Source organism: Neorhizobium sp. T6_25 (assembly GCF_002968555.1).
In the GTDB taxonomy this organism is placed as follows: Bacteria; Pseudomonadota; Alphaproteobacteria; order Rhizobiales; family Rhizobiaceae; genus Neorhizobium.
In genome coordinates this window covers 112064-161625 of record NZ_PVBL01000013.1, presented here as the reverse complement: position 1 = coordinate 161625, position 49562 = coordinate 112064, and the positions used below count along the sequence as shown (strand labels likewise).

48 protein-coding genes and 1 pseudogene (1 of these 49 cut by a window edge) are annotated in these 49562 nt (G+C 61.9%); 11 read left to right on the top strand and 38 right to left on the bottom strand.

Annotated features, from left to right (window positions below; translation table 11 throughout):
- Nucleotides 1–397 precede the first annotated feature (397 nt).
- Genes C5L10_RS18775 through C5L10_RS33720 form a run of 3 tightly spaced genes read right to left on the bottom strand, consistent with a single transcriptional unit; the run spans nt 398 to nt 1563 of the window.
- A complete protein-coding gene (locus tag C5L10_RS18775; RefSeq protein ID WP_105430911.1) occupies nt 398–601 on the bottom strand; it encodes an HIG1 domain-containing protein in 204 nt (67 codons plus the stop codon).
- Nucleotides 598–1065, bottom strand: a complete 468-nt coding sequence (locus tag C5L10_RS18770; RefSeq protein WP_105430910.1) for a hypothetical protein — start codon at nt 1063–1065, stop codon at nt 598–600. Before C5L10_RS18770 ends, C5L10_RS18775 begins: the two co-directional genes overlap by 4 nt.
- Before the next feature lie 12 nt (nt 1066–1077).
- The gene (locus tag C5L10_RS33720) at nt 1078–1563 is read right to left on the bottom strand and encodes an alpha/beta hydrolase (RefSeq protein ID WP_172717075.1); all 486 of its coding nucleotides are present in this window, start codon (nt 1561–1563) and stop codon (nt 1078–1080) included.
- Between the two features lie 930 nt (nt 1564–2493).
- Here C5L10_RS33720 and C5L10_RS18755 point away from each other — a divergent pair.
- Together C5L10_RS18755 and C5L10_RS18750 are read left to right on the top strand one after the other, a co-directional pair.
- The gene (locus C5L10_RS18755) at nt 2494–2994 is read left to right on the top strand and encodes a helix-turn-helix domain-containing protein (RefSeq protein ID WP_105430907.1); all 501 of its coding nucleotides are present in this window, start codon (nt 2494–2496) and stop codon (nt 2992–2994) included.
- Nucleotides 2995–3230: 236 nt separating this feature from the next.
- Nucleotides 3231–4233, top strand: a pseudogene (locus C5L10_RS18750) (IS30 family transposase).
- 80 nt (nt 4234–4313) lie between these two features.
- Here C5L10_RS18750 and C5L10_RS18745 read toward each other — a convergent pair.
- Together C5L10_RS18745 and C5L10_RS18740 are read right to left on the bottom strand one after the other, a co-directional pair.
- Complete coding sequence (locus C5L10_RS18745) at nt 4314–4508, bottom strand: hypothetical protein (RefSeq protein WP_105430906.1); 195 nt, start codon at nt 4506–4508, stop codon at nt 4314–4316.
- A gap of 182 nt (nt 4509–4690) precedes the next feature.
- Nucleotides 4691–5599 (bottom strand): LysR substrate-binding domain-containing protein, encoded by a 909-nt coding sequence (locus C5L10_RS18740; RefSeq protein WP_105430905.1) that lies wholly within the window; start codon nt 5597–5599, stop codon nt 4691–4693.
- A gap of 115 nt (nt 5600–5714) precedes the next feature.
- On the opposite strand from C5L10_RS18740, the gene C5L10_RS18735 reads away from it, so the two are divergent.
- Nucleotides 5715–6407: a type 1 glutamine amidotransferase domain-containing protein gene (locus C5L10_RS18735; RefSeq protein WP_105430904.1), complete on the top strand. Its 693-nt coding sequence runs from the start codon at nt 5715–5717 to the stop codon at nt 6405–6407.
- Between the two features lie 118 nt (nt 6408–6525).
- Here the strand turns inward: C5L10_RS18735 and C5L10_RS18730 are convergent, their stop codons facing one another.
- The 10 genes from C5L10_RS18730 to C5L10_RS18680 form a co-directional block, all read right to left on the bottom strand.
- Complete coding sequence (locus C5L10_RS18730; RefSeq protein WP_172717074.1) at nt 6526–6900, bottom strand: hypothetical protein; 375 nt, start codon at nt 6898–6900, stop codon at nt 6526–6528.
- Between the two features lie 10 nt (nt 6901–6910).
- On the bottom strand, nt 6911–7099 hold the full coding sequence (locus tag C5L10_RS18725; protein ID WP_105430902.1) for a hypothetical protein: 189 nt from the start codon (nt 7097–7099) through the stop codon (nt 6911–6913).
- Between the two features lie 789 nt (nt 7100–7888).
- On the bottom strand, nt 7889–8668 hold the full coding sequence (locus tag C5L10_RS18715) for a TIGR04290 family methyltransferase (RefSeq protein ID WP_105430900.1): 780 nt from the start codon (nt 8666–8668) through the stop codon (nt 7889–7891).
- Between the two features lie 2 nt (nt 8669–8670).
- Nucleotides 8671–9714: a UDP-glucuronic acid decarboxylase family protein gene (locus C5L10_RS18710; RefSeq protein ID WP_105430899.1), complete on the bottom strand. Its 1044-nt coding sequence runs from the start codon at nt 9712–9714 to the stop codon at nt 8671–8673.
- A gap of 12 nt (nt 9715–9726) precedes the next feature.
- Nucleotides 9727–10842, bottom strand: coding sequence for a glycosyltransferase (locus tag C5L10_RS18705; protein WP_105430898.1), 1116 nt, complete (start codon nt 10840–10842; stop codon nt 9727–9729).
- Complete coding sequence (locus C5L10_RS18700) at nt 10839–11930, bottom strand: glycosyltransferase (protein ID WP_105430897.1); 1092 nt, start codon at nt 11928–11930, stop codon at nt 10839–10841. The genes C5L10_RS18705 and C5L10_RS18700 overlap by 4 nt, the downstream gene beginning before the upstream one ends.
- Nucleotides 11927–13057 (bottom strand): glycosyltransferase, encoded by a 1131-nt coding sequence (locus C5L10_RS18695; RefSeq protein WP_105430896.1) that lies wholly within the window; start codon nt 13055–13057, stop codon nt 11927–11929. Before C5L10_RS18695 ends, C5L10_RS18700 begins: the two co-directional genes overlap by 4 nt.
- 2 nt (nt 13058–13059) lie before the next feature.
- Nucleotides 13060–14178, bottom strand: a complete 1119-nt coding sequence (locus tag C5L10_RS18690) for a glycosyltransferase family 4 protein (protein ID WP_245448041.1) — start codon at nt 14176–14178, stop codon at nt 13060–13062.
- Nucleotides 14175–16217, bottom strand: coding sequence for an SDR family NAD(P)-dependent oxidoreductase (locus C5L10_RS18685; protein ID WP_105430895.1), 2043 nt, complete (start codon nt 16215–16217; stop codon nt 14175–14177). Before C5L10_RS18685 ends, C5L10_RS18690 begins: the two co-directional genes overlap by 4 nt.
- Nucleotides 16214–17320, bottom strand: coding sequence for an NAD(P)-dependent oxidoreductase (locus C5L10_RS18680; protein WP_105430894.1), 1107 nt, complete (start codon nt 17318–17320; stop codon nt 16214–16216). Before C5L10_RS18680 ends, C5L10_RS18685 begins: the two co-directional genes overlap by 4 nt.
- 187 nt (nt 17321–17507) lie before the next feature.
- On the opposite strand from C5L10_RS18680, the gene C5L10_RS18675 reads away from it, so the two are divergent.
- From C5L10_RS18675 to C5L10_RS18665, 3 genes are all read left to right on the top strand, one after another.
- The gene (locus tag C5L10_RS18675; protein WP_105430893.1) at nt 17508–18065 is read left to right on the top strand and encodes a DUF1003 domain-containing protein; all 558 of its coding nucleotides are present in this window, start codon (nt 17508–17510) and stop codon (nt 18063–18065) included.
- A 109-nt stretch (nt 18066–18174) separates the two neighbouring features.
- Nucleotides 18175–19167: a zinc-binding dehydrogenase gene (locus C5L10_RS18670; protein WP_245448040.1), complete on the top strand. Its 993-nt coding sequence runs from the start codon at nt 18175–18177 to the stop codon at nt 19165–19167.
- Nucleotides 19160–20218, top strand: a complete 1059-nt coding sequence (locus C5L10_RS18665; RefSeq protein ID WP_105430892.1) for a Gfo/Idh/MocA family protein — start codon at nt 19160–19162, stop codon at nt 20216–20218. The genes C5L10_RS18670 and C5L10_RS18665 overlap by 8 nt, the downstream gene beginning before the upstream one ends.
- A gap of 50 nt (nt 20219–20268) precedes the next feature.
- Here C5L10_RS18665 and C5L10_RS18660 read toward each other — a convergent pair whose 3' ends face one another.
- The 3 genes from C5L10_RS18660 to C5L10_RS34385 all read right to left on the bottom strand — a co-directional run bounded on the left by C5L10_RS18660 (nt 20269) and on the right by C5L10_RS34385 (nt 22659).
- Entirely contained in the window at nt 20269–21069 is an 801-nt protein-coding gene (locus C5L10_RS18660; RefSeq protein ID WP_105430891.1) for an SDR family oxidoreductase, read from the bottom strand.
- Between the two features lie 14 nt (nt 21070–21083).
- The gene (locus C5L10_RS18655) at nt 21084–22253 is read right to left on the bottom strand and encodes a zinc-dependent alcohol dehydrogenase (RefSeq protein WP_105430890.1); all 1170 of its coding nucleotides are present in this window, start codon (nt 22251–22253) and stop codon (nt 21084–21086) included.
- Between the two features lie 190 nt (nt 22254–22443).
- On the bottom strand, nt 22444–22659 hold the full coding sequence (locus C5L10_RS34385; RefSeq protein WP_245448039.1) for a hypothetical protein: 216 nt from the start codon (nt 22657–22659) through the stop codon (nt 22444–22446).
- Nucleotides 22660–22760: 101 nt separating this feature from the next.
- Here C5L10_RS34385 and C5L10_RS18645 point away from each other — a divergent pair, with 101 nt between their 5' ends.
- Nucleotides 22761–22979 carry a DUF86 domain-containing protein gene (locus C5L10_RS18645; RefSeq protein WP_205837066.1) on the top strand — a complete coding sequence of 73 codons (219 nt, stop codon included), beginning with the start codon at nt 22761–22763 and terminating at the stop codon, nt 22977–22979.
- Nucleotides 22980–23340: 361 nt separating this feature from the next.
- Here the strand turns inward: C5L10_RS18645 and C5L10_RS18640 are convergent, their stop codons facing one another.
- The 9 genes from C5L10_RS18640 to C5L10_RS18595 all read right to left on the bottom strand — a co-directional run bounded on the left by C5L10_RS18640 (nt 23341) and on the right by C5L10_RS18595 (nt 33502).
- On the bottom strand, nt 23341–23571 hold the full coding sequence (locus tag C5L10_RS18640) for a hypothetical protein (protein WP_105430889.1): 231 nt from the start codon (nt 23569–23571) through the stop codon (nt 23341–23343).
- 476 nt (nt 23572–24047) lie between these two features.
- Nucleotides 24048–26402, bottom strand: coding sequence for a penicillin acylase family protein (locus C5L10_RS18630; protein WP_105430887.1), 2355 nt, complete (start codon nt 26400–26402; stop codon nt 24048–24050).
- Nucleotides 26403–26427: 25 nt separating this feature from the next.
- Complete coding sequence (locus C5L10_RS18625) at nt 26428–27405, bottom strand: ABC transporter ATP-binding protein (RefSeq protein ID WP_105430886.1); 978 nt, start codon at nt 27403–27405, stop codon at nt 26428–26430.
- On the bottom strand, nt 27402–28397 hold the full coding sequence (locus C5L10_RS18620) for an ABC transporter ATP-binding protein (RefSeq protein ID WP_105430927.1): 996 nt from the start codon (nt 28395–28397) through the stop codon (nt 27402–27404). Before C5L10_RS18620 ends, C5L10_RS18625 begins: the two co-directional genes overlap by 4 nt.
- A 9-nt stretch (nt 28398–28406) precedes the next feature.
- Nucleotides 28407–29189 (bottom strand): SDR family NAD(P)-dependent oxidoreductase, encoded by a 783-nt coding sequence (locus tag C5L10_RS18615; protein ID WP_105430885.1) that lies wholly within the window; start codon nt 29187–29189, stop codon nt 28407–28409.
- Nucleotides 29190–29217: 28 nt separating this feature from the next.
- A complete protein-coding gene (locus C5L10_RS18610; protein ID WP_105430884.1) occupies nt 29218–30081 on the bottom strand; it encodes an ABC transporter permease in 864 nt (287 codons plus the stop codon).
- Between the two features lie 10 nt (nt 30082–30091).
- Complete coding sequence (locus C5L10_RS18605; RefSeq protein WP_105430883.1) at nt 30092–31012, bottom strand: ABC transporter permease; 921 nt, start codon at nt 31010–31012, stop codon at nt 30092–30094.
- An 18-nt stretch (nt 31013–31030) separates the two neighbouring features.
- Nucleotides 31031–32524, bottom strand: a complete 1494-nt coding sequence (locus C5L10_RS18600) for an ABC transporter substrate-binding protein (RefSeq protein ID WP_105430882.1) — start codon at nt 32522–32524, stop codon at nt 31031–31033.
- A 42-nt stretch (nt 32525–32566) separates the two neighbouring features.
- Nucleotides 32567–33502 (bottom strand): polysaccharide deacetylase, encoded by a 936-nt coding sequence (locus C5L10_RS18595; protein WP_105430881.1) that lies wholly within the window; start codon nt 33500–33502, stop codon nt 32567–32569.
- Nucleotides 33503–33612: 110 nt separating this feature from the next.
- Here C5L10_RS18595 and C5L10_RS18590 point away from each other — a divergent pair, with 110 nt between their 5' ends.
- Nucleotides 33613–34371 (top strand): IclR family transcriptional regulator, encoded by a 759-nt coding sequence (locus C5L10_RS18590; protein ID WP_245448038.1) that lies wholly within the window; start codon nt 33613–33615, stop codon nt 34369–34371.
- 320 nt (nt 34372–34691) lie between these two features.
- The gene (locus tag C5L10_RS18585) at nt 34692–35351 is read left to right on the top strand and encodes a peroxiredoxin (protein ID WP_105430879.1); all 660 of its coding nucleotides are present in this window, start codon (nt 34692–34694) and stop codon (nt 35349–35351) included.
- Nucleotides 35352–35452: 101 nt separating this feature from the next.
- Here C5L10_RS18585 and C5L10_RS18580 read toward each other — a convergent pair whose 3' ends face one another.
- Together C5L10_RS18580 and C5L10_RS18575 are read right to left on the bottom strand one after the other, a co-directional pair.
- On the bottom strand, nt 35453–35713 hold the full coding sequence (locus C5L10_RS18580) for a hypothetical protein (protein WP_172717073.1): 261 nt from the start codon (nt 35711–35713) through the stop codon (nt 35453–35455).
- A 97-nt stretch (nt 35714–35810) separates the two neighbouring features.
- Nucleotides 35811–37130, bottom strand: coding sequence for an LLM class flavin-dependent oxidoreductase (locus tag C5L10_RS18575; protein WP_105430877.1), 1320 nt, complete (start codon nt 37128–37130; stop codon nt 35811–35813).
- A 270-nt stretch (nt 37131–37400) separates the two neighbouring features.
- Here C5L10_RS18575 and C5L10_RS18570 point away from each other — a divergent pair, with 270 nt between their 5' ends.
- Nucleotides 37401–38618 carry an SfnB family sulfur acquisition oxidoreductase gene (locus tag C5L10_RS18570; RefSeq protein ID WP_105430876.1) on the top strand — a complete coding sequence of 406 codons (1218 nt, stop codon included), beginning with the start codon at nt 37401–37403 and terminating at the stop codon, nt 38616–38618.
- Nucleotides 38619–38664: 46 nt separating this feature from the next.
- Here C5L10_RS18570 and C5L10_RS18565 read toward each other — a convergent pair whose 3' ends face one another.
- On the bottom strand, nt 38665–39138 hold the full coding sequence (locus C5L10_RS18565; RefSeq protein ID WP_105430875.1) for an Rrf2 family transcriptional regulator: 474 nt from the start codon (nt 39136–39138) through the stop codon (nt 38665–38667).
- Nucleotides 39139–39247: 109 nt separating this feature from the next.
- Nucleotides 39248–40480, bottom strand: a complete 1233-nt coding sequence (locus C5L10_RS18560; protein ID WP_105430874.1) for a Xaa-Pro peptidase family protein — start codon at nt 40478–40480, stop codon at nt 39248–39250.
- 233 nt (nt 40481–40713) lie between these two features.
- Here C5L10_RS18560 and C5L10_RS18555 point away from each other — a divergent pair, with 233 nt between their 5' ends.
- Nucleotides 40714–41568 (top strand): NADPH-dependent oxidoreductase, encoded by an 855-nt coding sequence (locus tag C5L10_RS18555; protein ID WP_105430873.1) that lies wholly within the window; start codon nt 40714–40716, stop codon nt 41566–41568.
- Nucleotides 41569–41582: 14 nt separating this feature from the next.
- Here C5L10_RS18555 and C5L10_RS18550 read toward each other — a convergent pair whose 3' ends face one another.
- The 7 genes from C5L10_RS18550 to C5L10_RS18520 form a co-directional block, all read right to left on the bottom strand.
- Complete coding sequence (locus C5L10_RS18550; protein ID WP_105430872.1) at nt 41583–42653, bottom strand: ABC transporter ATP-binding protein; 1071 nt, start codon at nt 42651–42653, stop codon at nt 41583–41585.
- On the bottom strand, nt 42653–44401 hold the full coding sequence (locus C5L10_RS18545) for an iron ABC transporter permease (protein ID WP_105430871.1): 1749 nt from the start codon (nt 44399–44401) through the stop codon (nt 42653–42655). Before C5L10_RS18545 ends, C5L10_RS18550 begins: the two co-directional genes overlap by 1 nt.
- A 96-nt stretch (nt 44402–44497) precedes the next feature.
- Nucleotides 44498–45547, bottom strand: a complete 1050-nt coding sequence (locus tag C5L10_RS18540; RefSeq protein ID WP_105430870.1) for an ABC transporter substrate-binding protein — start codon at nt 45545–45547, stop codon at nt 44498–44500.
- A gap of 112 nt (nt 45548–45659) precedes the next feature.
- Nucleotides 45660–46349: a GntR family transcriptional regulator gene (locus C5L10_RS18535; protein WP_105430869.1), complete on the bottom strand. Its 690-nt coding sequence runs from the start codon at nt 46347–46349 to the stop codon at nt 45660–45662.
- 4 nt (nt 46350–46353) lie between these two features.
- Nucleotides 46354–47331 (bottom strand): NAD(P)/FAD-dependent oxidoreductase, encoded by a 978-nt coding sequence (locus tag C5L10_RS18530; protein ID WP_105430868.1) that lies wholly within the window; start codon nt 47329–47331, stop codon nt 46354–46356.
- A gap of 2 nt (nt 47332–47333) precedes the next feature.
- The gene (locus C5L10_RS18525; protein WP_105430867.1) at nt 47334–49001 is read right to left on the bottom strand and encodes a hypothetical protein; all 1668 of its coding nucleotides are present in this window, start codon (nt 48999–49001) and stop codon (nt 47334–47336) included.
- An 87-nt stretch (nt 49002–49088) separates the two neighbouring features.
- A protein-coding gene (locus C5L10_RS18520; RefSeq protein WP_105430866.1) for a malonyl-CoA synthase crosses the window boundary here: on the bottom strand, nt 49089–49562 show its end. The gene runs 1059 nt beyond the window's last position; only the last 474 of its 1533 coding nucleotides appear in the window; its start codon lies beyond the right edge, outside the window — the gene reads right to left on this strand; the stop codon is at nt 49089–49091.

Below are 49562 nucleotides of genomic sequence, written 5' to 3'. Positions count from 1 at the left end.
AACCGACACTGCCAGCTATCCGACGCGCCGTCATAGCCGCGCTCTCAAACCACCATCCACCACAACGATGTCCACACTGCCGTATCAGGTTCCAAATGACGCCAAAATCAATTCTGCCAAAGTAGTGCTAGGGTGTATCCGCGTGTCAGCCTAAGGGCTTTGAGGCCTGCAATCGCGGAAAAGCTGGTTGGTTTGTCTGTTATCGCGTTCACGGTTGTTGCCTCTTATCATTGACAGAGCATCGAAACTCCCTCGAACGTCCTCGGTTCCGCTGAGGCGTCAATTTCGGCCGAGAGACCGTCTCGGCAGTCTCAGCGTGGAAGGCGGGCTCCAAGACCCCCTCTAGAGGTACCGCCTGTTCGTCGAGGTCTCCGGTCGGGTGAATTTTAGGGGACCGCTAGCTCGGTCGCCCGCCGCCCATCAGCCATAAGACGATCAGGATGACCCCAACGATCAGCGCCTGGATGAACACTCGAAGCTGCATGAGCCTGTTAGACGTGTTCTCCGTCCTTCCTGCGGTTCGATCGTAAAACAACTTCGTGATAATCATCAGTCCAACAGCGCTGATGATGATGGCGAGGATAACAGACCAGGCGCTCATCGCCCGCCAGTCGTGCTGTCGTCCGGTGATGTCAGGCCATCGAACCGACTTTCCTGAACCGGTCCTCGTGTCAGGCCCGGCAATTCCCGCGCAATCTCAATGACGGTGTAGGCCTTTTCGTCGCGAAACGCGCTGGCATGCGTCGTCATCACGTCCTCGCCAGGAAGCGACGCGGTTTCGAGAAATTCTCCTTCGTGTCCGGCGGCAACAATGCGAGCGTCGCCAGCTGTCCGTGCCGCTACCAGAACCGACCCATGACTCGGTGCCTTGTCCCATCGATAATCGGTTGGGGGTGCAACAGGCACCAGGCGGTACACATTCAGCATCTCACCATCATCGGTACCTGACGCCAAGGTGGCAGCATCGGCGATCTGGGCCTGGCTTTCGACGGACTTGCCGAATTCCGTGCCGCTCACAGCGTTGTTCTTGGTGCCTCTTTGATTGTCTCGCGTAGCGTTCGACATTTTGATTCTCCTCTAAGTCCGCACTAACGATGCTTCCTGGCTGTCGTTCCGCAGACGACGGTTGATCCATTCGACGGCAACGGTCTTGGTGCGGGCCGCCAGCCTAGTCGGGAAGCGTTCGAAGCCGCGAGGCCCTTCCGGAACGACCAAAAAATCCGAATTCCCGGCGGCGTCCTGCCAGTGGGCATGCATCGACCGCCTGTCGCCGATGATCGGATCGAGTTCTCCAGCAATGAAGAGCGCTGGCGGCATTCCGATTGAGTCGGCCAGCAATGGCGACACAATCCGATCATCTACGCCGAAGGAGGGGGAGCCTTCGAGCAATCGGTCCACGTTTCTTGCTGCACCTTGAGGGTCGATAACGAGGCTGTCGGATGTCGTTCTGAGACTGGCGTGACCAGCGAAGTCGAGCCCCGCAGAACGAGATAAAACCGTCGACGGTCTCAATTGACCGGTCGCGAGACAACTGAACGAGAGCAGAGGCTGCGAGATGTGCACCCGACGATTCACCTTCCACGAAAAGTCTGTCGACGCTGAATTGGGATAGGCTATTCAGCGCCCATGCGACGAAGGCATGAGCGTGCGCGCGAGGTCGTCGTCTCTCGCCAGATGGAAGTCAGCGCTAGCGATAGCGATACCGCATCAGCCGCCGTGCCCGGGCCACGTCTTTGATCGTGGCATCCGGGTCATAGTTCATCCACACGGTGCCACCAGGCTGGGTTACGAGCAGGTTCTGTTCCTCGTCATGGTCTCGTAACCGTGCTTCCCGACGGCTGGTTGACGGGGTTTTGGTTTCCGCTCCCTCCATCGGCATGAGGGGTCCGGTCAGTCGGGGCCATTCCACCAGAAGGAGTGGTGGTGGTCGCTTGAGGGCGCGGAGTATTTTCCCCGGCCGGGGGTGTTGTGGTCCGCTCAGAGGGTGCGTCGGTTGCTTCGCCCCACCATTCAGCTGCACCCCACGCCAAGAAGGCAAGCACGAGACCACAGATCAGGACCACGAGGACTGGCCGCCCCGTGCGGCCTTGCCGAGCTTCCGTTGCGGTTTCTGTCAGAGTGAAGTCAGGACGTGTTCCATCAGGCATGGTCGGTCTCCATTGGGACGCTTCGAACATTCCGGATCAGAGTAAGTTCCCTGGGTGCGCCGCCGGGGGAAGGGGCTGCGAAGATCGGATAAGTCGCTCTTCTTCTTGGTCGATGGCGCCGCGACCAGGCATTTCATGTCGTTCGACCACCCGAATTTACCTTCACGCTGCCTTGAAGATGCTCCCTGTAAGCAACATCTAATGCTTACGATTTGAGACAACATGTCTCTTGCGGCTGATCGTACAGGCGTAACGCGTAGCAGGCCATTTCTTGGTTGCAACCCGCGTACGCTTCACCAAATCCCGTCGATGTCATCCTTGGCCTACTCCGGTCGAGCGATAATTCATGCTGGAAAAAATGAGAGTTCAAGTTCAGGAAATCACTCCAACTCAAGCTAAACTTCTTCAAGCTCACAGATCGCGCCAGGCCCGCTATGCTTTTGCATCACGCAGAGTGGGGGCAAACAAGCTGAGAGAGATCGAGGTTTCTCATCGATTGCCGATGTGGAAGAGCTTAGCAACCCTCTTCGACGCCCATATTCGCGCCTACCAATTCCACCTGGCGAATAAATGCGTTCGGCGGGAGGTGAAATACATCAAACAGCGGTGCGGAGAGCTGGGTGTCCAATATCGCGATGTAGTTGGTCGATCTGCTATAAAACGGGTGGTGGCAGCCCGCCGCCAATTGATGTGGGAGGTGCGCGAGAAATTTGGCCTGGCTTACGCCGATGTCGGAAGAGCCTTCGGTGATAGGGATCAGTCCACGGCGATGAGTGCTATCAAAGTCCATGAGACCTGCGAGGCTAGCGAGCGGAATTCCAAAAAGCAGCCCTTGTGGAACAAGTGATCATATTGGTGACCAGCATGTGGGACGGGAGCCGTGTTGGGACATCCTGGTGACTTTGGGACAATTTGGTTGCGTTCCCACACGACGTTCCGTTTCTACAGTGTCCTCGAACAGTCTTGGGATCATTCGCTAGTTCCATAATTTACCTTATGCGATAACTGTATGTAGCGGGGCAGATTCCATTTTCAAGTGCGACATTCCAATAACATCAATGGCTTCGCCTTGGAGAAATTTGCATGTCGCCCTGCTATTCGCAACTCACCCTGTCCGATCGCCGCCATCTGTATCAGTTAAAGGAACGCAAGCTGCCGGTTGGTGAGATCGCCCGCCAACTCGGCCGTCATCGTTAGACCATATATCGCGAGCTCAAGCGCAACACGTTCCACGACCGCGAGTTTCCGGAATACACTGGTTACTTCGGGACAATCGCCAACGACATGAGCAAGGAGCGCCGCCGACGGCTGCGCAAGCTCAGACGACATCCACAGCTGCGCGACCTGATCATCGACCGATTGAAGGCCAAAATGGTCACCGGAACAGATTGCCGGTCGGCTGCAGACTGACGGGATCAGCCCAGTCAGCATCTGCCCGGAAACGATCTATCGTTTCATCTATTGCAAGGAAGATTATCCGCTTGGCCTTTACGAGCACCTGCCTGAACGTCGTCGCCGGCGTTTGCCGCGTGGATCCCGCAAGCCGCGTGGCGGCCTCATCCCGTTTGAGTGCCGGATCTCGCAACGACCTGATTTTGTTGATGATCGTTCCGAGTTCGGTCATTGGGAAGGCGACCTGCTGATCTTCAAACGCGAGCTTGGCGAGGCCAATATCACCTCGCTCGTCGAACGCAAGAGCCGTTATACCGTGATAATCAAGAACCGCAGTCGCCACTCGCGGCCGATCATGGACAAGATCATCAACGCGTTCTCGCCGCTGCCGTCTTTTGCCCGTCGCAGCTTTACCTTCGACCGCGGTACCGAGTTTGCCGGCTTCCGGGCCTTGGAAGACGGGATCGGTGCCAGGAGCTGGTTCTGCGACCCGAACTCACCTTGGCAAAAAGGTGCTGTGGAAAACGCCAACAAGCGAATCCGCCGCTTCCTGCCTGGTGACACCGACCTATCCAACATCACACAGCAACAGCTCGTCGACCTCGCCCATCATCTGAATGCGCAACCACGCAAATGCCTCGGATATAAAAGACCCGCCGAAGTGTTCATCGCCCATTTGCGTGAAACAGGCTGATCCCCTACCCTCCAATCGCGTATGTTTGCACTTGGCGTAGATTCTCTACCGCAAAGTTAGAATGTCCTAATTCAGCAAAGTTAGAGTGTCACACTCCCCGCGTTTAATAGCGCGGAGACGAGCAGATGGGATTGATAGCGATGAGCGAACGCGATCTGCAGCGCATCGAGGCCGTCGATCCGGCGGACGCTGTCGATCAGCCGTTCGTCGACGCCGGCCGACCATTCGTTGAGGAGACAGAGGGCGCTCGACCCGTCGCCGGGGAGCGCCCTCATCCATCCCGGACGACCGCGCGCGACGGAGGGTTGTCGCTGCGGCGGTCATCGATACGGGGTGTGACCGATAGATGAGCATGGCATACCACCAATGCAAGTTACCGGAGCCCGTGCTCGGCGAATGGCAGCTATGCGTTGCCTGGCGATGGTCCGATCACCATATGTGAGGGATGAAATGACTTCTAAGAAGGAAGGCCATGCTCCTTTGCTACATCACCGATCAGCGACCGGAGCCAACGGTGCGCCGGGTCGCTGCGGTAGCGGACATGCCAGGCCAGTTCCACCGGGAACGTGCCGAGGTCGACGGGGGCTGGTAGAACCTTCAACCTTTCGTCCCGCGCGAGACGCTGGCAGATCAAGCGCGGCAGCGTCGCGCAGTAGTCGCTGACGGCGACCATTTCCGGAACGGCCAGAAAATGCGTCACCGATACGGCGACGTCACGCTTGAGTCCCTTCTGCTGCAACGCCTGGAACAGGCCTGCTCGCATCCTGCCGGGCGGGAGAACATTGACGTGTTTCATGCGCTCGTACTGCTCCTGAGACAGGCTCTCGCCGACCTCCGGATGATCTTTCCGCACCACACAGGCAAGCCCATCGTCCATCAAATGCTGGACAACCATGTTGTCGGGAGGATCGACGATCCTGCCGAGCACCATTTCTGTTGCTCCTGAGACGGCGCCCGTTTCGACGAGATCATTGCCGAAGGGCGTGAGGCGCAGCCTGATCCCCGGCGCAAGCTCCCGCAGCCGCGCGACAATCACCGGCATCAGGACGAATTCCACATAACTGTTGGGGGCCAGGGTGAACTGCCGGGTCGCGACAGCGGGATCGAACTCCTGCTGACCGCCGATCGCCTCGTCTAAGCTCGAAAGCGCCGCCCTGACGACGGGTGCGAGCTCTTCAGCCATCTGCGTCGGCTTCATCCCGTAGCGCTCGCGGATGAACAGCGGATCGCGCAGCGTCTCTCGAAGGCGGTTGAGGGCGTTGGAGAGAGCCGGCTGGGTCATTCCAAGCCGCTCAGCGGCACGGGTGACGTTGCGCTCGTCCATCAGGGTCAGGAAGACCGGCAGGAGGTTGAGATCGTACTTCATCCAGTCATATTGCTGGGCGTATATCTGAAATCAAGAAGATAAATTTCCGGAATGGTTGGTAGGAAGGCATGATCACCTCATCCGAACAGTCGGACAGATCGAAAGGATCAAGCACATGAACATCCTGATGGTTCTCACCTCGCATGACCAGCTCGGCAACACCGGCCGCAAGACCGGTTTCTGGCTGGAAGAATTCGCCGCCCCCTATTACGCCTTCCTCGAGGCCGGCGCCCGCATCACCGTCGCATCGCCAAAGGGTGGACAGCCGCCGCTCGACCCGAAGAGCGACGAGCCGAGCTTCCAGACCGAGCACACCCGCCGCTTCCATGCCGACCCGGCTGCCCAGGCCGTGCTCGCCTCCACGGTGACCCTCGGTTCGATCTCGCCCGAGAACTATGACGCCGTCTTCTATCCCGGTGGCCATGGCCCGCTGTGGGATCTGGCGGAAGACAAGGATTCCATTACCCTCATCGAATCCTTGTACCGGTCCGGCAAGCCTGTCGCCTTCGTCTGCCACGCGCCGGGCGTCCTGCGCCACGTCAAGGCCCACGACGGAACGTCGCTGGTCCAGGGCAAGCAGGTCGCCGGCTTCAAGAATACGGAAGAAGACGGTGTCGGCCTGACCACCGTCGTGCCGTTCCTGGTCGAGGACATGCTGAAGCAGAACGGCGCCCTCTATTCGAGCGGCCCTGACTGGTCATCGTATGCGGTTCAGGACGGTCTGCTGATCACCGGCCAGAACCCCGGCTCGTCGGTCGAGACTGCCGGCATCCTGATCCGCACGCTTCGGGCAGCCAAGGCCGCCTAACGATCTACAGTCCAGGGACCATTTCCCTTCATCACGCCGCCCGGCGACCAACAACGTGCTCGAACTCAGGTAGTCTGTCTGAAATGGGCGAAGCCCTTCGTCGATAGCCTTCCGTTGCTCACCAAAGGCGCCTGTCGAGCTGGGCGGCGATCATCGGCACGGCCGCCGCGCCAGCGGCTCCGAGACGCAGACGTTGCACCAGCTTTCCCAGGATGAAGGTCGTCGCCATCGCGGCCGCGATCCTCATCCATGGATGGGTGTCCTCGGACGCGCGAGGGAAGCCCTCCGTCTGCCCACGGATGGTCGCAAGCCGCTCTCGCAGATCGGCGACCTCCTTGCGAAGCCATGCGATCTCGCGCTTCGCAGCATCGAGATCGACGGCCTGTGGATCGCCGTCTCCATAGTCTTCGGTAGGAGTCCCTTCGGCGAGCTCCACCAGATGCTCCTCGACTTCGTTACGCGTGCCGAGGCCCCTCATGCGAATGTGGGTCATCATCTCCCCCTCAACGCGAGTTCTTCGGCTTGTGGTCGCCACGGTCGCCCTCGCCCGGCTTGGCGTCGTTCTTCGCATCGTGGCGGTGGTCGGCCGATAGCGAGCGGCCGACGTCGACGGATTCGTTGAAGCGCCCGTGGCCGTCGCGCCGGACGTAGCGCTTGTCGGAGCCGGTATCGATCAGTTGACGCTTGGTCATCGGATGTCTCCTTCTGTTTTGCAGAAGAAAACGACCGATAGGCCTAAAGGATGCATGCCACCGGAATCTCCTCGGGTGCGAACTTATCCTCAGGACCGTCAGGGGCGACGCCCCACGGACGGAAGCTCATCTAGAGGAACTTGGATCCTGACGGTCCCGTCATCGCCGGTGATCCTGTGCCAACGCTAGCGGTGTTGGCGCCAATGCGTGGAACTCAATGAAAGTTCCGGTTCTTTACTCTCATCATTCTTATTGCAGGTCCCGCACTTATGCCGAGGCGGATAATATGCCGAGCCCGCTACCCAAAGCCCGAGATATCAGGTGAAGCCGCATGACAAGCTCGGCATATTTTCAAAGCATTGGAAGGCGGGATTCGGCCCGACTCAAACGTCGAAGTTCGCTCGGAGAACTGATGTATGCCTCGCTTCTGGCGGACGAGGACGAGGCCCGCGGTGATTAGCGACCGGCCGTCGCGGGCGTTCATGGGTTTGGTGCAGGTGACGATGTTCCGCTTCTGCAGGTCGCAACGGAGGAACGCGTTTGGATGCTCCCGGAGCGCCAGACCGACCCGCCAGCGCGGGCGCCATCGTTCGAGCCCCTGTCGTGAGATCAGGCGCAACACGATAGGCGCAACGGCGAAAACCGGAGCCTTGATGTATCCAGCCTTTCGAGCTGCTTGTAGGAGATGGAATTGCGATATGCCAAACGAGCAGGCGGCCACCGGCACGATTGCCGGCCCGCACGTGCAGGGATGCCGCGCCGGCTCCGTCGACCCTATCCGGGTCAATTTCAGACCTGTCCTGGATCTGCGGGAGAAATCCGCGGAGGCGGCTCGGCCATGTAGTGCCGCTCGCCGCGTCGGCAAAGATAGACCTCGCGCTCGGGATTGGCCTCGATCGTAAACCCGGAACTGCGCAGCATGGCTTCCATCGCCGCCTTGTTGGGGATGAACCAGTTGGTCGGATCCGAGGCGTATCGTTCCTCGACGAAAAACAGTTTTGGGTAATCCGGCCGGTCGAAGACGGCCCATTCGGAAAACTCGTAATTCTCCTGGAGATCCGGAGCCCGCTCGTCGCCGCGCTGCAGGCATTGGAACAGCATCCGGTCGGCGACCACGTGCTCGTGGAGAAGGTCGAGCGCCAGCAGCGGATGGCGCAGATGATAAAGCACGCCCATGAAGATCACGAGGTCGAACTTTTCACGCAGCTGTCCGACGTCATAGACCGACATCTGCCTGAATTCGATATCGAGGCCGGATTGTTCCGCGGCAAACCGCGCCTGGGCGAGGTAGCGCGGATCGGAATCGATGCCAACGACGCGCCCGGCATGCCGCCGCTTCATCTCCACGGAATAGAACCCGGCGTTGCAGCCGATATCGAGGACGCTGCGGCCTTGGAGGTCTTCGGGGATGACATGCTGGAAACCTCCCCACTTGAAGGCCGGATAATCGCCGAGGAAATGATCCGGCGCCGTCTGCACGCCCCCGATCTCCATGTTGTGGAACCACGGCCCGAGCTCGGCGATCCGCCGTTGCAGGTCCTCGCGCGTTCTCCCTCTTCCCGCATCCATCGTCAGACCCTCACGCCCATATCGGGAGAGACCGGCTGGGGCCGGACAGTGCCGCGGCGCGGCTTGCTCTCCGCATCGCTCCCGACCGTCGCGATGAACCAGTCCGCCGTGTGGCGCAATCCCTCCCGCAGTTGCACCTTCGGCTCCCAGCCGAGCAGTTCGCTTGCCCGCGAAATGTCCGGCCGGCGCCGCTGGGGATCGTCCTGCGGAAGCGGCTTGCGGACCATTTTCGAATCCGTCGGCACCATGGTGAGCACCAGAGCGGCGAGCTCGTTGATGGTGAACTCGCCGGGATTGCCGAGGTTGACCGGCCCTTGAGGATTGGGATCGACATCCATCAGCGCCATCAGGCCGGCGACCAGATCGCTGACGAAGCAGAAGGAGCGCGTCTGTTCGCCGGTGCCATAGATCGTCAGCGGCTTGCCGGAGATTGCCTGGACCAGAAGATTGGAGATGATGCGGCCGTCATTCGGCTGCATGCGCGGACCGTAGGTGTTGAAGATGCGCGCCACCCGGGCATCCACCCTTGCGCTCCGAAGCATGTCGAAGCAGAGGGCCTCCGCCGCCCGCTTGCCTTCGTCGTAGCAGGCGCGCGGTCCGATGCAGTTGACGTTGCCGCGGTAGTCCTCGCGCTGCGGATGCTCGGCCGGGTCGCCATAGACCTCGCTGGTTGAGGCCTGCAGGAAGCTGGCGCTGTGCTGTTCGGCAAGCGACAGGAGATTGCCGGTGCCGCTGACGCAGGTCATCATCGTGTGGACAGGGTCGGCCTGATATTGCGGCGGAGACGCGGCGCAGGCGAGGTTGTAGATCTGGTCCAGCGGCTCGTCGACGCGGTCGAATTCGCAGATATCCGCCTCGATCAACCGGAAGTCCGGATGGTTCAGCAGCGGACGGACGTTGTCCTTGGAACCGGTAATATAACTGTCCACACAAATCACCCGATTACCGCGGGCAAGCAGAGCATCGCAAAGATGCGAGCCCACGAAGCCGGCCCCTCCGGCAACAACAACGGTTCTGCTTTTTCCGTTTCGGGTTCTTTGAAGCATTGAGGGCACTCCTTAGGCTGACAGGGATTGGATCATCGGTTCGGTGCGGGCAGATCGTTCGGGTAGGTCTTCAAGGGCGGCGGCGAGTTGGCGGGCGCGGGCAAGGCCGGTATGGTCTTTTAGGACACGAGCCTTGGCGGCCTCCGCCAGAGATCTGCGAGCGTCCTCGCCGATCTCGGTCAGCGCCTTCACCACGTCCTCCGGCTGCCTCGCGACGATGAGGGCTTCACCGTGAGGCAGAACCTCGTCGAGGCCGCGCCAGAAGTCGCTGACGATCGGCGTGCCACAGGCGGCCGCCTCGAACAGGCGAACGCTCGGAGACCAGCCGGCGGCGATCATGTCGGCCCGCGTGACATTCAGGGTAAACCGCTGCCGGCTATAGAAGCCGGCATGCTCGCTCGGCGGCAGATGTTCGATGCGCTGCACGTTGGCAGGCCAGTCGATGTCCTCGGGATATTGCGGGCCGGCCACCACGAAGCGGAAGTGCGGCAGCCGCCTTGCCGGTTCGATCAGCAGCCTCTCGAGCGTCGGCTGGCGATCGGCACTGTGCGTGCCGAGGTAACCAAGATCCCACCGGAAAGTTTCACCGGTGTTTCGGTACCGGTCCGCATCGACCGAACAATAAAGGGCCTCGGCTTTCCTGGCTCCGAAACGCTGCTCCAGCCGCGTCAGGACCTTGCCGCCCGAGAAGGAAAAATAGGTGTCGAAGAGCGGGATTTGCCGGAGAGCCAGATATTCCTCGTCCGCCCTTTCGAGCTTGGCAAGCGTCACCGGCGTATCGATATCGTAGAAACACAAGCGTCTCGGCTGAAGGTCCGCCACCGCATCGATGACGCTGACGCCCTCCGGCACATAGGAGCCGATGATGACGGCATCGGCGCGCCGGATGCGGTGGGCATAGGCGTCGATCATCTCGCCGACGTTGGAATAGTAGGCGAGTTCGCAGAAATCGGGATCGGCAAGGTCGCGCTGGTTCGCATACCAGGGAACATCGCGCTCCAGGAACAAGACGCGGTGCCCTGCGGCCTTCAGCCCCCGGATCAGCGCCCGAAAGGTCGTGGCATGGCCGTTGCCCCAGGAGGACGACAGCGACAGGCCGAGGAAAACGATGTCGAGCCGCTTCGTCATTGGGCAGCCTCCATGCGGGCACCGGCATGGGCGCGGAAGATCGCATCAACCTCTTCTGCGCGGTGGGTGTAAGTGTGTTCGGAAAGCACGCGGGCCAACGCCCTCTTTCCGATTGCGTTTGCCCTCTCCTGCGTCAGGCCTGAGAGGATTTCGACCACGTCCTGGCCGTCGCGAGCGACCAGAACCTCCTCGCCGGGTTTGAGAAAGAGGTCGATGCCTTCCCAATAGTCGGTGATCAGGCATGCTTCGGCACCGGCCGCCTCAAACACCCGCGTCGCCGGAGAAAAGCCGTTTTCAGCCATGCTGGCGCGGGAGATGTTCAGGACAGCCTTCGGCGTCGCATTGAAGGCGTTGTGGTCGCGGGTCGAAACATGACCGATGGAGCGCACGTTGTCGCTCATCGGCTTATCCTGCCAGCCGGAACCGCCGAGCAGAAACGTCTGCCTGGGCAGCCGCGCCGCCGGTTCCAGAAAGAACTGTTCGACGCGTGCCTCGCGGTCCGGCAGACGATTGCCGAGAAAACCGAGATCGGCGTTGAAGCGCGGCTGTGCCGGTACCGGATGATGGGTTTCGGGGTCGAGCGCATTATACACCGGGACGCAGCGCGCTGCCCCGAGGGCACGATAGGCGTTGACGACGGGGTCGCCGCCGCCATAGGTCAGAACGAGGTCGATCCTGCTGAGAGCCTGGCGAAGCGGATGCCCGGGGGCGGCCTGCAGTTCGGCAAGCGTCGCGGGCGCGTCCACGTCCCAGAAGATCGTCAGCGCAGTCGGCCGGGCGTTGCAAAGGACCTCTTGGAGCAGGAGGTCGTCTTCAAAACCGACCCCGCTCGCCTTGACGACGATATCGGCCTCCGCCGCCTTCACCGTAACCGCCTTCAACGCGTCGACGGTGCCGTCGTAGACGACCACCCTGCACCAGTCCGGCGGCTCGATATCGCGGTTCTTCTGACGGTCGTAGACGTCCGGCTCGTAAAAGGTGATGTCGTAGCCTTTTTGCGCCAGGGCCCGCAGGAGGCCGCGGTAATAGGTGGCAGCACCGTTCCAGTAGGCGGAGACAAGGCTTGATCCGTAGAAAGCGATCTTCATTCGGCGGCCTCCCGTGCTGCCAGTTTGCCGGCAACCCGTTCGGTGCCGCATTGGGTCAGGATGAAGAGCAGTTCATCGACCCGGTGGCGGCAGGTGTGGCGGGCGCGGATTGTTGCCAGGCCGGAAGCGATCAGTGAACCCGAAAGATCCGCATCCGACAGAACATCGCGCAGCAAACGCGTCATCTGCTCGCCATCGCGGGCGACGAGGTAATCGGTCTCGGGACGAAAGAGATTTTCGACGTCGCTCCAGGGAGCCGAGATCAGGGGGATGCCGCAGGCGAGCGCCTCGAAGATACGGATCGTCGGAATGCCCGGCAGGTTTTCGACATAGGGCCGTCGCGGAATATGCACGGTCGCTCTATGCCGTGCGAAAGCGAGCGGTGCCTTGGCATTGGCAATCCAACCGCCATAGGCGATCCCGGCCTGGCTGAGCGCTTTCAGCGCATGCTCCGGATAGCGCACTCCGCGCACCGTCGCGTCGAGTTTCAGCGCCTCGGCGGGGCGAACCAGAAACTCCATGATCTCCGAGGACCGTTCGTCATCACCCCAATTGCCGATCCAGATGAGGTCGCCCGTCTTGGCAATGTCCGGCCGCGGATGGAACAGCGTGTCGTCGGCAGCCTCATGCCAGGTGAAGACGGCCCTGCCCCAGCCCGCCTTGAGATAACGCTGCCGCAACGTCTCGCCAAAAGCCAGAACCGCGTCGTAGTCAGCTAACCTCAGACCGGCGATATCGCTTTCGGCCGAAACGGCGCGGTGATGGGTGTCGTGGAAGACCAGCGTGAACCTGCCGCCGTTGCGCCGAATCCTTCCGATCCGTTCCACAAGCTCCGGCTCGGTCCATTCGTGGACAACGACCACATCAGCGTCGGCGATCGCCGCCTCGTGGTCGAAATCGCCGTCATAGATCTGCGCCGCGAGCTCGGGAAATGTCTCCCGGAACTTCTGGACGGCGACAGTCCCCTGCTCCTTGAGGAGGTTGGCACGGCTCCAGGAATCCTGCGGCTCCAGCGCAAGCGCCTCGTGGCCGCGGCGGTTCAGATCGCGCATGACGCCCCGAAGAAAATGGGCGTTTCCGTGATTCCAGTCGGAAATCAGGGAATGGGTGTAAAAAATGAACTTCATGATCACTCCGCTGCGGTGCGTGCGTGGTGGTTCGCCGGCAGGAGCCGGTCATATATCTGCATGACCGCGGCGACCTGCGCCTCCGGGGTATAGTGACGAGCCCGAGAAAGTGCGGCTTCTGCCAGCTCTTCCCGCAACCGCCTATCCCGGGAAAGACGATTGATTGCCCCGGCGAATGCCTGCGGGTCGTGAGGATCGGCAAACAGGGCGGCGCGATCCCAGAGCTCCCGATAGGTCGGGATATCGGCCAGCACCAAGGCGCTTCGGCTGCGGGCTGCTTCCAAGGCCGCCAAGCCGAACGGTTCATAGACGGAAGGCGATGCGACAATTGCGGCGCGGCCCATCAGCGCCATGGTTTGGTCGTGCGAAAGCTCGCCCCGCGATTGGACATTTTCGAGCGGCAGATATTGCCCGTTGGGCCCGCGGTTCGCGCCCGCCATGACCACCGGCCAATCGACGTGGTTGGCTGCGCCATCCAGCACCACGCCGTTCTTTCCGTCGTCCCACCAGCGGCCGGCGGCGAAGACGAAATTCTCTTTCGGGCCGCGCGGAGGCTCGACCAGACTTGCATTCCTGACGACCTGCATCCCGGAAATCGGCCCGTAAGCCTGTTGCAACGACGCCGCATGGCTGCGGCTCGGGGCAAGCACCGCGTCCGCACGATCGAACCCTTGCCGGTTGAGGCGAAACTGCCACTGCCAGTCATCGGGCACCGCGTGGCCGCGAACGGTGGCAAACCAGGTGACGACGCAGGAATGCGAGACGATTACCACCGGTATCTCGATCGCCAATCCCGCCGCCTGGGATGGGAGATTAAGATGGACGAGGTCAATGCCTTCCCGCTCCACAAGGTTGGCGATGAGGTCGGGAACGGGTCTCAGTGCCCTCTCGTCTTCGGCCATCCAATCGAGTGGGGCGTCCAACCAGACCAGCTTTCCAAGGGCCTCTGCCTCGCGTGTCTGCTCGGCCGATGGTTTAGGTCCCAGACCGGCGAAGACGACGTCGACCCGGTTCGATCGCAGACCCGAAGCGAGGTCGAGCGCGTATCGCCAGACGCCGCCGACGGCGTCGAGCGTCATCAGCAGCCGACGGCTGCCGACAGGATTGTCACGCCCCGTCATGCCCGCACCTTCTGCTTCTGCCGACGACGCGAGCGGCCATCGAAGCGGTTGTCGGCCAGCCATTCGCCGAGGTGCCGCAGGCCGCTCTGCCAGCGCACCCGTGCCTGCCAGCCGAGCTGGCGTTCGAGCTTTCGCGTGTCCGCGACGAAATAATACTGGTCACCGGCGCGCCAGTCGCCGAAGCCGGTTTCCAGCGGATGCCCGGCAAGCTTCTCGATCTCTTCGAGGACGGCCAGAATGCTGACGGCGTTCAACGGTCCGCCGCCGAGATTGAAGACTTCGCCCTTGACCTCAGCGATGTTCGAAAGCACCGCCCGGTAGGCCTGGACGGCATCATCGACATGCAGGATGTCGCGCACCTGCTTGCCATTGCCATAGATGGAGATCGGCTCGCCCGACAGGGCGCGGATCAGGAAATGCGCCACCCACCCTTGATCCTCGGTTCCGAACTGTCGCGGCCCGTAGATGCAGCTCATGCGCAGAACGGCCGTCGGAATCGAATAGGATTTGGCGTAGTCGAGCACATATTGGTCGGCAACGCCTTTCGAGCAGCCGTAGGGCGTGCAGAAATCCAGCGGCCTGTCCTCGCCGATGCCGTGTGACCGCACGCCTTCGTGGGCCGGAATGTAGCGGTCCTCCACCTCCAGCATTTTCAGATCTTCAAGAGCTCCATAGACCTTGTTGGTGCTGGCGAAGATCACCGGGGCGTTCCTTCCGGCCTTTCGCACGGCTTCCAGCACGTTGATCGTGCCCCGCGCATTCGCCTCGAAATCGTCGATCGGATGCGCAAGGCTCGTGGTGACCGCAGTCTGCGCGGCGAAATGAAAGACCGCCTTGGCGTCGCTGAAGGCCGCCTCGATGCTGCGCAGGTCCCGCACGTCCGCAAGCACAGGGTGGACTCGCTTGCCATGGCGCTCGGTCAGCCAGGCAAGGTTCTGATCGACGCCGGGCCGGCTGAGATTGTCGAGGATCACCACATCCTCCCCCTCCTGCAGGAAGCTGTCGGCGAGGTTGGAACCGATGAAGCCGCTGCCTCCGGTGACCACGACAGGCGCCGCCCCGGCCGAAAGGTTCGGAGCCGCGAGTTGCGTCACGTCCTCAAGACGAGAAACACCGCCTTCCATCAGCAGTCGTGCAAGCAGTTTCGGCTGATAATCATGGGTGACGGCGCCGAGATGATAATGCCGCGGATCGAACCACAGCCCCTCCTGCACCGGCACGTCCGGCGGCACATCGCACCACGAATACCAATACATGCGATCGGCGGGCACGGAGAGCGCCTTTACGAAACGCCGGGCCTGCTCCATCTCGTCGCTGCGCCAGGTGGAATAACCGGTTTCGGTAATCCAGACTTCGGCATTCGCATTATAGCGATCGAGGATTTTGCGCATCTCGCCCAGATGCATGTCCCATCCGCCCCAGGTGCCGGTCTCGCTGTCCCAGGTGCCCGGAAAGCCATGGAAACCGACGGCGTCCACGACATTCAGAACACCACGTTCGCCCATCAGGTTCAGCCAATAGGGGTCGAAGGGGCATGGGCCGCCAAGCACCGGCTTCCAGCCCCGATGTTTAGCCCAATAGGCAGCGCCGCCCACCATTTCGCAGAACAGCAGGAAGTCGCCGTCGTCGCGCCAATCCCAATCCAGCAGATTGTTGGGCTCGTTCCACAGTTCGATGTGACTGAAATGTTTGCCGTAACGGGTCAGCACGTGATCGACGAAATCCGCATAGGATTTCAGATTGCGCGGCGCGCCGGAGGACCGACCCGTCCGCGACATCGAAGGCGGCGTGTAGTGTATGCAGGGCAGGAGATCGATCTGGCTGCCGAGGCGCGGGATCAGCCAGTCGAACCATTCTTCACCTCCGGGCGCGAGATACTCGGCCCAGGAGAGATGGGTGCGCAGATAACCGGCACCGCTCGCGAGGATGTTGGGCAGCAGCTGCTCGGTCCGATCGAACTCGCCCGGCCGGAACCACTCGACGAAACCATAGGACTTGCGACGGACGGGGTCTGTAGGGAACGGAACGGTTGGGTTCATGATACCAGCCCCCGCTCTTCGAGTTGCCGCTTCATTTCGGCACCGCGATCGACGGCGCCCGTGCTGCGGACCCATTCGGCGAACGGCGCCAGCGAGTTCTCCAGCCGATATCCGGGCTCGAAGCCCAGGAGTTCGCGAGCCTTGGAGATATCGGCAAAGCAATTGCGGATATCGCCGGACCTTGCCTTGTTCATGATGTCGGGCGCGATGTCCGGAACGCCCATGGCCTCCGCGAGCAAGGTTGCCACCTCCGCGATCGTATAGGCCTGACCGCTGCCGATGTTGATGACATGGCCGGGGGCATTCGGCTTTTCGAGCGCCAGCCTGAATGCCCGGGCCACATCGCGCACATGGACGAAATCACGGCGCTGCTGGCCATCCTCGAAGATCATCGGCGGCTGGCCGTTGGCGAGCCGGGACGCAAAGTTGGCGAGCACGCCGGTATAGGGATTGGAAAGCGCCTGGCCGGCGCCGAAGACGTTGAACAGCCGTAATGCAACCGCCTCGACCCCATAGGCCTCGCCAAAAATGAGCACCTGTTTTTCCTGCGCATATTTCGTCAGCGCATAGATCGAAGCGAGATCGACCGGCTTTTCCTCGTCGGTGGCGATCGGTATCAGCGTCCTTCCATCGGCAGACAAAGGATCCCATTGACCGATCCTGATCCGCTCCGGCTTCCGCCGGATGAAGCCAAGCTGGTCTCCATCGGCTGTCCGGTAACGCCCCTCTCCATAGACACTCATTGACGAGGCCACCACGATCCTCCGGACGGGCCTGCCGATCATGGCTTCGAGAAGGACTGCCGTGCCGAGATCGTTTCCACCGACATAACGGGCGATCTCGTACATGGACTGGCCAACCCCGACCTCGGCAGCGAGATGGATGACGCCGTCGACGCCGTCGAGCGCTTTTTCGACTGCCGACTTGTCTCTGACGTCGCCGCGGTAGACCTCCGCCGCATCGGGGACGGACGCTTCCGTGTCGCCGTGAACTTGATCGATCAGCGCATCGAGAATGCGTACGTCGTAGCCAATTTCCAGAAGTTCTTCAGTCACATGACGGCCGATAAAGCCGCAACCACCAGTTACAAGAATCGTTGCCATCGGATGTCCTAAATGTATGGAACATAGATTTCGATGGTCGCCGAACAGCAGTCGGGAACAAAAGTTCCTTCATCAATGACATCTTTGTCATCTATGACTTCATCAATGACATCATCCCCAGCGGCCGGAACCGCGCGCGGAGTCTCCTGTTAGGAGAAAAACGGAAGCGCCATGACGGGATAGAGATGTGACCGATCAGGAAAAAGAAAAGACCCGGGCCCCCAAAGCCCCCCGGAAGGGCCAGCCGATCTCCGCCGTTCTTGACCGCAACATCAACGCGCTGATCCAGCGTCGCGCCGCAGACCAGAAGACAATGTCGCGGCAGGAGCGCATTGCGCAATCGATGACAAACTTTGCCGGCAGCCTGCCCTTCGTCTACCTTCATGCGCTGGTCTTCGGTCTCTGGATCCTCGTCAACGTCGAATGGCTGCCGGTGATGCCGGCCTTCGACCCGTCGCTCGTGATCCTCGCCATGGTGGCTTCGGTGGAGGCGATCTTCATCTCGACCTTCGTGCTGATCAGCCAGAACCGCATGGCGCTCGAAGACGACAAACGCGCGGACCTCAGCCTCCAGATATCGCTTCTCAACGAACATGAGACGACGAAGCTGATCGCGATGGTGTCGGCAATCGCCGATAGGCTCGGCATCGACACCGAGGTCGAACAGCACGAAATCGAGGAGATGAAGCAGAACGTACCGCCCGAAGTGGTCATGGAAGAGATCGAACGGCAAGCGGACCGCTGATTCAGCTTCATCTTCTATGACTTCATCTTCTTCAACTTCTTCCGGAACTCTGACGCGGGTTGCCAGTTCCACCCGCCGTGTCACGCGTTCCGAAGAGGAGAAATCTGGGATGGATAGCACGACGATGCCGCGGCTGAAGGAGATGAGGGCCGCCCTCATCACCGGCCCGGGCAAGATTGCGGTGGAGGCGCGACCTTTGCCCGAGCCTGGCCCCCATCAGGTCAGGATCATGCTCGAAGGATGCGGCGTCTGCGCATCCAACCTCGGCCCGTGGGCGGGCCCCGACTGGATGACTTTCCCGACCGAACCGGGTGGCCTGGGACACGAAGGCTGGGGGCATGTCGACGCGGTAGGGCCCGGCGTCCGCAGCGTTGAGATCGGTGACCGCGTTGCCGCCCTCTCCTATCATGCCTATGCCACGCACGACGTGGCCGAGGAGAATATGGTCGTTCCTCTGCCGCCGGCGCTGCGGGGCAAACCCCTCCCCGGCGAGCCGCTCGGCTGCGCCATGAACATCCTTCGCCGCAGCGGAATAGAGCCCAGCCAGACGGTGGCGATCATCGGCATCGGCTTCCTCGGAGCTCTGCTGACCCGCCTCGCATCGAATGCCGGCGCCCGGGTGATCGCCATTTCGCGGCGGCCGGCTTCGCTGGAGGTCGCCCGGAAAATGGGCGCGGCCGAGACCATCGTCATGGACGACCATTGGCGCATCATCGAGGAGGTGCGCAGGCTCACCGATGGTCGGTTCTGCGACCGGGTCATCGAGGCCGTCGGCAAACAATGGCCGCTCGATCTCGCCGCCGAGCTGACGATGGAGCGCGGCAGGCTGATCATCGCCGGTTATCACCAGGACGGTCCCCGGCAGGTCAACATGCAGCTCTGGAACTGGCGGGGGCTCGATGTCGTCAATGCCCATGAGCGCGATCCCTCAATGTACATCGAAGGCATTCGCGAGGCGGTCGAAGCCGTCGCGAGCGGCCGGCTCGATCCCTCATCGCTTTACACGCATACCTACCGCCTGGACCAGCTCGACCAGGCGCTCAACGATACCCGCGACCGTCCGGCAAACTTTCTCAAGGCATTGGTGCTCTACGATGAATGAAATGATTTCCGAAAAAACAGTGTCCGTTTCCTCCAAGCCGTTGAGGCTTGGGTTCCTCGGCGTGGGCTGGATCGGCCGGCACCGCATGCAGGCGATCCTCGATACCGGAATCGCTGAGGCCGTCACGATCGCCGATCCTTCCGGGGACATGGCGGGGGAGGCGAAAAAGATCGCGCCCGGTGCCGCAATGGCAGACGATCTCGACGGGCTCCTCGCTCACGGTCTGGATGGCGTCGTTATCGCTACCCCCAGCGCCCAGCATGCGGAACAGTCGATCGCGGCGCTGCGGGCGGGTGTCTCGGTCTTCTGCCAGAAACCGCTCGGACGCTCGGCGGAGGAAGTGGCAGCGGTCGTGGAGGCGGCAAAGGCGGCCGACAGGCTGCTGGGGGTCGATTTTTCCTACCGGTATACCGCCGGCATGAACCGTATCCGCGAGATCATCCGGGCAGAAGAACTGGGAAAGATATTTGCAGCCGACCTCGTGTTCCACAATGCCTATGGACCCGACAAGCCGTGGTTCTACGACATGGCCAAATCTGGCGGTGGCTGCCTGATGGATCTCGGCGTCCATCTGGTCGACATGGCGCTCTGGTCCCTCGATTTCCCGGCTGTGGCATCCGTCTCCGGTCACCTGATGGCCGACGGCCGGCCAATTATCGCGGATGAAAATCAGGTCGAGGACTATGCCGTCGCGAACGTCACGCTTGGCGATGGAATGACAGTCCGCCTTGCCTGCTCCTGGCGATTGCAGGCCGGCCGCGAGGCTGTCATCGAAGCCAGTTTCTACGGCACGAACGGCGGGATATCGATGCGCAATGTCGATGGGTCATTCTACGATTTCACCCTCGAACGTTTTTACGGCACATCGCGCGAAACCCTCATCGAGCCACCGGACGACTGGGGCGGACGCGCCGCAGCCGACTGGGCTCGGCGGCTGGCTGCGGGCCAAAGGTACGATCCCGCATGCGAGAGGATCGCCGATGTGGGCAGCGTGATCGACCGGATCTACCGCTCTTCGCGCCAAGCCGCTTACAAGGCGCAGATGGCATAGCGGGAGAGTTGGCAAAGGCGGGCCGGGAGGCCCGCCTCGACTGATCTTGATCAGTTGTTGGCAGAACCGGGTTCGGCCATCTTGCGGTGCTGCTTGGCGAGCATGCCGGCCGGCGTGACATTGGCCGCCGCCGACATCAGCTTGTTCTTCCAGCCCGAAACGACATCGCCTTCGCCATCCATCATCGCGTCGTAGCCGATCTTCGCCACGACAGCCGGATCGTCCTTCTTGGATTGGCCGACTTGAGTGTCCATGAGGTCGGCGCGTTCGAAGAACTCGGTGTCCGTCGGCCCGGGCATCAGGCAGGTCACCGTGATACCGGTATCCTTCAGTTCCTCACGCAACGCGAAGGAGAAGGAATTGATGAAGGCTTTCGTGCCGTTATAGACCGCCTGGAAGGTTCCCGGCATGAAGCCGGCGATCGAACCGGTAAAGAGAATGCGGCCCTGGCCGCGCTCCCGCATGCGATTGCCGAGGTTATGGACCAGCGCGATCGTGCCGCTGATATTGGTGTCGACGACGCGCTGTGCTTCGCGAATGTCCTCGTCGAGAAAACCGTTGCCCAGCCCCCTGCCCGCATTGGCCATCAGCAGGTCAACCGGTCGTCCGAGTGCGGTAATACCCGCCACGAATCGCCTTACACCATCCGGCGTGGCGAGATCCGCCTGCATCGCCTCGACCTTGCCGCCGAACTCCCGGAGCTTTACCGCTGCGTCCTGGATCTGCGGCTCATCGGCGGCAATGACCAGGTCGTAGCCATCCTGTGCTGAGCATTTTGCAAGTTCAAAACCGATGCCGGTCGATGCGCCGGTGACGACCGCAAGGCCCCTGCCTGTTTCCACGGGATTCATATCTTCTCTCCTTTTCAGGGTTTCATGACGACTTTGATGCAGCCGTCCTTCTTGTCGCGAAAGGTCTTGTAGAGATCCGGCCCATCTTCGAGGGTAGCTCGATGAGTGATGACGAAGGATGGATCGATCTCTCCCTTCTGAATGCGCTCCATGAGGATCGGCAGGTAGCGCTGCACCGGCGTCTGGGCCATTTTGAAGGTCAGGCCACGGTTGATCGCGGATCCCATGGGGATCTTGTCGAGGAAGCCGCCATAAACGCCGACGATCGACACGGTTCCGAAATTGCGGCAGCAATGGATCGCCTGGCGCAGCACGTGTGGCCGGTCGGTGCCCATGAAGGTCGCGACCTTGATCCGGTCCAGGCGTGAGTCCCAGCTTGCCGAGGCATCCGCTTCGGTGCCGACCGCATCGATGCAGGCATCGGCGCCGCGGCCCTGGGTCAGTTCCATGATCCGGTCGTAGATGTCCTCATCGAGGAAATCGAGAGTGAGCGCACCGGCGGAGGCTGCGAGCGCCAGCCGCTCCGGCACGGTGTCGACGGCGATGACCCTTTCGGCGCCGAGCAGGAATGCGGAGCGGATTGCCATCTGGCCCACCGGACCGCAGCCCCAGATGGCGATCGTATCACTCGGTTGGATGTTGCAGAAGTCCGCGGCCATGTAGCCGGTCGGGAAGATGTCCGAGAGAAACAGGACCTGTTCGTCGCTCAGCCCCTCCGGGACTTTGATCGGTCCGACATCGGCATAGGGAACACGAAGGTATTCCGCCTGGCCGCCGCTATAGCCGCCGAGCAGATGAGAATAACCGAACAGCCCGGCGGGGGAATTGCCCCACAGCTTGGTCACCTTGCTGCGGTCGGGATTTGAGCGTTCACAGCCGGAATAGAAGCCGCGTTGGCAAAAGAAGCATTCGCCACAGGAGATCGTGAAGGGAACCACGACGCGATCCCCGACCTTCAGTTTGGCGTTGTCGCGGCCGACCTCGACGACTTCGCCCATCGTCTCGTGGCCCATGATGTCGCCGCTGTGCATCTCCGGCATCACGCCGTCGAAGAGGTGGAGATCGGAGCCGCAGATGGCGCAGGCGGTGACCTTGATGATGGCATCCCTGCCATCCTGAATTTCCGGATCCGGAACACTGTCGCAGCGGATGTCGTGCTTGCCGTGCCAGGTGAGAGCTTTCATGAGACGTCCTCCTGATTGAGCGCCCCGAACCTGCGGCTACCGGTTTAGTTCCGGTGCAGGACAGCTGATGCTGCGCCTTTTGTTCGTGCGCCTCATCACTTCCCGGATTTTCGCGTCGCCTCCGAGCCCGTCGGCAAGCCCGCGGATGACCAGATCCCGGTCGGTGATGGTTCCGACGAGCTTGTCGTTGTCACCGACGCGCAAAAAAACCAATCTGCCTGTCGGCCATGCATCTGGCGATTTCGGCGACGGTCTGGTGGGGACTGGCGATTTCGACATCGCGCGACATGATCTGTGACACTTTCATGGTCTTTCCTCCTTCGTTCATGACGTCGAATGTTCCGGTGAGACTGGTCTCCGAGAGGATGTGGCTGCGCGCCTCCTTCCACATCTCCGGCCAACTCATGAACGAGCTCTCCATCCTGTCGATATATCGCCTCTACATCATTGACAGTCTTTGCATATTTCCGTCACGCGCCCGTCCCGCCTCGTTAGTGGGAGGGCGCCATGACGAAAGACAGTCGGACCTCTGCAGCCAAACCGCAATCGATCCAAGCCCACACAACCGGAGAGTCTTTAGCGGAGTTCGAACGCGATTGGCTGCGCCTTGGCAGCCAACGGGCGCTGGAAATTGTATCTGAAGCCTGCCGTCACATTCCCGATGAGCTGTTGAACCTTGCTCCCGACATTCCATGGAAGGGTGCAATAGTCGATGGTGTCGATTGAATCCATTCGCCGAACTGCACTCGACAGGGAGCCCACCGAAGCGGGCGAGTTAAGGGACATTTTGCGGAGTAGTCTGGAACGCAGCAGACGGGACGTCGGCGAAGTGCTGAGCGATGGAATTGCGGCGGCCACGTCTGTCATTCTAACTGCAGCTGGAGACGATCGTTCCGCCCGAGGCTGCTTGCCGCGCTGAACGAGAAGACCCCCGGTGCTCAACGGCATCGTTGTCGATCGCAAGCTTGTGGGTCTTGTGGCCGACTGAATGCAATGTTCTGAAGCGGCCCGGACGGCAGCCCCAATGAAGGGACGCGTCACCCGGGTCGCACAGTTGCGCCTCGCGGAACCCTCTGCCTCCCCTAACCTACTGATGTTGCTGGCACGACTGTTGGTCGGACGCTGTCTCAGCCGTCATGTTAGCCAAGATGATGACGTATTCATCTGCGGCGTCGGCGAGGATCAGCGCGATTTCTTGCCGGCTGAGCCCTTCCTGCTGAAGGCGCTCGATCATCTCCAGCATCGCGGCTTCGACCCGGAAGCGGTGCGCAGGTGGAGGTTCGTATGGTTCATCGGGTGTATGAGTTCGCATGTCCATGATTTATTTCCCCATGTCAGGGGAGCATCGCACACCGTCCGCCATCTGCAAGCAGATGCTTAATTAACAGTTAATGAGAGCGCCTCGCAGCTGCCAAAATCGTACTAGGCTCGAACCGTCCCTGGATCGGGCGTTCTCGAAGACCAGTGAGGGAGAGACCTCGTAGAGTGGATCACTGGTGAACGGATGCTGACGGGAACAGGCATTGGGAGGCGTGCCGGAATCAACATTCGCGTTCGATCGCTTAACAAGAGCAGTTCACGGAAGTTTCGTGGGGTTTTTGCCAACCGCTTCTGGGAAACCAGCCGTTCGAGCGCACGGTAGCGCCGGCCGCCGGCGGGGATGCGATAGATGCCGGTCTCGTTGCCGTCCGCGTCAAGCTCAGGTCGGACGTTGAGAGTAAGCGCCAGGTCCGTTCTCCGGCGGAGAGGATGCGCACCGATAGTACGCGACACACATCCCAGCCTCTCGGCAGCTCAAGCCGGAAGAAGTACGATGCGGTGGATCGTTTCCTGGGCGATGCGCACGTCGCTGTAGAGGAGCGGCACGTATTCGCCTTTCGACCAAATACTAGCCAAGTCCCCATAATGACGCGAACGGGGGTCGCCGGACTGGCCGGGTGTATTGATGCAGACGCTGCTGTCCCAGTCGCCGACGTCCATGATCAGGCGGACCGAGGCGCCGGCGTTGACGCCGAAATCGCCCATTCGATAGCCGGCATGCATAGGCGTCGAACGGCTGCCGCCGACGGGCAGCGGGCCGACATTCCAGTCGGTCGCATCTTCGGTCTTGATGCGGCTGGTCGCGTGTTCGAAGAGCGCGCGGTGGAGGTCGCCCCAGTGCCAAGCTGCCGGTTCAGCACCGAGCCGGTTTTCGCAATCTGCAAAGCCGTCGGAAAGCGTCGATAGCAGCATGGCGTCTCGTTCGGCAGCACCCCAGAGCGTGCCGGATTCGTTGATAAGCGCCAGCATGCGGTCGACATCGCCGGGCAGCAGCAATTGGCGGACGGTCGGGTTCGGCGCAAATCTAGCCAGCAGTGCCGGTCGCAGGTGCTTCATCCACCAGACTTCGAACAGCGCCGCTGCCGCACTCGCCGCTTCGAGACGATAATCCCAGCCGCTGAAAAGCTTGATGGCATGTTCCTGCCGGTCAGCCAGCGGTTGACGGCCGGCAGCTTGTTGAAGCACCGCGCAGATGGTCGCGGCCGGTCGGGAATAGACATCGGTCTGCAAATCCATCGAGGCATTCAGCGTGTGTTTGGGATCGGCGCGCAGGACGGATCTGATGCGCTGGGCACGGCTCACTTCCGCCCATTCATGGCCAATCGACGGGGCGTTCGTATCACGGTCGGCGGGGAGATTCATCTCGTTGGCCGAGGCGACAAAACCTTCACAAGGATTGTACTTTCGCGGCAGCTGATGGGCGGGGAGGAAGCCGTGCCATTCGTGGCTGCCATGGCCCGGCACGGGCAGCAGGCCTTCCCAATTTCGGCGCACCGGCGTGAGGCCGGCGGTGAACCAGCCGATATTGCCGTCCACATCGGCGCTGACGTGGTTGACCGAGGGCGTGCCCCAGGATCCGAGCGTCTGAGAAAACGCCTGGACAGAGCCGCTGCGCATATAGGACAGGCTGCCGAGATAAGCGGCCGTCCCGGGCGCCAGCCACACGGTGCGCATGGCAATGACCTGACGGATCTTCGGGTTCTCATGGAGGATCGGGCCGTGGCGGGTGAACGAGAGCGTCAGCGTCTGGTCGGGATGATCCCGAACGGGGAAATTCTCTTCGATGCGGGTGATCTTCTCCCAGCCGTCGGCGTAACGATACTGTTCCGGATCGCCTTCCTTGGTCTCGTAGACATAGACGTCTTCCTGGTCGGCGCCGAAGATGGTGAGGCCGAAGGCGGTGCGTTCGTTATGGCCGAGCGAGATGCCGGGCGCGGTCGGCTCGCCTGTGCCGATGACGTTGAGGCCCGGAGCCTCGAGATGGACGAGATAGCGCAGCGACGGCACGGCATGTGCGCGATGCGGATCGCTTGCAAGGATCGGCCGGCCCGTCTCGGTGCGCGAACCATGCACCGCCCAGTTGTTGGACCCCTCTTCCGCGATCGACTGGACGATATCGCCGAGATCGGTAACCTCAGTCCACTTCCAGACGTCGTCCAGCCCTGCGGATAGACGGGCCTTGTCGAAGGTGACGGCGGCTGTGGCGAGCTTGAACAGACGGGTCGCGGCGAGCGGGATATCGCCGAGTGAAATCCCCTCCTCCGGCTTCGGCGAGACCGGCGGATCGAGCTCGAAACGCAGCAGGTCGGTCTCGGCGTCCGCAAGCGCCATGATGTTGGCACGCAGGATTTCGGAAATGCCGTTACGGGTCAGCGCATGGCTGCGGATCCGCACCACGTCCGCCGGCTGCCAGCGTGACGGCCTGGTGCCGAAGATGGCGAATTCTGGCGGCAAGCGAGCCGGCTCTGCCTCGCAAAGCGCGACATAGGCATTGATGCCGGCGGCGAAAGCGGTGCAGATCGGTTGCGTGTCCGGCGCATAGGAGATCCATTCGGGATCCATGTCGCCGCGATAAAGGAAATGCCGGGCGGCATGGTCCTGCGCCAGATAACCGGGACCGAAATCGGCGGCGAGCAGACCAAGCCCGCGCTTTCGCCACAGGTCGAGCTGCCACAGCCGGTCGCGGGAGGCGTTGAAACCCTGGACAAAGAATAGGTCCTTGTCGCTCGCCGCCTTGATATGCGGGATGCCCCAGCGATCGATGCGGATTTCCGCCTGCGCTTCGAGGCCGGCCAGCCGGTAAGTTTCGTTTGTCGGGGCATCCGTCATGTCAGTCTCTTATGCGTCATGGCTCTTAGGCGTGGTGACAAGCGACGCGCGCGCCATCGGCACGCGGCGTCAGTTCCGGCCGCTCTTTCGAGCAGATTTCGGTCGCCAGCGGGCAGCGCGTGTGGAATGCACAGCCGGACGGAATGTTCGAAGGACTTGGCAGTTCGCCGACGAGGATAAACCGCTGCTTGGCACGCTGCACTTGCGGATCGGCTTCCGGAACGGCCGACATCAGCGCCTTGGTATAGGGATGTTTCGGATTGGCGAAGAAGGTGTCGCGGTCGGCCGTCTCGACGAAACGGCCGAGATACATGACCACGACCCGGTCGCAGATATGCCGGACCACGCCGAGGTCGTGGCTGACGAAAAGATAGGAAACACCGGTGCGCTTCTGCAGCGCGACCAGCAGGTTGAGAATCTGGGCACGAACAGAAACGTCCAGCGCCGAGACCGGCTCGTCGCAGATCAGGAGATCCGGCTCCAGCGCCAATGCTCTTGCGATCACCACACGCTGGCGCTGGCCGCCGGAAAACTGGTGCGGATAACGGTCCGCATGTTCGGGCCGCAAGCCCACCTGCTGCAGCAGCGTCGCGACACGCTCCTTCAGCGCCTTGCCCCTGGCGACGCCGCGCACGATCAGCGGTTCGCCGATCGTGGCGCCGACGGTCGAACGCGGGTCGAGAGACAGCGCCGGATCCTGAAAAATCATCTGCACCTTGCGACGGATGTCGTTAAGCTCGCGGCGACTGGCGCCGACCACTTCGTCACCGCTGATGCGCACACTTCCCGAAATCGGAGCCTGCAGGCCGACGATGGTGTTGGAAAGCGTCGACTTGCCGCAACCGGATTCGCCCACCAGCGCCACGGTCTCGCCGCGGGCGATATCGAGATCGACGCCGTTGACGGCCTTGACCACCGGGCCTGACTTACCGAGCAATCCGCCGCGGCCGCCGAAATGCACCGCGACGTCGCGGATTTCGAGTACGTTCTGTTGTTCGCTCATGCCGCCACCTCGCGGATCTCCGCCATGCGGTCGATATGCCAGCAGGCCGAGCGATGGCCTCCGCCGCAGTCGAAGAGCGGCGGCTGTTCGGTGCGACACTTGTCGGTCGCGAGCGGACAGCGCTCGACGAAACGGCAACCGACGCCGAATTCGTTCGGCGTCGGTACCGTCCCCTCGATGGTCGCGAGGTCCGCCTTGGGCGCATCATCGAGCTTGGGAACGCTGGCAAGCAGCAGGGCCGTGTAGGGGTGTTTCGGCTGCCGGAAGAGATCATACACCGGTGCGATTTCGGCGATGCGGCCGGCATACATGACCGCCACGTCGTCGGCGATGTCGGCGACCACGCCCATGTCGTGGGTGATCAGCACGATCGCAGTGCCGCGGTCGGCGACCAGCTTCTTCATCAGGTCGAGAATCTGCGCCTGGATGGTCACGTCGAGCGCCGTGGTCGGTTCGTCGGCGACCAGGACGCGCGGGCCGCAGATCAGCGCGATCGAGATCATGATGCGCTGGCACATGCCGCCTGACAGCTCGAACGGATATTGGTCCAGCCGCCGGGTCGGGTCGGGAATGCCGACATCGACCAGCATCCGCCGCGCCTTCTCATAGGCTTCCGCTTTAGAGACTCCATGGTGGACCCGATAGGCCTCGGCAATCTGTGAGCCGACCGTCGTCAGCGGGTCGAGCGAGGCGCTTGGTTCCTGGAAGATGATCGAGATGTCTTTTCCGCGCGCCTTGCGCAACTGCCGTTCCGAGAGGGCCGCAAGGTCGGTGTTTTCGAGCATGATCCGGCCCGCCGTGCGTCTGGCGGCCGGCGGCAGGAGACCGAGCATGGCATAGGAGCTCAGCGACTTGCCGCAGCCGGACTCGCCCACCAGCGCCATGACCTTGCCGGGCGCGACGGTGAAGGAGATGTTGTCGACGACGTTGGCGCCACCGATATCGATGGTCAGCCTGTCGACGGAAAGCAGCGGATTGGCGGCGTCGTCCATCATCTCTCCTCAGCCTGCCGTCGTCGCCCGTTCCGGGCGCTTGTAATTGCCGATCGAATTGCCTCCATCGACGCTGATGACGGCGCCGGTGATGAAGGCGGCCTTGTCCGAGCAGAGATAGGCGATGGCGCCCGGCGCATCCTCCGGGCCGCTGGCACGACCGAGCGGAATGTTCTTCAGCATGTTGCTGACATATTCGTCGGAAAGCTCGCTCACCTCGCTGCCCGGCGCAAAGCCCGGCTCGACGACGTTGACGCGGATACCGTATTCGGCGAGCTCCATGGCGAAACCTTTGGACAGGCGTTCGACAGCCGTCTTCGAGGTGCAATAGGGCACGGAATTCTGGTTCATCTTGCGGGCCGCGCCCGAGGAGATGTTGACGATCGAGCCGGCCTTGCCTTCCGCAATCATCAGCTTGGCGAATTCGCGTGATAGCACGAAGGGTGCGCGCAGGTTGACGCCGAAGACGCGGTCCCAGTCGGAGAATTCCATTTCCAGCAAGCCGAAACGAGTATAGATGCCGGCATTGTTGACCAGGATGTCCGGTGCCTTCCATTCGCGTTTCACGAGGTCGACGAGGTCGAGCATGGAGGCGTCGCTGGTCAGTTCGGTCGCATGCAGCAGCACGTTGGAGCGGTCGAGCCCAAGCTCGGAAACCGCCTTTTCCAGCCCGTTCATGCGGACGTCGCTGAGGCAGAGCGTGGCGCCTTGCGCGGCGAAATAGGCGGCGATCCAGCGGCCGAAAATCCCGGCGGCGCCGGTGATGACGATGGTCTTGTTTTCGAATTCCATGACTTAAAACCTCAACGCGCCAAAAGACTCAACGGGTACGGGAACGCGGGTCGAGCTGGTCTCGCAACCAGTCGCCAAGCACGTTGACGGAAAAGACGAGCAGGAAGAGACAGAGGCCCGGAAAGGCGACGATCCACCAGGCCCGCTCGAGATATTGACGGCCGACGCTCATGATCGAGCCCCAGCTCGATGCCGGCGGCTGGATGCCGAGGCCGAGGAAGGAAAGGCCGGCTTCCATCAGGATCATCAGCCCGAATTCGGCGGTGGCGACGATCAGCACCGGGCCGGCGATATTTGGCAGGATGTGATGGAAAAGAATGCGCGCCGCCCCGGCGCCCGCAAGTTCGGAAGCCTTGATGAAGGGCAGGTTCGCCACCTGCAGCGTCTGGGCGTAGGCTACGCGAGTGTAACGCGGCCAGCGGGTAAGGCCGAGCACCAGGACCAGTTTCAGGAAGCCCGGACCGAGCACCGCGACGGTGAGCACCGCCAGCAGGATTGCTGGGATAGACATCATGATGTCGACGAGGCGCATGATGAGGATCTCGATTTTGCCGCGGAACCAGCCGGCGATCATGCCGAGCGTGACGCCGACCAGCGACGAGACGACCACGGACAGCACCGCGACCGACAGCGAGACGCCAGCACCGTAAAGCGTGCGTGACAGCAGGTCGCGGCCGAGGTCGTCGGTACCGAGCCAGTAGGTGATGCCGCGCATCTCGAAACCCGGCGGTTTCAGGCGGCCGAGCAGGTTCTGCCGGTTGGGATCGGCTGGCGCCACCCACGGCGCGAAGATCGCCAGCAGCACGATCACCAGGAAGATGATCGATACGACGATGACCGAGAGAGGGACCCGGCGAAGGCGCTGGCGAAGGGCGAGGACGGCGGTGCTCAAAGCCTTCTCCTTATCGAACCAGACGGATGCGCGGATCGACGAGCGCGTAGACGAAATCCGCGATCACGCTGGTCAGCACATAAACAAATGAGATCAGCAGTACGATCACCTGGACGACCAGGAAGTCGCGCGACTGGATGGATTGGATGGCAAGCTGGCCGATGCCGGGCCAGGCGAATACCGTCTCGACGATGACGGCGCCGGCGAGCAGGTTGCCGATTTCGAGCGCCGCGATGGTGATGACCGGGATCGCGGCATTGCGCAGCACGTGACGGATGACCACGGAGCCGAGCGACAGGCCGCGCGCGCGCCCCGCCCGCACATAGTCCTTGCCGAGCTCGTCGATGATCGAGATGCGGGTCATGCGGGCGAATGTCGACATCGAGATCGCCCCAAGCGCCAGCGACGGCATGACCAGCGAGGCGAAGTCGCTGGAACCGGACGTCGGCAGCCAGCGCAGCGTCACGCCGAAAAGGAAGATCAGCACGATGCCCGACAGGAAGGTCGGCACGCTCTGGCCGGTGACGACGATCGCCGTCAGAAGCCTTTCGAGCCAACCGCCGCGCCTGGTCGCCATGACGATGCCGGCCGGGATGCCCATGCCGATCGCCACCGCCAGCGCGCCAGCGGCGAGCATCGCCGTATAGGGCACACGCGAAACGACGATATCGAATGCCGGCACCCGCTGAACGACGGAAATGCCGAAGTCGAAATGCGCAAGACCGCCCAGATATTCCAGATATTGCACCCAGATCGGCCGGTCGAAACCGAGCTGGCTGCGCAGTTGGGCGATCATCTCGGCCGATGCGTCCTGCGGCACCAGCAGCAGGGTCGGGTCGCCCGAGAGATGCATGACGACGAAGACGATGGTGAGAACGCCGAAGATCGCAATGATCGCCTGTATCAAACGCTCGACGGCGTATCTCAACATGATCCTGTTACCTGTCTTTTACTGCTGCCAGCTCATGTCCATGACGAACATGGCTTCATTGGCGGTCGGCTGCCAGTTCAGCTTTTTGGCGGCTCCGTAGAGCGCATAGGCCTGATAAAGGCCCATGCCCGGAACGTCGTCCTTCAGGACCTGGTAGGCCTGTTCGTAGAGTTTCAGACGCTCCTTCTGGTCGAGGATGACGCGCGCCTTGTCTACAGTTTCATCGAACTTCGGGTTGGAATACTTGGCCCAGATGCTGCCGGTGCGGAACAGCGGGAAGATCACGCCGTCCACATCCTGGCAGGCGCAGGACCAGGCGCCGAAGGCAAGCCCGCCGGCATTGGCGGGATCGCCCTGGCGGCGCTTCAGGAAGGTCGCCTGGTCGCTGGACGAGATCTCCACCTTGAGGCCGGCTTCGTTGACCATCTGTTGAATGGCTTCGACGGTGGCGCGGCTATAGGCGGGTGAGGTCAGGAATTCGACGGTCGCACCCTCCGCCCCGGCGGCCTTCACAAGCTCCTTCGCCTTGTCGAGGTTGTATTCGTAGCCCTTGATCTTGTCGGTGTAACCGAAGACGGGCTCGGCGCCGAGGACTTCGACCGGCTTGCCGTATCCTTCGAGCAGCGCCTCGACTAGCGCCTGGCGGTCGATCGCATAGGCGATTGCCTGGCGGACGCGGACGTCCTTGGTGACTCCGCCCTGGGCGTTGATGAAGAGATAGCCGATGCGCTCGGTCGGAACCGACAGGACCTGCGAATTGCTGTCGCTCTTGATGCTTTCGGCCTGATCCGGCGGCACGTCGCGGACGAGGTCGGCCTTGCCGGTCTTCAGATCGGCGATACGGGTCGAGACGTCCGGAACGGTGCGGAAGACCACCTTCTGGAACGGCGGCTTGGCGCGCCAGTAGCTAGAATAGGCCTCGAGCTCGGTCTGCACGCCCTTCTGCCACTTTGCCATCTTATAGGGGCCGGAGCCGAGGGGCTTCAGGTTGAATTCCTGGTCGCCGACCCTTTCGACATAGGCCTTCGGCACGATCGACAGTTTGACGAGCTGGGCGAGCAGCGCCGGATAGGGTGACTTGGTGGTCATCTTGACCACGGTCGGGCTCACCGCCTCGGCCTTGGTGATCTGGTCGAACTGCGAAAGCTGCGGGCTCTTCAGCTTCGGGTCGATGATGCGGTTGATCGAGAAGGCGACGTCTTCGGCGCTCAGCGTCGAGCCGTCCTGGAAGGTCACGTCGTCGCGGATCTGAAATTCGATCGTCTTGTCGTCGAGATATTTCCAGGACTTGGCGATCTGCGGGACGATCTCGCCCTTGACATCGCGCGTCAGCAGATTGTCGAAGATATTGCGGTAGATCGAATAACTGTCGGTGTTCCACTGCAGATGCGGATCGAGCGTGGCCGCATCATTCGGCAAGTCGATGGTCAGCGTATCCTTGGTTTGCGCAAGCGCAGTCGACGCGGTGAGCGCCAGTAGCATGGCGGCTATGGATGCGAATTTGGCAGACATTCCCTTACCCTCATTGTTGTTGCTGCTGTATTCAAGAACAGTTTACGCCGCCTTCGCGCCGGTCTTGAGCCCGGCCTCGTCGGCGCAATAGCGCGCCAGTTCCGCATGGGTGCAGAACCAGACGTCGCCCTTCGACCTGGCGAGCCGGATGATCTCCTCCAGAATAAAAATGCGTGATCGGTGCCCGATGTGATGCGGGTGCATGGTGAGCTGGAACAGCCCACCCTCTTCCCAGGCGACTTCGAGTTCGCGGGCGAAGATGTCGAAAACCATGGCGGGGCCGCCATAAGGTCGCGCGCCGGTCATCCGGTCCATCGCCACGTAAGGTGCGTCATCGCGGATCCACTCGACGGGGATCTCGACCACGCCGGTCGGTTCGCCGTCCTCCAGTAGTTCGTAGGGCTCCTCGTCGGCCATCAGCGACGAATCGTAGAGCAGACCCATCTCACGGGCGATCTTCAGCGTATAGGGACTGAAATCCCAGGACGCCGTGCGCATGCCGACCGGACGGATGCCGGACAGGCGTTCGAGCGTATCCGAGGCGCGCAGCGCCAGGTCGCGTTCGGTCACCTCGTCGAGACGGGAATTGAATTCGTGGATCCAGCTATGGATGCCGAGCTCGTGGCCGGATGAGACGACGGTCTTCACTTCGTCCGCATTGATCATCGCCGAGACCGCCGGCATGAAGAAGGAGGCCGGCAAGGAGTATCTCTCAAGAAGCCGCAGGATACGTGGCATACCGGCGCGAGCGCCGTATTGGCCGCGGCTCATCGTGCCGAAGGAGGTGCCGCCATTGCGCAGTTCCATCGTCTCGTGATCGGAATCGAAGGACAATGCGACTGCCATGCGTGCGCCGTTCTTCCATTTCGCCGGCTTGAGTGAACGCCCCGCGCGTACCTTCTGAACCTTCTGCTGCCAGACATTATCCGGCCAGGTCCAGGGTTCGGAGACATCATTTTGCTTATTCGGCGCATTCATGAGATCGTTCATCCTATCAGCGCGACATTCGAAAATGGGAGTGGCTGCTTTCTAGGCAAAATTGTTATGAGCCGATCCGATAACCATCAATGGGGGTTTCGTTCACATATATGAACTCCGAAATCAAAAGCGCCGCCCGGATTCTCGATCTCCTGGAATATATGGCTTCCCGCCGGGAGGCGGTTCCGCTGGCCCAGATCGTGCGCGATCTTTCTTTCCCGAAAAGCAGCGCGCACGGCCTCGTCCAGACGCTGGCTGCCCGCGGTCATGTGGTCCAGGACGATGCCGGCCGCTATATGCTAGTCGAGGCGAACCGGCATGGTTTTCCGTTCCGGCGCCATGAAGAGCCGCTGGTCGTGGTGGCAAAACCGTTCATGGAAAAGCTGCGCGACGAGTCCGGCGAGACCATCCTGCTGGCGACGATTAACGCCCATTGCGACATTAGGCGGCTGGCGAAATGCGTCAGCCGCCATCGAGTGCGTTACGACGTCAACCTCGACGCGGCAATCGCCGCCTATTGCACCGCGACAGGCCGTGTGCTGCTCGCCTTCACGCCGAAAGAGGCGCTGGAACACTATCTCTCCCGCGTCCAGCTCCTCTCCTATACCCGCTATACGGTGACCGATATCGAACGCATCCGCGAGATCCTGGTAAAGGTCCGTCGGGACGGCTATGCGCTGAACGACCAGGAATTCGTCACCGGCTCGACCGGCATTGCCGCGCCGATCTTCGACGGCAACGGCGCGGTCGTCGCGGCCCTCAATCTCGGGGTTCCGACCGTGCGTTACAACGAGCAGCGCGAGGGCTTTCTGCTGATGGTCCGCAGTGCAGCCGACGATATCAGCCGGGCACTTGGATACCGCCGATGAGGCTCATTCCTGACACGGGTGATGGAACCGATGCAGCTGCGGCATGATTTGGAAAGCTACACTCTTTCCTGCCGGCATTTTGGAACAATCTGCGTCGGCCTGCAATCTTGAAGCGGCTATATCCTTCCTGATGACACGTAGCCGGAGTTTTCAATTGGTCGCTCCTTGCTTTTGGCCCGCCGTGGGCAAGGGGCCGCCGGAAGAGCAGGCAGGTATCCGCGAAATACTCTATAACTGACGGGCGACCCAAGCGGCCGCTTGATCGGGCCGGCGTTGAAGTCCCGATCGCTGCAGAACCAACAATTCAAGGGAGCTGAAACATGAGCCTTCGTATCAACGACATAGCACCGGATTTCACCGCCGAGACCACCCAGGGCACGATCCATTTCCACGACTGGATCGGCGCCGGCTGGGCCGTGCTGTTTTCCCATCCGAAGAACTTCACGCCGGTCTGCACAACCGAGCTCGGCGCCATGGCCGGCCTTGAGGGCGAATTCAAAAAGCGCGGCGTCAAGATCATTGGCATCTCCGTCGATCCGGTCGAAAGCCACGGCAAGTGGAAGGACGACATTAAGACGGCGACCGGTTTCGACGTGGAATATCCGCTGATCGGCGACCGCGACCTCAAGGTCGCCAAGCTCTACGACATGCTGCCGGCCGCAGCCGGCGAAAGTTCGGAGGGCCGCACGCCTGCAGACAACGCGACGGTGCGCTCGGTCTACGTGATCGGCCCGGACAAGAAGATCAAGCTGATCCTCACCTATCCGATGACCACCGGCCGCAACTTCAACGAAATCCTGCGGGCGATCGACTCGATCCAGCTCACTGCCAAGCACCAAGTCGCGACGCCGGCCAACTGGAAGCAGGGTGAGGATGTGATCATCACCGCCGCCGTTTCCAACGAGGATGCGATCACCCGCTTCGGTTCGTTCGATACGGTCTTGCCCTATCTGCGCAAGACCAAGCAGCCCGCGGCCTGATATCGGCTCGTCTTGTTCGAACATAAAAGGCCGGCGGAGCGGATCGCTTCGCCGGCCTTTTTGGGTCTTCCGGATAACCGCACCGTGCCGGAAGGCCGGCCTCAATAGACGGGATACATGCCCCAGAAGAAGCTTTCCGAATGTTCGCGATCAGGATCGCGAAGTTCCTCACGATCCTTTTCGAACGTCTTGCGTTCATTGCTGTCCGCACCCGCCTTGGCCGGCGCGCGCCGGGCCAGCCCGAACAGATCAAATCCAAACAGGGATAAGCCACAAGCGATCATCGTCAGCCTCCAGTTGGTTGAGCCTAATACGTTCACACTTTCAGGCCCAATAGCGTTTCGGTCAATGTAGTCTATCAAAACACTATACTAATTCCTCGACACATTTGAAACTGTTATGTCCAAAATGTTGCAATCGGAGAAATAGCCATCCCTGCCCGCTTTCCGTAGCATTCCCTCAGGCAAAAAAGCGGTTGGCCGGCCGTGGCAGGCCGAGATGCTCGCGAAGCGTCGATCCCTCGTAGTCGGCACGGAAGATGCCGCGGCGCTGCAGTTCCGGAATGACCCTTTGCGTCACGTCGTCCAGACCCTGGGGCAAGTAAGGGAAAACGACTGTAAATCCGTCGCTTGCCTCTTCCGAAAGCCAAGCCTGCATCTCGTCGGCGATGGTTTGCGGCGTGCCGACGAAGGCGAGGCCGGAATAACCCCCGTAACGCTGGGCAAGCTGGCGCACCGTCAGTTTTTCCTGCTCGGCAAGTTTGAGGACCTGGGCGCGGCCGGACTTGCTGGCATTGGTTTCCGGAATGTCCGGCAACGGACCGTCCGGATCGAGGCCGGACGCATCGTGGCCGAGGGCGATCGACAGCGAAGCGATGGCGCTATCGTAATGCACCAGGCCGTCGAGCGCCGCCCGCTTCGCCTTGGCCTCTTCCACCGTATCGCCGACGACGATGAAGGCGGCCGGCAGGATCTTCAGATGGTCGCGGTTGCGTCCTGCGGCGACCAAACGGCCCTTGATGTCCGCATAGAGCGCCCTGGAGGCGGCGAGATCGCGCGGCGAACAGAAGACCAGTTCGGCGGTCTCGGCCGCCAGCTGGCGCCCGGGTTCCGACTGCCCCGCCTGCACGATCACTGGCCAGCCCTGTACCGGGCGGGCAATGTTGAGCGGCCCGCGTACGCTGAGTTCGTCACCCTTATGATCGAGCACGTGCATCTTTTCCGGATCGAAGAAAATGCCGCTCTGCTGATCGCGGATGAAGGCATCGTCCGCAAAACTGTCCCACAACCCGGTGACGACGTCATAGAACTCGCGCGCCCGCTTGTAGCGCTCGCCGTGCTCCACGTGCTCGTCGAGACCGAAATTGCGGGCGGAATCCGGATTGGACGTGGTGACGATGTTCCATGCGGCGCGGCCGTTGCTGATATGGTCGAGCGAGGCGAACCGGCGGGCCACATGATAGGGCTCGTCGAAGGTTGTCGAGGCGGTCGCCGCAAGGCCGATCTTCTCGGTGACCGCGGCAAGCGCCGACAGCAGCGTGAACGGCTCGAACGACGTCACCGTGTGACTGCGCTTCAGCGCTTCGACCGGCATGTTCAGCACCGCCAGGTGATCGGCCATGAAGAACGCGTCGAACTTGGCGGCCTCCAGCTTCTGTATGAAGGACTTGATATGCCGGAAATTGAAATTGGCATCCGCATAGGCGCCGGGATAACGCCAGGCACCGGTATGCAGGCTGACGGGGCGCATGAAGGCGGTAAGGTGTAGTGATCTTGCCATGGGACAACGCTCTGCTGAAAGGAGAAACGGGCTCGGTTGCTTAAACTAGGCATTCCTGTCCGGCGCGCTAAGGAAAGTTGTTGCGCTGATCCCGCCGCCCCGGAGAAATTCTCTCTCCTTCCGCTCAACTTGGCGTAACGACCCGTAAATCGCTCGGTGCGGCCGCCAAAAGAGAAAATTCACGTCGTTCGAGGCGCGCAATTGAAGCTTTATTCCTTCTCTCGGCCTCCGTGACGTGGCTCAATGACGGACTTGATCCGGGAGGCGCAAATGAGCAGGGTTTTCCATTTGGCAGGAAAGATCAGAGCAGTGGCTCCATATCTGGCGACAGAGGACCAGGCGATCGAGGTGGCGACGGGGCTTTCGGCGCGCATCGCCGAAGGTTCGAGTCTGCGCGACCGGGAGCGGCTTTTGCCGCATGACGAGATGGAACTGGTCGCCCGGTCGGGATTGCTCGGCATCACCGTGCCCGCCGAATATGGCGGCGCCGATATTTCCAACGCCTTCCTGGCGGAGGTGATCGCCATTCTGTCCGAGGCCGATGCATCGGTGGGGCAGATCCCGCAGAACCATTTTTCCATTCTCGAAGCCCTGCGCCTTTCCGGCAGCGAGGAGCAGAAGAAATATTTCTTCGCGCGGGCGCTGGCCGGAGAACATTTCGGCAATGCCCTTGCCGAGTCCGGAACCAAGGCGGCCGGCGACATCGAAACCCGGCTGGTGGCCGACGGGCTCGGCTATCGCATCACCGGCCGCAAATATTATTCGACCGGCGCGCTGTTTGCCGATTGGGTGGCGGTCTTCGGTCTCGATCCCGAGGGGCGCGTGGTGATGGCGATCGTCCCGCGCGACGCGGAAGGGCTGTCGATCGTCGACGACTGGGATGGGTTCGGTCAACGAACCACCGCAAGCGGCACCGTCGTGATCGATAACGTCTACGTTTCGCCGGATTCGGTCATCAGCTATTATCGGAGCTTCGAGCGGCATGCGCCGCTCGGATCGCTCGGCCAGATGCTGCACGCCGCCGTCGACCTTGGGATCGCGCGTGCCGCTTTTGCCGACATGATCGGCTTCGTGCGCAGCAAATCCCGGGGCATCCGCAATGTCGGCGTCGAGACCGCGAGCGCCGACCCTCTGACCATCGCGCGGACCGGTTCGATCGCCGTGAAACTGGAGGCGGCAAGCGCGGTTCTCGAGCGAGCCGGTCGCAAGGTCGATGTCGCCCAGATCAACCCGTCATCCGAGACGGCGATCGAGGCATCGCTCAGCGTCGCTGCCGCAAAGATCCTGACGACGGAAGCCGCGCTCGACGCGACCAACGGCCTGTTCGAACTTGCCGGAACTTCCGCGACCAAGGAAGACCTCAATCTCGACCGCCATTGGCGCAACGCCCGCACCCATACGGTCCATGATCCGGTGCGCTGGAAACATCACGCGATCGGCGATTTTCACCTGAACGGAAACGTGCCGCGGCCGAACGGACAGTTCTGAAACCCTGTCGCCGGGTGTGCATCAGCTTGCGGCCGCTGCACGCGATCTATTTGCTGCTTGTCTGGCTATTGCTGCTTGTCTGGGCGTCGTCGAGAAGGCCGCTCGAGCGCTTGGCAACCATCTGCTCCAGCGTCATGTTGTCGAGTACCGAGGCGATCGCATCGCGCACTTCCGTCATCGAGTGGCGGATCTGGCAATCTTCCGGATGGTCGCAATCGTCGCAAGGCTCGAACGCCGTCTTGCTGGCGCAGCGGATGGGGGCGAGCGGACCATCGAGGATGCGGACGGCCTGGCCGACATAGATTTGCGACGCGGGCTTGGACAGCGCATAACCACCGCCGGGTCCCTTTTTTGAGCGCAGCATGCCGCCCTTGCGCAGTTCCAGCAGGATCGCATCGAGGAATTTCTTGGAAATATTGTTCTGTTGGGCGATGTCGCTGACGAAGGCGGTCTTGCCGGGTTCAAGCTGCGCAAGGTGGACAAGCGCCTTGAGCCCGTATTTTCCCTTTTTCGTAAGCATCGAGGATCGAAATTCCGCCTAACTGGTGTCTTTCCCGGCGAGATCGCCGACGGTGTGACACCGATACAGGACCGGCGCCAAAGGTTCAACGTCGGTTTGCTCGTCTGCCCTATTCTGCCGAAAGATCGCGCAATGTCCGCGGCAGCCTGTTCATGCATTGGGCTCCCGTTTCGGTGATCAGGAACTGATCCTCGATCATCAGCGCGCCGATGCCCTGCCCGTAGAATGGCGTCTCCAGCGCCACCACCATGTTCGGCTGGATGATCTCCTGATTGCCGGCGGAGAAGAACGGCCATTCCTCGATCCCGACGCTGCCACCGACCGAATGGCCGAAATGGCCGCGATCATATTCTGCAAAGCCGTCCTTGCGCATCGAGGCGAGCATGGCCGCATGCACAGCGCCGAACGTATTGCCGGGACGAAGTTCATCGAGCCCGACTGCGAAAGCGTTTTCCAGTGCCTTGAAGATTTCGCGCGACAATGGCGATGCAAGGCCATGGGTGAAGGTGCGTGCGCCGTCCGAGGAATAGCCGTCGACCAGCGTTCCGACATCGGCCTTGATCAGCGCGCCCGGCGTCACGACCGCCGACATGTCCGAAAGATCGGCGCCGATCGAGATGAAGTCCCAGTGGCCGCTCAGCCGGAAGCCGCCTTCCGCCGCGGCCTCCTGGGCGCCCGCCTTCCAGGCGCAGGAGAGGTCGGTGAGCCGGGCGCCCGGTTTCACCGCCGCCGCCATGCGGGTGAGCCCGGCTTCCGCAGCCTTGGCGGCACGACGCAGCCGCTCGATCTCGCGCGGCGTCTTGACGGCCCGCAGGCGGCGCAGCACGTCCGAGCCATCAGTCCAGGTTACCGTCGGCAAAGCCAGTTTCAGGGCCTCGAAATCGGCGGCCGGGATGAATTCCAGGTCGGCGCCGATCCGTGCCCGATCAAGGCCACGCTCGTTCAGCAGATCGCCGAGCAGACCGAAACAGGCGGACCGATCGAACGTTTCCGGCCGGGGTCGGAAAGACCCGAGCCGGCGACAGGCCTCGTTGATCTGCTCGACGCTCTCGGCGCCCGTCAGATCGTGCATGTCGATCCAGACGCGATGGGTGCGCAGGTCTACGTCTGGCGCAGCCTTGCGGATCGAGCCGGCGGCGTGGTCGCTGGCGATCGCGGCGAGCTCCATGGAGGCATCGGCCGGCACCAACGCAATCGCCGCACCCGCCCTGCCCCACATGGTCGCGACACCGGCCGGCGCGCCCACCGCATACCGAAAGGCTCCGGGCTGGAATAATACCAGGGCGTCGAGCCCGGCTTGCCCCATCAGGCGCTCTGCGTGGCGGCGGTCGATATCACTCATCGTATTCTCCAGATCCGTATTTTCTCAAGGCCTTAGCCGGCCTCCGGCCAAATCGCCAGCGGTCGGAACAAAATTCCTGATTGCCGCCATGGCGGCGAAGAGCATTTCCCGCCCGTGCCAAAAATCACCCTCCGCCACCCTTCCGGCTGAAAGCGACTGAGATATTCTTCGCGCCGGTATACAATGGCTGAAAACGGCCGTCCTGATCCCTTTCCTGTTCCAAGGAGTTTTCGATGTCCGTTTCCCGCTTCGCCTCCGCCCCTGAAACGGCGCCCATGACGGTCGATCTTCTGCGCCGGCGTTATGGATCGGACCAGCCGGCCTCGACGGCGGAATGGAACACGGCGCTCGAGGCGATCCTTTCGCACCGCTCCGTTCGCACCTACCTGCCGAAACCGGTGCCTGAAAGCGTGCTGCAGCTGATCGTCGCGGCGGCCCAGTCGGCGCCGACCTCCTCCAGCCTGCAGGCTTGGAGCGTCGTCGCGGTCGAGGACCCCGAGCGGCGGAAAAAGCTTGCCGAACTCGCCTCGCCCAATCCGCAGATCATCTCCGCGCCGCTCTTCCTGGTCTGGATCGCCGATCTCTCGCGGTTGAGGAAAATCACCGCAAAACAGGGCAGGACCGGAGAAGGCCTCGACTATCTCGAAAGCTTCCTGCTGTCGACGATCGACGCGACGCTGGCCGCCCAGAATGCGCTGGTCGCGCTTGAATCGCTCGGTTTCGGCACCTGCTATATCGGTGGTATTCGCAACCATCCCGCCGAAGTGGGCGAACTGCTCGGCCTGCCGCCGGAGGCCTTCGCGGTGTTCGGCATGACGGTCGGATATCCGGACCCGGCGGTCGAGACGGAGGTCAAGCCGCGCCTGCCGCAATCGGTCGTGCTTCATCGCGAGCAATATCAGGCAGCGCCGCCGGAAGCGGACCTCTCCACTTACGATGACACGATGCGGTCCTTTCAGACCGGTCAGGGCATGGCGGTGCGCGGCTGGACCAGCGTCGTTGCAAGCCGCATTGCCGACGCACCGGCCTTGAAAGGCCGGCACGTGCTCCTCGATGTGGTGCGACGGATGGGTTTCAAAGTGAAATAGCGGGCGAGGCAGCCTCAATCCACGATCGGGACGATCTGGGCTGGATCGATCTGAAGCCAGGCCGGAGCCCCGACCTGGAAGACATCGGCCGGCGGCGCAGCGACGCGGAACTGCAGCCCACTGTCCTTCGGCTGGAAGACGTAGTCCCAGGTCTCGCCGAGGAATGCGGACTGCCGAACCAAGCCCTCCAGATTGATGGCCTTATCCCTGGGCGCCTCCGTCGCCGAAAGCTTCATCGCCTGCGGCCGGATCGAGACGGTGACCGGGCCGGCGCCCTTCACTTCCTCACCGATCAGGGCAAGCGGCACGCTGAATCCGGCAAAGTCGATCATCTGGTTGCCGCAATTGCCCGAGAGGAAATTGGTGCGGCCGATGAAGCTCGCCACGAATCGCGTCTTCGGCCGGCTGTAGAGCGCATAAGGCGTGTCGATCTGTTCGAGGCGACCATTGTTCATCACCGCAATGCGGTCGGAGGTCACCATCGCCTCGCCCTGGTCGTGGGTAACGTAGACCGAAGTGATCTTGAACTCGTCATGCATGCGCTTGATCTCGAAGCGCATTTCTTCGCGCAGGTTTGCGTCCAGATTGGAAAGCGGCTCGTCGAGTAGAAGCACGGCCGGGCGGATGACGACGGCGCGGGCGAGCGCCACACGCTGCTGCTGGCCGCCCGAGAGTTCGGCCGGATAGCGGTCGGCGAGATGGCTCATCCGCACGGTTTCCAGCACAGCGCCGACGCGTTTCCTGACCGCCTCGGAGGGCAATTTCCGCAGGTTGAGGCCGAAGGCGACGTTCTGCGAGACGGTCATGTTCGGCCAGATCGCATAGGACTGGAAGATCATCGACATGCCGCGCTTTTCCGGTGGCACGGAGCCGGAAGGCGCCGAGAGGATCTTGCCGTCGAGCTCGATCGAACCGGAGGTCGGGTCGATGAAGCCGGCGATCATCCGAAGCGTCGTCGTCTTGCCGCAGCCGGAAGGACCGAGCAGCGAAACGAATTCGCCGGGCTTGATATGCAGGTCGAAATCGAGAACCGCATCGACCGCACCGAAACGGCGACCGAGTTTCCTGAGGACAAGTCCGTCCATTAGCTTCTCCTCAACATGAAGTCGCGGCCGAGATATTTCATCCCGAGGGCGACGACTGCGACAATGATGATCAATAACAGAGAGCCCAGCGCCGCGAGCTTTTCGAGCTCGCCTTCCTCGCTGAGATCGAGCAGCACGACGGAAACCACGCGCGTGGTGGGACCGACCAGGAAGATCGCGGTCGAGAGTTCCTGTGCGGCCGGCACGAAGATCAGCAGCCATCCGCCGGCCAGCGTGCGCTTCAAGAGCGGTCCCACCACATGCCGGAGCGCCGTCACCCGCCCGCCGCCGAGAATGCGCACCGCTTCCTCCATTTCCGGATGAATGCTGCGCACGCCGGCCGAGCTGGTGGTGAAGGCGATCGGCAGGAAACGGGTGATGAAGGCGAGCGCCATGATCGTATAGGTGCCATAAAGCGCGATCGGCGGCAGGGCGTAAGCCGCATAAAAGCCGATGGCGAGCACGATGCCGGGCACGACATAGGGCGAGACCGCCAAGAAGGCGAGCAGGCCCGAGAACGGGATCAACCTGCGCTGGACGATATAGGCGATGAACAGCGCCAGCGTGATCGCGACCGTCGCCGCTACGATGCCGAGACCGATGCTGCCGACCAGCGCCTTTTGTGAACTCGAATGTTCAAAGAGCACATAGTGGAAATTGGCAAGTGTCAGGTTGCTGAACGAGAAGCCCGTGGTCCAGGAGTCGGAAAAGGCGGCGAGAAGCAGCACGAACAGCGGCATCAGCACCGAGAGCGCCACCACACAGAAGCAATAGGCAAACAGCACCCAGCGCCACCTGCCGAGCTTGACGATACGGCGCTCGCCGCCCTTGCCGCTGACCGACACGTAACCCTTGCGGCGCAGGATCAGCTTCTGCAGCCCGAGCATCGCGGCGGTGATCAGCAGCAGCGGGATCGAATAGGCGGCCGCCACCTGGATCCGCAGCGGGAAGGAGAAGAATTCCGTGAGCTGGATCACCACGACCGGATAGCGCGCCGGGATCGAGATCAGCGCCGGCACACCGTAGAGCGCGATTGCGCCGAGGAAGGAGAGAAGAGCTGCGCCGATGATTGCCGGCATGACCAGTGGGAACGTCACCTTCATCGCCGTCTTGAACGGCCCGGCGCCGAGGATGTTGGCGGCATCCTCCATCTCGGAATTGATCATCTCGAAGGCCGAGCTCACCAGCACGAAGACGAGGAAGAAGCCGCCGATCGCCGTGACGAGCACCAGTCCGCCGAAGGAGAAGATGTTGACCAGCGGCTCGGTCGAGCCTGAAAGGCTGTGCCAGACGCGGTTGATCCAGCCGGTATTGGGGCCGGCGAGCAGGATCCAGCCGACGCCGGCGAGATAGGGCGGCATGATGAAGGCGCCGAACACGCTGTAGCGCACGAAATTGCGGCCCGGCATGTCGGTGCGGGTGCAGGCCCAGGCAAGCGGCATCCCGAAGGCAAGTTTCAGCACCACGACCACGGCGCCCATCTTCAGCGTATTGGTGAGCGCGGTGATGTGCCGTTCCTTTCCATAGGCCTCGACATAGTTGTGCAGCGTCCAGCCGCCGGTCTTGGCGTCGGTGAAGCTGGAGACGACGAGCGTCCACATCGGCGCCACGATCAGCACGACCAGGATGCCGGCCAGGAATAGCCAGAGCAGATTGGCCGGCTGCAGCCGCTGGTGCCAGGGCACACGCACCTTCACCGGCTTTTCATCCGACCAGGTGGTGGCCGCGGGATGGGAAACACTCGTCATGATCGGCGCTCGCTTTGTCACTGGAGGCGTCGGAAACAGGTCACGCCGCCGGGCGTGATGGGCGGAGGTCGTCAGATGCCGGCCTCCCGTAGTGGTTCAGATCCCGAACGTGTCGCGGAACTTTTCCTGGACCTCGGGCAGCTTCTTGATGCCGTCGGCCGTCGCAATTGACTTCGTCTTGTAGCTGCTGAGCGGACGCATCCCCTCCGCCAGCGGCACGCCGGCCCGAAGCGGGTAACGGTAATCCTTGGCGAAGTATTCCGCGATCTCCGGCCCGAGCAGGAAGTTCTCGAACAGTCTTGCGGCATTCGGATGCGGTGCGTCTTTCAAAATGGCCGTTGCCGAAGGCGGCAGCAGCGCACCGTCGGTCGGATAGACGACACCGATCGGCACCTTTTTGAGGATCGAGTCCGACAGGATCAGCGGCAGCGGCGCCAGCGCCACCTTGCGTTCACCCGAGGCGACGAGGTTATGACCGTCGGCCACGGAGCGGCCGATCTGCGGCTTGTTCTTCTCGATATTCTTGAAGAAGTCCCAGCCGTAGAGATCGTTCATCAGCACCGTCCAGAGCCCGACGCTGCCGGAAAAGCTCGGATGGCCGATGGCGACCTGGCCCTTCCACTTCGGATCGGCAAGATCCGTCCAGTTCTTCGGCGCTTCCGCCTCGGTCACCAGTTTGGTGTTGTAGGCGATGACAAGAGGCGAGACGCCCGACGTGATCCAGTAATTTTCCTTGTCGGCGAGCGACCGAAGCTCTGGCACCATGTCCTTGAGGTTTTCCGGGGCGAACTGGGCAAGCGCGCCCTGTTCCTTCAACTGCGCCATCTGGCCGTCGTCATTGGTCGACATCAGGTCGCCTTGGACGGCCTTGGCTTGCAGCTCCTGCACGAGGCGCTGGAAGATGACCTGGCCGGAGGCGCGCACGACGTTGCACTCGACGCCGGCATATTTCTTCTTGAACAGGCCGCACATGCCGTCGGCGAACTCGGTGGTCGTCTGCGAGACGTACCAGGTCACCGAACCTTCCTTCTTGGCGGCGTCGTAGAGCTGCTTTTCGCTGGCCGTCATTTCAGCCGCGCCGGCAAGACCGGCCGCCAGCAAGAGTGCCGGAACCAGGCCGGCCACATAGGTAATGGCATGCTTCATGATCTTTCCTCCCTTTGATCCGGCTCGCGCCGGATATAAGCTCGACGCTCCCGAGCTTAAAAATTCATGCGTTGGTTCCGTCCCGCTCGATCCCGGTGGCGATGTTCCTCCATCATTCGCCGGGGATCAGCTGGCGTTCCACCGGGCGCATCAGCGCCAGGAAGTCGCTGAAATATTCGCCCTGGATGACGACGTGGTTGCGCATCGCATCACGGGCGCGGGCGTCGTCTCGGTCTCGGATCGCTGCAAGCACCTCCTCGTGCTCGGACAGCGAACTGTTGACGCGCCCGGGGACCCGCAGTTGCAGGCGCCGATAGGGCTTCAGCCGCCGCTGCAGCGCATGGGCGTTCTCGGCGAGGAACCCGTTGCCGCTCGCCTCGTAGATCAGCCGGTGGAATTCCGCATTGGCGTAATAATAATCGTCCGAATTGCCGGCCTGCTGGGCGGTGGCGCAGGCTGCCTGCGCCCCTTCTAGCAGTTTCAGCTGTTCCGGGCGGATGCGGCGGGCGGCAAGCCGGGCGCACATCGCCTCCAGTTCACCCATCACCTCGAACATTTCGACAAGCTCGGTGATCGTCAGCTGGGTGACGAAGGCGCCGCGATTGGGCACCATCTTGACGAGGCCCATGGTGCTGAGCTGGATCAGCGCCTCGCGCACCGGCGTGCGCGACACCTGATGGCGGGCAGCAAGCCCTGCCTCGTCAAGCCGGTCGCCGGGGGAATAGAAGCCGGTGACGATATCCTGCTCGATCGCGTCGCGAACACTCGGTTTGCCCTGCTTGCCTTTGAGCTGCACGTTCATGGGCCTATCCTGCCGACGTGGCTGCCGCAAAACGCGGCTCCGCCTGTTGGGTTTCGTCGTCCTGTTGTGCGAGATAGCGCACGGCGGAAATCGCGGCCGTCACGCCGTCGCCGGCGGAGGCTGCCAGATGCGCAACCGAGCGCGTACGGATGTCGCCGGCCGCGAAAATTCCCCGAACCGAGGTCTGCATGTCGAGATCGACAACGATCCGGCCATCCGCCGAGAGCGTGACCAGCTCGCCGAGGACTGCGGTATTGGGTTCGAGCCCGACATAAACGAAGACGCCGTGACAGGGGAGATCGCTGTCTGTGCCGGTCGACAGATCGCGGACGGTTATGGCGCTGACGCCGCCGTCACCGCGGATCGCCGTGACGATCGTGTTCGGCCTGACTTCGATATTGGAGGCTTCGCTGGCTTTCGCCTGCAAAGCGGCGCTGGCACGCAGGCGCGAGCCCCGATGAATGACCGTGATGCGGGCGGCATGCGGAACGAGCGCCAAAGCCTCGTCGAGCGCTGAGTCCCCGCCGCCGATGATGCAGACTTGCTTGCCGCGCATCAGCGGTCCGTCGCAGGAAGCGCAATGAGAAACGCCGCGGCCTTCGAATTCCGCCTCGCCCGGAATGCCGAGCGTGCGCTTGGCCGAGCCGGCGGCGATGATGACTGCGCCTGCCGTCAGATCGAGATCGGCGCCGGCGATGCGGAAGCCGGTATCCGTCTTCGAAACTGTCTCGATCATATCAAGCGCGAATTCGACGCCTGCCTCGTCTGCTTGGATCTGCAGCATCGGGCCGAGTTCGAAACCGGACATGCCTTCGGCAGGCCCCGGAAAATTGTCGATGCGATCGACATTGATCACCTGGCCGCCGGCGCCGAGCATGTCGACGATCATCGTGCGCGCACCGTGGCGGGCAGCGGCGATGGCGGCATTGAGCCCCGCCACGCCTGCGCCGATCACCACGATGTCATAGTCGTTGGCCCTCATCGTCAGCGCCAATCGTCGACGGAAACGGTCGTGCGGTAATGCGCGCCGTAAATCTGCCAGTAGCCGTTGGACTCGCCGCCGACGACCACGACATTGATGTCCTGCGGGCGGAAGATATGGACGAGTTCGTCCTTTCCGGCTTTCAGCTTGCCCGCCATCGGCTCCTCGCCGAAGGTGGCGCGCGGATAGATATAATTCTGGACGAGTTGCAGATCCCAATAACGGCCGGCCGGCATCTGGGCCGTCTCGTAGATGAAGTCGAGCAGGTCCTGCTTGTTTACGAAGCCGCCACGATCGATGAACTGCCGGGCGCAGATCGGGTCGAGCACGAGGGTCGGCGCGGTGATCGCATCGGTGCCGAGCAGCATGTCGCGCACGTGCTCGCGCCAATATTCCTTGCGCAGGCCGAGGCTGAACGTCGTGGAACGGCAGCCGTGGAAGAGGCTGACAGTGCTCGTCCTGGCGTCGAAGCCCTTCTGCACATGCAGCGGCTCCCACGGACTGCGCTCCTCGTTTTCCGCGAAGGTGAGGTTGTTGTAGGTATAGTTGTTGCCAAGCGACCCCATGAAGGTTTCGCCGACGACCGAGCCGCCCTGCAGGTTCTGCGACAGGAGCCCAAAGGCGCGACCGATCGTGGCATTGGCATGGCTATAGGGGCCGAGCGCGCCGACACCGCAATTCATGCCGATCTCGTTGCGAACAGGCCCGTTGACGACGGCCATCGCCGCCGCCGAAGAAGAGGTCGATCCGCGCGCGGAGACCTGGGCCGCCGCCAGCGCCAGGATGACCGGGAAATATTCGGGAGAGGCGCCCGCCATGACGGCGTTCACGGCGACCTTCTCGACCGTGTATTCCCATAAGCCGCGGTTGGTGGTCGGCTGCATGTGGCCGACCACCTCGTCCGGCTTTAGACTTGTACCGGCAAGCATGTCCGCGACGCGGGCGTCGGTCGGCAGGATGATCGGCAGTTTGTCAGTCCAGTTTTTACGCAGGAATGCTGCGTGGAGATTATCTTCCGTATCTGGCTCAATCAGGCGCGGCGTGCTGCGCTCGAACTGCGTATCCTCGGCACCCGCCGAAAGGCCGACGGTCAGGGCCTCGATGATTTCCTTCATCACCGGCTTGCCGCTGATCGGATCGATGCCTTCCACATAGGCGCGCAGCTCTTCCGGCGTCTTGCCCATCACCGGCTGCGGCACGAAGACCAGCGGCTGCTGCGAAAGCCCGCCCATCTTGGCCACCGAGCGAACGACCTTGTCGAATTTTTCGGTATGGATCGCCGCGGTCGGCACGCCGTATTTGGTTTCGAGCGTGATCGCATGAGTAGTGACGGCCGGTGCGCAGGTGCTGCAATGGCCAACCCCGATGATCGCGGCATGGCCGTTCGCCTTGATCTCTTCCCAGAGCTGCGGGTCATCCTTGGAATAGGTGTTCGCCATCTGGCGGATCCGTACGTCCACGGACGGCATGTTGCGCGCAAACCAGGCCTCGACCTCCTTCAGGAGTTCGACGGAATCGTCAAAGCGGCTGTCGACGAGATAAACGACCTTGCCGTCGAGGCTGGCGGGCCGCTCGGCCGGCTGCTTGCGGCTGACCTTCGGCGGATAACCCATCGGATTGTGGACGGTGACAAGCGGCTGAGCGCTGTCCGGCTTTCCCTGTTGCAACATCCCACTTCCTCCCGAAATGTTCCGTGCTCGTATGCAATCATAGTCCACGCGTATACATGAGCCGTCAAGTCCCAAAATTGCGATCTGCTATTTTGCGGCGGCGGCTGTGGGCTCGAAAACTCCCGAAAACCTATCGCGAAGTATATTCTTCTGGACCTTACCCATCGTGTTGCGCGGCAATTCCGGCATGAACGCCACTTTTTTCGGGCGTTTATAGCCGGCCAGACGGCCGTCCAGCGCCTTGATGACCTCCTGTTCGGTCAATTGGGCATCTGATTTCAGGACGATCGCGGCGATGATGCCCTCGCCGAAATCCGGATGGTTGACACCGAAGACGGCACTTTCGGTGACGCCCGGCATGGCGTCGATCTCCATCTCCACCTCTTTCGGGTATACATTGTAGCCCCCAGTGATGATGAGGTCCTTGCCGCGCCCGACGATATGCAGATAACCGTCCGCATCCACCTTGCCGAGATCGCCGGTGATGAAGAAGCCGTCCTTGCGGAATTCCGCGGCGGTCTTTTCCGGCATGCGCCAGTAACCCGAAAACACGTTCGGGCC

Bases quoted from the DNA above. Each gene is read 5' to 3' on its own strand.
- C5L10_RS18550 (WP_105430872.1), bottom strand. From the start codon at position 42,653: ATGGACGGACTTGTCCTCAGGAAACTCGGTCGCCGTTTCGGTGCGGTC.
- C5L10_RS18630 (WP_105430887.1), bottom strand. From the start codon at position 26,402: ATGACGGATGCCCCGACAAACGAAACTTACCGGCTGGCCGGCCTCGAA.
- C5L10_RS18740 (WP_105430905.1), bottom strand. From the start codon at position 5,599: ATGAAGTACGATCTCAACCTCCTGCCGGTCTTCCTGACCCTGATGGAC.
- C5L10_RS18615 (WP_105430885.1), bottom strand. From the start codon at position 29,189: ATGGAATTCGAAAACAAGACCATCGTCATCACCGGCGCCGCCGGGATT.
- C5L10_RS18745 (WP_105430906.1), bottom strand. From the start codon at position 4,508: ATGAGGGCGCTCCCCGGCGACGGGTCGAGCGCCCTCTGTCTCCTCAAC.
- C5L10_RS18725 (WP_105430902.1), bottom strand. From the start codon at position 7,099: ATGACCAAGCGTCAACTGATCGATACCGGCTCCGACAAGCGCTACGTC.
- C5L10_RS18775 (WP_105430911.1), bottom strand. From the start codon at position 601: ATGAGCGCCTGGTCTGTTATCCTCGCCATCATCATCAGCGCTGTTGGA.
- C5L10_RS18545 (WP_105430871.1), bottom strand. From the start codon at position 44,401: ATGACGAGTGTTTCCCATCCCGCGGCCACCACCTGGTCGGATGAAAAG.
- C5L10_RS18600 (WP_105430882.1), bottom strand. From the start codon at position 32,524: ATGTCTGCCAAATTCGCATCCATAGCCGCCATGCTACTGGCGCTCACC.
- C5L10_RS18525 (WP_105430867.1), bottom strand. From the start codon at position 49,001: ATGTTGCAACAGGGAAAGCCGGACAGCGCTCAGCCGCTTGTCACCGTC.
- C5L10_RS18540 (WP_105430870.1), bottom strand. From the start codon at position 45,547: ATGAAGCATGCCATTACCTATGTGGCCGGCCTGGTTCCGGCACTCTTG.
- C5L10_RS18575 (WP_105430877.1), bottom strand. From the start codon at position 37,130: ATGGCAAGATCACTACACCTTACCGCCTTCATGCGCCCCGTCAGCCTG.
- C5L10_RS18560 (WP_105430874.1), bottom strand. From the start codon at position 40,480: ATGAGTGATATCGACCGCCGCCACGCAGAGCGCCTGATGGGGCAAGCC.
- C5L10_RS18530 (WP_105430868.1), bottom strand. From the start codon at position 47,331: ATGAGGGCCAACGACTATGACATCGTGGTGATCGGCGCAGGCGTGGCG.
- C5L10_RS18695 (WP_105430896.1), bottom strand. From the start codon at position 13,057: ATGAAGTTCATTTTTTACACCCATTCCCTGATTTCCGACTGGAATCAC.
- C5L10_RS18715 (WP_105430900.1), bottom strand. From the start codon at position 8,668: ATGGATGCGGGAAGAGGGAGAACGCGCGAGGACCTGCAACGGCGGATC.
- C5L10_RS18705 (WP_105430898.1), bottom strand. From the start codon at position 10,842: ATGACGAAGCGGCTCGACATCGTTTTCCTCGGCCTGTCGCTGTCGTCC.
- C5L10_RS18665 (WP_105430892.1), top strand. From the start codon at position 19,160: ATGAATGAAATGATTTCCGAAAAAACAGTGTCCGTTTCCTCCAAGCCG.
- C5L10_RS18710 (WP_105430899.1), bottom strand. From the start codon at position 9,714: ATGCTTCAAAGAACCCGAAACGGAAAAAGCAGAACCGTTGTTGTTGCC.
- C5L10_RS18645 (WP_205837066.1), top strand. From the start codon at position 22,761: ATGACGAAAGACAGTCGGACCTCTGCAGCCAAACCGCAATCGATCCAA.
- C5L10_RS18735 (WP_105430904.1), top strand. From the start codon at position 5,715: ATGAACATCCTGATGGTTCTCACCTCGCATGACCAGCTCGGCAACACC.
- C5L10_RS18685 (WP_105430895.1), bottom strand. From the start codon at position 16,217: ATGAACCCAACCGTTCCGTTCCCTACAGACCCCGTCCGTCGCAAGTCC.
- C5L10_RS34385 (WP_245448039.1), bottom strand. From the start codon at position 22,659: ATGAGTTGGCCGGAGATGTGGAAGGAGGCGCGCAGCCACATCCTCTCG.
- C5L10_RS18655 (WP_105430890.1), bottom strand. From the start codon at position 22,253: ATGAAAGCTCTCACCTGGCACGGCAAGCACGACATCCGCTGCGACAGT.
- C5L10_RS18555 (WP_105430873.1), top strand. From the start codon at position 40,714: ATGTCCGTTTCCCGCTTCGCCTCCGCCCCTGAAACGGCGCCCATGACG.
- C5L10_RS18620 (WP_105430927.1), bottom strand. From the start codon at position 28,397: ATGGACGACGCCGCCAATCCGCTGCTTTCCGTCGACAGGCTGACCATC.
- C5L10_RS18595 (WP_105430881.1), bottom strand. From the start codon at position 33,502: ATGAATGCGCCGAATAAGCAAAATGATGTCTCCGAACCCTGGACCTGG.
- C5L10_RS18770 (WP_105430910.1), bottom strand. From the start codon at position 1,065: ATGTCGAACGCTACGCGAGACAATCAAAGAGGCACCAAGAACAACGCT.
- C5L10_RS18640 (WP_105430889.1), bottom strand. From the start codon at position 23,571: ATGGACATGCGAACTCATACACCCGATGAACCATACGAACCTCCACCT.
- C5L10_RS18565 (WP_105430875.1), bottom strand. From the start codon at position 39,138: ATGCTTACGAAAAAGGGAAAATACGGGCTCAAGGCGCTTGTCCACCTT.
- C5L10_RS18670 (WP_245448040.1), top strand. From the start codon at position 18,175: ATGGATAGCACGACGATGCCGCGGCTGAAGGAGATGAGGGCCGCCCTC.
- C5L10_RS18605 (WP_105430883.1), bottom strand. From the start codon at position 31,012: ATGTTGAGATACGCCGTCGAGCGTTTGATACAGGCGATCATTGCGATC.
- C5L10_RS18755 (WP_105430907.1), top strand. From the start codon at position 2,494: ATGCTGGAAAAAATGAGAGTTCAAGTTCAGGAAATCACTCCAACTCAA.
- C5L10_RS18585 (WP_105430879.1), top strand. From the start codon at position 34,692: ATGAGCCTTCGTATCAACGACATAGCACCGGATTTCACCGCCGAGACC.
- C5L10_RS18690 (WP_245448041.1), bottom strand. From the start codon at position 14,178: ATGACGGGGCGTGACAATCCTGTCGGCAGCCGTCGGCTGCTGATGACG.
- C5L10_RS18570 (WP_105430876.1), top strand. From the start codon at position 37,401: ATGAGCAGGGTTTTCCATTTGGCAGGAAAGATCAGAGCAGTGGCTCCA.
- C5L10_RS18625 (WP_105430886.1), bottom strand. From the start codon at position 27,405: ATGAGCGAACAACAGAACGTACTCGAAATCCGCGACGTCGCGGTGCAT.
- C5L10_RS18660 (WP_105430891.1), bottom strand. From the start codon at position 21,069: ATGAATCCCGTGGAAACAGGCAGGGGCCTTGCGGTCGTCACCGGCGCA.
- C5L10_RS18700 (WP_105430897.1), bottom strand. From the start codon at position 11,930: ATGAAGATCGCTTTCTACGGATCAAGCCTTGTCTCCGCCTACTGGAAC.
- C5L10_RS18680 (WP_105430894.1), bottom strand. From the start codon at position 17,320: ATGGCAACGATTCTTGTAACTGGTGGTTGCGGCTTTATCGGCCGTCAT.
- C5L10_RS18590 (WP_245448038.1), top strand. From the start codon at position 33,613: ATGAACTCCGAAATCAAAAGCGCCGCCCGGATTCTCGATCTCCTGGAA.
- C5L10_RS18730 (WP_172717074.1), bottom strand. From the start codon at position 6,900: ATGACCCACATTCGCATGAGGGGCCTCGGCACGCGTAACGAAGTCGAG.
- C5L10_RS18535 (WP_105430869.1), bottom strand. From the start codon at position 46,349: ATGAACGTGCAGCTCAAAGGCAAGCAGGGCAAACCGAGTGTTCGCGAC.